This window comes from Comamonas antarctica (assembly GCF_013363755.1).
GTDB classification, from domain to species: Bacteria; Pseudomonadota; Gammaproteobacteria; order Burkholderiales; family Burkholderiaceae_C; genus Comamonas; species Comamonas antarctica.
Genome location: NZ_CP054840.1, coordinates 2,150,538 through 2,206,119, shown reverse-complemented (window position 1 = coordinate 2,206,119; position 55,582 = coordinate 2,150,538). Strand labels below are relative to the sequence as shown.

The window sequence follows — 55,582 nt, the reverse complement described above, 5'->3', positions numbered from 1 at the left end:
GCGGCATATTGCAGCTCGCTTTCATGACCGAAGGCGACCAGGCCAGGGATCAGATGGCGATGAGCGAGTTGTCTCATCGCTTCGGCGTTGCCGAGCCCGACCATGCTACGCCGCTCCACGGTGTGACATGGGATGAAGGAGACCTGCACTGCGAAAAGCACACCGAGTTCTCGACGTATCTCTGGTGCGCTTCCCTAGATTCCGAGACGGGAGAGCCGTGCGGCGAAAATCCGTTCAAGCATGGATTTGTTCCTCCCGGCCCGGTCGTATCCGGCATCCGTTTGAGACTTCTTCCGTGGACGCCGGAAACGGAGAAGGAGGTCGATCGCTTCGATCCTGCCAGCCTGTGCTACTCGCTGGTGGAGAACGGCTCTGCCGCCATCCTGACCGATTTCCGACAGGATGCGGATGGCCTGACGCAGATCCTCGTCCTGGCCCGCGATTTGACCCCGGCGCGGGCGGGTGCGCTGGCTCAACGTCTGCTGGAGATCGAGACTTACCGCACCTTGGCGTTGCTGTCCCTGCCGTTGACACGATCGATGACGTCGGAACTGCGACGCATGGAGTCGCGCCTTGCGGCGATCACCGACGAGATGTGTACGAGCTTGGTGGAACGGCGCGACAGCGACGTGCTGCTGTCCGAATTGACCGGCCTGGCTGCCGAGCTGGAAGCTGGCGTTGCGGCGAATCTCTATCGCTTCGGCGCCAGCCGTGCCTACTACGAGATCGTCGAGGAAAGGCTGGCAGCGCTTGCGGAAGAGGCCGTATCCGGGTACTGCACCTGGGCGGATTTCCTGCAGCGTCGCATCGCTCCCGCCATGCGGACATGCCAATCCGTAAAGGAGCGCCAGACCAAGCTCTCCGACAAGCTGACCCGGGCCATCGCGTTGCTGCGTTCCTGGATCGACGTCGAGCTTGAACGCCAGAACCGCGATCTGCTGGCTTCGATGAACAACCGGGCCAAGATGCAATTGCGCCTTCAGCAAACCGTCGAAGGCCTCTCGGTCGCGGCAATTTCTTATTACGTCGTGAGTCTTCTCGGCTACTTGCTCAAGGGCATTCCGATGGTTCACGACAGCGTGGCGCCGGTGATGGCGGTTCTGGTGCCTGCGGTGATGCTGACGATCTGGTGGATCGTGCGCAGGATCAGACACGCCCACGGCGACACGGCAGCGGAAGAGAAATCTTCCTGACGAGCTGCCGTCCTGGCGCGCGAGAGCTGCGCCGTTCCTTTGAACATAGGAGAACACCATGGAACGCATCGAACATCACGCCAGCTTTGATGGTTGGCAGGACGTTTATCAGCATGAATCCACGACGCTCGGTTGCACGATGAAAGTCGGCGTCTATCTGCCTCCGCAGGCACAGCACGGCAAGGTGCCGGTGCTGTACTGGCTTTCAGGCCTCACCTGCACCGAGCAGAACTTCATCACCAAGTCCGCCGTCCAGCGCTACGCAGCCGAACATGGCATTGCCGTCGTCGCGCCCGATAGCAGCGCTCGCGGCGAAAGCGTTGCCGACGATCCCGCCTATGACCTCGGACAGGGGGCGGGTTTCTACGTCAACGCCACACAGGAACCCTGGGCTGCGAATCATCGGATGTATGACTACGTCGTGCAGGAACTACCGGCGCTGATCGAGGCCCACTTTCCCGTGACAGCGGAGCGGAGCATCAGCGGCCACTCCATGGGGGGACACGGTGCTTTGGTCATCGCCCTGCGAAACCCGGGCCGTTATCGCAGCGTCTCGGCCTTCTCGCCCATCGTCGCTCCCACCCAGGTTCCCTGGGGACACAAGGCCTTCGAGGCGTATCTGGGTAGCGACCGGGAGGCGTGGAAGCAGTACGACACCGTGGAGCTGATTCGCACCGTGCAGGAGCGTCTGCCGCTGCTGGTGGATCAGGGCTTGGGCGACGAGTTCCTGGAGAGTCAGCTTCAGCCCGATCTGCTGCGCAAAGCCTGCGACGAGACGGGACACCCGCTCACGTTGAATCTGCGCCCGGGCTACGACCACAGCTACTACTTCATTGCCAGTTTCATTGGCGAGCATATGGCACACCACGCATCGGCGCTGAAACGCTGAGAGAGAGGAGATCAGGTCATGACAAAGACCTCCAAAAATCGACATCACGTCGTCATTATCGGAGCGGGCTTCGGCGGGATCGAGGTTGCCAACCAGCTTGCTGGTGCCGAGGTCGATGTGACGATCATCGATCGGCGCAATCATCACCTGTTCCAACCCTTGCTTTACCAGGTTGCAGGGGCGTCACTTTCGACATCCGAGATCGCCTGGCCTATTCGCTATCTCTTCCGCAATCGCCCGGAAGTGAACACCTTGATGGCGGAAGTGGAAGGTATCGACCAGGACGCGCGTCAGGTCATTCTCAACAATGGCTCGCGCCAAACCTACGACACGCTCGTACTCGCGACAGGTGCTACCCATGCCTATTTCGGACACGACGAATGGGGGGCTTTCGCGCCGGGGTTGAAGACGCTGGAAGATGCCACGACCATTCGAGGCCGAATTCTCGCGGCCTTCGAGGAGGCCGAGCGCACGAGCGATCCTCAGCAGCGTGCCGCGCTGCAGACGTTCGTCATCATCGGTGGTGGTCCCACCGGGGTTGAATTGGCCGGAACCATCGCCGAGCTGGCGCGAGACACGCTGGCGCGTGACTTCCGCTCGATTGACCCGAGCACGTCGCGGGTTGTACTGATCGAGGCGGGCCCGCGTCTGTTGTCCGTCTTTCCAGAGGATCTGTCGGCCTATACGCGCCAAGCACTCGAAAAGCTCGGGGTCGAGGTCGTGCTGGGTACGCCGGTCACCGAATGCTCGGCCGACGGCGTGGTGTATGGCGGCAAGCCCCTTTCGGCCAAGACCATCGTCTGGGCCGCCGGGGTCCAGGCGTCTCCCGCGGCCCGCTGGCTGGGTGCTGCGTCTGATCGTGCGGGTCGAGTGGTCGTTGGTCCCGACCTGACGGTGGCCGGCCGCCCGGAGGTCTTCGCCATCGGCGATACCGCCTCGTGCACCATGGCCGATGGGAAGTCCGTACCGGGCATCGCCCCCGCCGCCAAACAGCAAGGCAAGTACGTCGCCAACCTCATTGGACGGCGTTTGAAAGGCAAGCTCGCTGACGGGCCTTTCAAATACCGGCATCAGGGGAACCTGGCCACCATCGGCCGCAGCCTGGCCGTAATTGACATGGGGCGGGTTAAGCTGCGTGGAGCCTTTGCGTGGTGGATCTGGAAGCTCGCGCATATCTACTTTCTGATCGGTACGCGAAATCGTCTCAGCGTCGCGTTGAGCTGGGTATGGAACCATAGCATCGGCTACCGCGGCTCTCGCATCATCATGCATGCGATTAGCGACAAAGAGCCCACGGCGTTGGATAAATCCGGCTCTCTGGATTGAGGTGCCCACCTTATCGGAACGTCAACTATTAGAAATGCCAGGGAGAGGAACTTGACCGATCTATTCACGACAAAGCCCAAGCCTCCCTTGGCCGAACTCCTGCGGCCCAAGACGCTGGATGAATTCGTCGGGCAACGGCACTTGCTCGGCCCCGGCAAGCCGCTTCGTCTCGCGTTCGAGGCGGGCAAGTTGCACTCGTTCATCCTCTGGGGGCCGCCAGGCGTGGGCAAGACCACCTTGGGGCGCCTGGCCGCCAGTGCGACCGACAGCCGATTCATCGCCATCTCGGCCGTGCTTGCCGGGGTGAAGGACATCCGGCAAGCCATCGACGAGGCCCAGGCAGAACTGGACAACCATGGTCGATCGACGGTGCTTTTCGTCGATGAGATCCACCGCTTCAACAAGGCGCAGCAGGATGCCCTACTGCCCCATGTCGAGTCGGGGCTCCTGACCCTGGTGGGGGGGACGACCGAGCATCCGGGGCTGGCGGTCAATTCCGCTCTGCTCTCGCGCGCGCAGGTCTATACCCTCGAACCGCTGTCCGGCGACGAACTGAACCAGCTCTACGAACGCGCACTGCCGCATCTCCAGGGCGTCACGTTGGACGCGGACGCGCTGGATCTGCTCAAGGGCTTTGCCGATGGCGATGGCAGGCGCTTCCTCAATCTGCTTGAGCAGGTGACGAATGCTGCGTCGGGCGCTGGCAAGACCGTGGTCGATGGCGAGTTCGCCAGGCTGTCCACCAGTCCATCGCTGCGCAGGTTCGACAAGGGCGGCGACGAGTTCTACTGGCAGCTCTCAGCCTTCCACAAGTCGCTACGGGGCTCCGACCCTGATGCGGCCCTGTATTGGCTGGCCCGCATCCTCGACGGTAGCGGCGACGTCAGCCAGGTGACCCGCCGCATGGTGGTAGTGGCCAGCGAAGACATCGGCAATGCCGACCCGCAGGCGCTGCAACTGGCGCTCAATGCCGCGCTGGCTTATGAGAGGCTGGGTTCCCCCGAAGGCGAAATACCGATTGCCCACGCAGCGACCTACCTTGCTGCCGCCCCCAAGTCGAACGCTGCCTATGCCGCCTGGAACAAGGCGAAGGCCTTCGTCAAGAACAGCGGCTCCCTGCCTGTGCCTCTCCATCTTCGCAATGCGCCGACGAAGCTGATGCAGCAGATGGGGTATCACGAAGGCTACCGCTACGCCCATGACGAGCCCAACGGCTATGCCGCTGGGCAAAGCTACTTTCCCGAGGGCGTGGCGCGGCCGGGCTGGTATCAGCCAACGGACAGAGGTGTTGAGCGCAGGCTGGGAGAAAGGCTTACTTGGCTGCGCTCGCTGGATGATGGGACGCTGCCAGAGGCGGACGCCTGACCGGTCGCCTCCGAAACCGGCTCATCGCGACTTCACGAACTACAGGAACAGGATAAGAACATGTCAGCCACTTCTTTCGGTGCATCCTCGGCGAATATCAGCCGGGGACGCGTTGCCCGCTATCTGCGCACGGAGTCTGGTGCTGCGGTGCTGCTGGTGATCGTCACGGTCGTGGCGCTGGCGTGGGCGAACTCGCCGCTATCCGATGCCTATTTCGCGTTGTGGCACCTGGACGTCGGGTTTGACTTCGGGCCGCTGGGCCTGCACATGGATCTGCATCACTGGGTCAACGACGGCCTGATGGTGGTCTTCTTCTTCCTGATCGGCCTGGAGGTGCGTCAGGAGTTTGCCCACGGATCGCTCAGGGACCGCAGCCGTGCCCGTCTCGCTCTGATCGCGGGTGTCGCAGGTGTCGTGCTTCCCGCGCTGGTGTATGTCCTGATCGTGGGGCTGGCCGGAAGTGAGGGCCTGCACGGGTGGGGGGCGGTGGTCGGCACCGATACGGCATTCATGCTGGGCACCCTGGCGATCGTCGGCCCGCGGCTATCCGGTCAGTTGCGCGTGTTCCTGCTCACCCTGACCGTGGTCGATGACTTCCTCGCCGTGTCCATCATCGGCATCGTCTATAGCGAGGAGATTCGGATCGTCCCGTTGTTGATCGCCCTCGCCAGTCTCGTTGCGTTGTGGTGGCTAGGGCGCACCCGCCAGTGGCGGGCAATGCCGTATGTGCTGATCGTGATCGTGCTGTGGCTCGCAACCGTGTACTCCGGCATCCATGCCTCTCTCGCCGGGATGGCCGCGGGGCTGCTGATCCCCGCCTACGCGACGCAACGTCACAAGGTCGTCGCGGCAAAACAACTGTTCCGCGACTTCTGGCAGTCTCCGAGTGCCGCATCGGCCCGCGCGGTGGACTGCGGGCTGTCCCGGGGTATCTCGGTGAACGAGCGATTGCACGAGTTCCTGCGGCTGCCGACGGCGCTGCTGATCGTGCCGGTGTTCGCCTTGGCGAACGCCGGAGTGGACGTGCGTGGCGGGCTGCTCGCCGAGGCCTTCGGCTCGCCAGTCACGTGGGGCGTCATCGCAGGGCTCGTGCTCGGCAAGCTCCTGGGCATCGGGCTCATCACTCTCGTCGCCGTCCGTCTCGGCCTGGGCCGGCTGCCCGAGGGCGTCGGGGTGGGGAGCGTGTTCGGTGGTGCGGCACTGTCCGGGATCGGGTTCACCGTGTCGCTGCTGATCATCGGGCTCGCGTTCGGCACGACCTCCGACCTGGGCCGCCAGGCGACGGTCGGCGTGCTCGTGTCGATGGTGTTCGCCACGTTGCTCGGGTGGCTGATCTTCAAGGTCGCCGCCCAGCGGTGGGGTGAGAAGACCGCTGACCTGCCGATGGTGCTTGAGCCACCGGTCGATCCGGAGATCGATCACATCCGCGGGCCGGAGGACGCCCAGCTCACACTCGTCGAGTACGTGGACTTCGAGTGCGCGTACTGTGCGCACGCCACCGGTTCGTGGGACGATCTGCGCGCCCACTTCGGGGACGACCTGCGGTATGTGGTGCGCCATCTGCCGCACCACCCGCACGGGCCGATTGCCGCGCGGGCGTCCGAGGCAGCGGCGAACCAGGGGATGTTCTGGCCGTGGCTGGACTTCGTGTTCACCCGTCAGCATGCGCTGGAGCGCGAGCATCTGATCGGCTACGCCGCCGAGCTTGGGCTCGACGTCGAACGGTTCATCGCGGATCTCGACAGCACCGCGGTGATCGAGCGTGTCGAGCGCGACCTCGCCAGTGCGGTCGCCAGCGGTGCGCACGCCACGCCGACGTTCTTCGTCGAGGGTCGTCGTCTGCGCGGCAGCTACGACGCCCGCACTGTCACCGCGGCGCTCGAAGCCAGTCGCCGCGGCCCCCGAACTCAGGAAGTCCCGTCCTGAGCGGGACGAACTACAGGATAAAAACATGCCAAACAATTCTTTCGGTGAATCCTCTTGTACGGCTGCGGCCAGCGGCATGGTGGAAGTGCGCGGCGCGCGCGAGAACAACCTCAAAGAGGTGGACGTTTCCATCCCGCGTAACGCGCTGGTGGTGTTCTCCGGCGTTTCCGGCTCCGGCAAGTCCTCGCTGGCCTTCGGCACCATCTACGCCGAGGCGCAGCGGCGCTACTTCGAGTCGGTGGCCCCCTATGCGCGGCGCCTGATCGACCAGGCCGGCGTGCCGGACGTCGATGCGATCGACGGCCTGCCGCCGGCGGTGGCGTTGCAACAGCAGCGGGGCTCCAGCAACGCGCGTTCCTCCGTGGGCAGTGTGACCACCCTGTCCAGCCTGGTGCGGATGATGTATTCGCGCGCCGGCGCCTACCCAGCCAACCAGCCGATGCTGTACGCCGAGGATTTTTCGCCCAACACGCCGCAGGGAGCGTGCCCGACCTGCCACGGCCTGGGCCATGTGTACGAGGTGACCGAGGCCATCATGGTGCCCGATCCCTCCCTGAGCATCCGCGAGCGGGCGATCGCCTCCTGGCCCCCCGCCTGGCAAGGCCAGAACCTGCGCGACATCCTGGTCAGCATGGGCTACGACGTTGACCGACCGTGGAAGGACCTGCCGAAGAAGGATCGCGACTGGATTCTGTTCACCGAGGAAACACCGACAGTGCCGGTGTACGCCGGCTTCACGCCCGCCGAAACTCGCGTCGCGCTCAAGCGCAAGATGGAGCCGAGCTACATGGGCACCTTCACCGGCGCCCGGCGGTATGTGCTGCACACCTTTGCCAATACCCAAAGCGCACTGATGAGAAAGCGCGTGTCCCGGTTCATGGAGGGCAAGCCGTGCCCCACCTGCCACGGCAAGCGGCTCAAGCCCGAGGCGCTGTCGGTCACTTTCGCCGGCGTGGACATCGGCGCGTTCATGCAGATGCCGCTGGACCAGTTGGCTGCCTTGCTCGAACCCATTGCCCAGGGCGATTTCCGCGCCCATGCAGCGGGGGAGGCTACGGACAAGGAAGCGACCCGACGCGACCGTGCCGAACGCGCGGCCTCCGGCCGTGCCGTCCATGCGGTATCGCCCGACGTGCGCCGCACCTCCGCGCTGTCGGAAGAAAAGCGCCTCGCCGCGCAGCGCCTGGCCGGCGGTGTGATGGCGCGCCTGCGTCAACTGCGTGGGCTGGGCCTGGGTTACCTGACGCTGGACCGGGCCACGCCGACGCTTTCGGCCGGCGAGTTGCAGCGCCTGCGGCTGGCCACGCAATTGAGTTCCCTGCTGTTCGGTGTTGTGTACGTGCTCGACGAGCCCTCGGCGGGGTTGCACCCCTCCGACAGCCAGGCGCTGTACGACGCGCTCGACCGGCTGCGTGACGCCGGCAACTCGGTGTTCGTGGTCGAGCACGACCTGGACCTGATGCGCCGCGCGCAATGGCTGGTGGATGTGGGGCCGGATGCCGGGGAGCGTGGCGGCCGCGTGCTCTACAGCGGCGAGCCGGACGGCCTGCGCAAGATTGCCGAATCGCGCACCGCCCGCTATCTGTTCGACGAAATCGCCGCGCCGGGAAGCCGGGCACGCGAAGCGACCGGCTGGCTGGAGCTTCAGGGCATTCATCGTCACAACCTGCATGGCGTGGACGCACGCATTCCGCTGGGCGTGCTGACGGCCGTCACCGGCATCTCCGGCTCGGGCAAGTCCAGCCTCGTCGCGCAGGCGCTGCCGGAGCTGGTGCTACTGCACTTGGGCCACGAGCCCGAGGACGACGCGGCCGAAAGCGCCACCAGCGAAGGGCCGGCAGTGATCGAAGCGACTGGCGGTCATCTGGCGGGCGACGTGGACGCCATACAGCGCCTGGTGCAGGTGGACCAGAAGCCGATCGGGCGCACGCCCCGGTCCAACCTGGCCACCTACACCGGCCTGTTCGACCACGTGCGCAAGCTGTTCGCCGCCACGCCCGATGCGCGACGCCGCCGCTATGACGCCGGGCGCTTCTCGTTCAACGTGGCTAAGGGGCGTTGCGAGACCTGCGAGGGCGAGGGCTTCGTCAGTGTGGAGTTGCTGTTCATGCCCAGCGTGTACGCCCCGTGTCCGACGTGCCATGGCGCACGCTACAACGAGGCCACGCTGAAGGTGCGATGGAACGGGCGCAACATCGCCGAGGTGCTGCAGATGACCGTGGACGAAGCCAGCGAATTCTTTGCGGGTGAAGACGCCGTGGCCCGGCCCCTGCAATTGCTGCGCGATATCGGATTGGGCTATCTGCGCCTGGGGCAACCGGCCACGGAACTTTCCGGTGGCGAGGCGCAGCGCATCAAGCTGGCGACCGAGCTTCAGCGCAGCCAGCGCGGCCGAAGCCTGTACGTGCTCGACGAGCCAACCACCGGGCTGCATGCATCGGATGCCGACCGGCTGCTGGTGCAGTTGCAGCGCCTGGTCGATGCCGGCAACACCGTGGTGATGATCGAGCACGATATGCGCGCGGTGGCTCAGGCCGATTGGGTGATCGACGTGGGGCCTGGTGCAGGCGCTGCCGGCGGCAGCATCGTGGTGGCGGGCTCCCCTCAGCAGGTGGCCCGAACGTCTGGCAGCCGAACCGCTCCGTTCCTTGCGCAGGAGTTGGCGCGGGCCGAGTAGCTCAGTTCGCCAAATGTTGCCAGCTTTCGCGGGGTATTGATCGTCGCCAAACGACGGTGGCGATCAATGCCCGAATCGCGTCATCCTTCCTGAGTCAGAGCAAGATAGGGATTGTTGGGCGGTATTTCGGGGAATGCCAAGGACCCATCTTCAAGGAGGTAGCCATGCAGTCGGCGGGACTTCCTCGGGCCCGTGACCTCACAGGTCCAAATGTTCAGGCCATTGGGGTGCTTGCGATGTAGCTGCAGCTTCTCGAAGCGCTTCTGCACCCACTGCCAATCCTGTTGATTCTCCTGCTTGGCGAGCGCGGCCACTTCGGGATGCTCCTGCGCATAGCGTTGGAACACACCCGGGCTGACCAGGTAGGCCGTGTCATTCACCGTATGCACGAGCGCCTTCGCGTCATTGATGATGAGCCGTCGTGAGGTGATTCCCTGCTTCAGCCAAACCATGAACTGTTCCGCGGATGGCTTCGTTGCCGATGACCCAGGCGTAGGCGCGGGTACAGGTGATGGAATGGACGTCGCGGCTGTTGCTGGCGCGGGAGGGTGGAGGAACTCTTCGGCATCCTGACCAACGCCGGCCGACTCACCCAAGCCCACCATCGCGAGCAAGTCCTCCATGACGTCGGGCACGGGCTGGGCCGCGGGCGGTGAAACGATGGTGGTGCTGTCGTCCTCCCAAATTGGAGGCTCTTGACCTCCCTGCGCTGGGTTCACCGAGACGGTTGGCGCGGGAGCCGACATGCTGGCGTCGTTTTCCGCGGGCGTCGCGTCGATCTCTACCGTGCCTGCGAAAGGTGCTGGTCGCTCGCCAGACTCCCAGATCAGCGCGGGAGCGAGACGCAACAGGGTGAACGAATGGGACCAGCCGGTCGTGCTGGTCACGGTCGCGCGCCAGACCGCTTTGCCGTCCGAGGTGGGCTGGAGCATGCCGTGGTCTTGCAGCACGTTGAACACGGCGGTGTTGTTCGCAGGAATGCCATCGATCCCCTGAGACAGGAGGTGTGCGCGCAGTTTGTCCGAAACCGTCTTGCTCACCAGCCACAAACCATCCTCGGTGAGCCAGCCATCGGAGGCTTCCGGCTGGTTCAGCTTCAACTCTTCCTTGAGCAGATAACGCAGCCCGTCGAGCAGCTTGCGTTGCAGTGCGTGCTTGGGTGCTGCCATGACGCGGGCCGGATCACCACCCAGCTCCTGAGCCACAGAAGCGCGATCAGCCTGCACGACAAGCTCGCCCAGGACCCCGGCATGCTCGTACTGTCCGGCCAAGACGTAGAGCAGCGGGGCCCATAGCGCCGGGTAGCCACTGAGCCAGTCCAAGACGTGCCGATCGAGCAGTTGGCGGTAGAGCAGACCTGTTGCAGCACTATGCAAGCGGTATTCACGATCCTCACGATAGCGGAAGCGGTACGGCTGGAGCAGCGGCCCGTGCCAGGGATGCCAGGTGTTGCCGTCGGCGAGTTCGACGTGCAGATCGACAGCGATCTTGCCGATGTCGTGCAGTAGTGCCGCGTAGGCGACGGCGGCGGTCCAGGCCTCGGACTGCGCCGCCTGGTCCTCGGGGCTGGCACCGATGGGCAGCAGATGGGACTGGCGCAGCTTCAGGCTGTAGGCGACGATTTCCAGGCCGTGGTCGAGCATGCCGCCCGGGTAAGCGTGATGGTGGCTTTCGGAAGCGGGAAATTGCTGGACCAGCTCGGCATATCGTTCCAGCGGCGTGCGGTACAGGGTGACGAACTGCTTGCGCGAGAGGGAGGTGCGCTGCCAGATGTATTCCAGCAGCTTCTGCCGGCGCGGCGTGGCCAGCAGCGATGCGGCCGACTCGGGCCGCAGCAGCCCTTTCGGGAGATCGAGGGCGGGCGCTGGCGACGGAGCGGCAGCGACCGGAGGTCGTTTCCGCTGGAACAGAAAGAGCATGCGGGTGTCCTGGTGGTGGGCCGAGCGGGGGGCCTTTTCGCCTTTTCGAGGTAGGGCCTTTCCCCTTGCACCCCATTCCCTTGCCCTTTCGGCCCTTTAGCCTTTAACCATTTGGGTATAGGGCGTGGGGCATTGACCGTCCACGGCCAATGCGAGGTTCGGCGGGCCGGATTGATGCGTGAAGGCTTGGTGTTCCCGCCCTACGATGGGCCGATTCTTGGACTCGGGAGGACGCCATGAGACCCCATATTGACATGGTAAGGAATATTCCTTACCATCAGGGCATCGCTATTAGGAGAACGGCCATGCCTGCCATTCATGAAGTTGCCACGCTGACCTCCAAAGGCCAGATCACGCTGCCCAAGCCCATCCGGCAGGCGCTCGGTGTCGATGCCGGCGGCAAGGTTGCGTTCGACCTGCGTGACGGAGAAGTCGTCGTGACCCGTGCCGACGCCGAGCACGAGGACCCCGCCATCGGTGCGTTCCTGAGTCTGCTGGCCCGCGACATCGAGGCGGGCCGGAACGTCCATGGTCTGCCCGAGGATCTAACTCGCGCCATGCTGGAGCAAGCGGGTCACGGCGTGAAGCTGGACGAGGAAATCGACGGCGAAGTGGAACTCTGATGCAACGGCATGGCTGGGCATTGCTGTTCCACGACTGTGTGATCGAGCAGTTGCAGAAGCTGCACGCAGCCGCACGGCGCGCGCAGGAGAACGACCCGGAGGGCTTCGAGTCCAACGCCAACGTCAAGCTCTTCCGGGCCTTGAACCAGTTGATATTAGATGTGGTGCCCGGTGATCCGGCACGCGACGAGTACCGCCAGGGCAACACCCTGGGGCTGGCCCACCGGCACTGGCGAAGGGCCAAGATCGGAAGGCGGTTCCGGTTGTTCTTCCGGTACGACTCGAAGGCCAAGGTCATCGTGTACGCCTGGGTCAATGATGAGCAGACCTTGCGGTCTTCGGGGAGCAAGTCAGATCCCTATGCCGTGTTCGAGAAAATGCTCGGACGTGGAAATCCACCAGACGATTGGAACGTATTGGTGCAGGCAAGCAAGCAGGATTGGAGCAAACTGGAATAGGCATTCCTCATGTAGCAGGAGACGACCATGAACACGACAACCCGCATCAGCACCGCAGAACGCCTCGGCCGCAGCGTTGGCCGTGGATGGCGCGCCTATGCGCGCGGCGAGCGAAGGTTGTCGTGTTGGCTCGCCTCCAAGGGGATGCCGCTTGCCGGGGCCACCGTGCTCGTATGGGTAGTGAAGCTGGTCGCGCTGGGATTGCTGTTCTACGCCGCGTTCTGGCTGGCGTTGGTGCTTCTGGTTGGGGTTGCCGCAGCATGGACGGCCAGCAATTCGACGGTCAATGATGATCGCTGGACGCAACCGGACGAACTGCGAAACGGCGAGGCAGGCTTTGGCCTGTATTCGTCCAGCGGTCAGCGGATCGACCCGCACGACCCGAACGATCCGTTCAACGACTGAAATGGGCGACCGATCAAAGCACCTTGCCGGTAACCTTGTTTACGCCTGATCCCGCGCTGTCGCGTGCTTCCTTGGAACCGACAGCCAGGTTCTGAGCGATTACCCCGGCTTTTACTCCGACCCACCCAAGCGCTGCCACCCAGAAAGTCGGCAGGACCAAGAACATCGTGCCGGTGACGAACATCAAAAGCATGTCGCCGAAGGCATTGTTCAGCCCCACCAGCGGGTCGAAGTTGGTATGCGGCCGGTTCCAGCCAAAGCCCCACCCGTAGAGCGCATCGAGGATGGTGCTGTCGATCCAGCGTGCGAGCTGAAACCAGAAGTCCGTGAAGAACAGCGCGAACTGGACGGTGCTGACGGTGACGACCATCTTCAGGTCATAGGTGCCCACGACCAGCACTAGCGGAATGCAGATCACGAGCGCCATCTTGAGCAGCGCGAGCACCATGGGCAGTGCTTGGCGCACTACGTCCATTGCCGGGAAGGCGGCGAGAGCCCCAACCGCCAAGCCAACATCGCTGGTGGCACGGTTGACGACATTGGGCAATGTCTTGTCGATCTGACCGCCGTAGTCCGTATAGACGCTGCCTTGGTTCAATTTCTGCTGCCGCGGTGACGCGATGGCGCGGATCACGGAGTCGTCCACCTCGGCCCGGCTCAGGAATCCAGCCCAGCCCGCCAGGCGATTCAGCAGGCTTGGGTCCACTTGCCCCAGCAGCCGCGCGCGCAGTCCGTTACTGCCGTCGGACCACCACTGCCTGCAGGTCGGGTAGCCGCCACCATTGGCAACCTGCGCAAGCCCAGCGTCGCGGGTGTCGTCATAGGGCCATGCCTCGCGCGCCGTGCTAGAGCGGTAGCTGTCGTAGTAACCGCCCGTGTCCGTGAAAAACCTCGAACCGATCCAGGTCACATCGTTCATCTGCGTTTCGTCCAGCTCCGGCCGCGCCATGAACAATTTGGCGCGAGCCGGTCCATAGCAATCGTGCGTGAAATCCGCCACTTCTTGGGCCAGCACCGGGTCGTCGATGCGTGTGGCATCGATCTCCATCCGCATCTGCCGCAGATCCGTGCCGCACGGGATCGCAGCCACCGAGGCGCTCGTGACGGCGCGCGAAAGCGCGTGCATGAAAGCCCACCAGACCGGAACCTTCGCCGACTGGTTGTTGATGGTGCTGAAGGACTGCGACCAGCCAGTTTGCGCGGGCTGCGGCACGCTGACCTGGCACTGCGCCGAGCGCGAGCTGTCGTACTGGATAGTGCTGAGGTCGACGTCGATGAACGGAATGCCGGCGAACATCACGACCACGATGGCCACAAATACTCGGTTCTCGATGCGCGCCGCCGAGAGCACGCCCTTGTTGCCTTCGTCGGCGCCCTCCGCTCTGGCCTTGAGCCATTCCTGGATGACGATCGCCACAAAGGGCAGCGCAAACACCCCGCTGGACACCAGCACGGCCCAGATGCCGTTGTTGACGATCCAGGACACGAGGGTGAGGTAGTACTCCAGGTAGTCGGTCGTGAAAAGCGTCATTGCCTCGATCTCCCCTCAAGCGGCCTGCATCAACAGGCTGGCTTCGAGCGCCACAATGGCAAGGACGCCGGCGACCTCTGCGCGGATCAGCCGACGTCGCGCCTGCGTGCTGTCTTCGCGGGCCAGCAGCCGACGGCGCATCCAGACCCATCCATAGGCCGTACCGCCGTACAGGCACAGTCGCCAGATGAAGAAATACCCTGCGGACGCCGCCAGCCACCGCTCCCAGGCCGCGACACTGCCGACCAGGTAGATGCCCGCGACGTTGGCCCCTACGGCGGCGGCCACGACCAGCACAAGCCATAGCAGGGTTTTCGCCGCGTGCCGGCTGAACAGCCAGCGTAGTGGACGCCAAGTCATGCGAGCCTCGCTCATGGCCGACCTCCCGGATTGCCCTTCTGGAGTTGGTCGAGACGGTCGGGCACCGGATCGCCCTCGTAGATGCCGCGCGAACCCGAAGCGCGCGTGCTATGGCGCTGAATGATGGCCATCGGCGAGTTGTTGGCCAGCTCGCGGCGCAGTTCCAGTTCCGTTTTGAGGTTCTGGATCTCGCGGTCGAGCGTATCGCTCTCCTTGTTCACGGCCTCCACCGCAAGCTCGTTGGCCGCGACGTTGGGCTCTTTCTTGCCCGTGAGCAGCGTGCGCTGTAGCAACAGCGCCTTCTCCAGCACGGAGGACAGCGCGACCTCGGACGCCAGGCGCTGCGACAGCAGGTGCTGGTCCGGCTCGTCACGCAGCGCCTCGATCACGCCGCGGGTGATGGGCAGCGATGCACTGCCAGCCTCGCGCAGGTTCTCGGGCGTCGTGTTCTTCGCCTTGGACACCAGATCCTGGAGCGCCTGCAGCTTGGCGTCGTATTCTTCTTGGATCAACGGCGTCAGCCCTACGCCGGGCGTCGTCTCGGTCTTGGTGCAGGCATCGCAAGTGCGCTGTTCCTTCTCGCCGAGTACGCGCGTGGCCCACTCGACGGCGGCCTGCGGCGAGGTCCAGGTCTGGCACGAGAGACTGCTGCAACTGGTCGGTGCGATGGACGATGTATCGGTCACGCCGCGGCCGTTGACCAGGTTGTAGCCGGCGCGGGTGACATCGCCGACGACCTTGATCGCGGGCTGGCCGGAGCCTCCCGCGTTGCTGCCCCCGACCCACGGCACACCGTCATTGCCGCGGCGCGTCTCGGCCTGCTCGACGGCCGAGACCGCATCCGTGCTCGACACCGCATCGCGCAGCGCCAAGCCTTCTGCCATCTGGCTCCAGCCGAGCTGCCCGCCCGCCGTCTCGGCCATCCTCTCCGCCATGGCACGGCACGTCAGCTTGGAGCGGTCGAAATCGAGCCGTGCCTGCAACACGCCATTGGTGAGCAGGTTGTAGAGGCCGGGATCGGCCCGCTGAATGATCAGTGCCGGCAACGACGCCACCGCGCTGGTGGCGCTTTGGATCACCGATGACATGATTTGCTGGAAGCCGTTGGTGACGCCGTTGAGCTGATTCTTCAACGTGGTCTGGATGCTCATGTCACCGCAGATCAAGTTGCTGTTCCAGCCCACGCCGACCCCGAGAGAGCGCATGCCAGCCGCACGTCCCATCGACACGGCGTTTCCGCCGCCGATCGAGTACATGACGTCATCGCCGATGACACTGCCGCCGGTCTGGTAGCCCAGTTGGCTCCAGGCCACACCGCTCGTCAGCGCGAGCGCACCGGCCACCGCCATGACGATCCTCGTGCGACGTACCCGGCGGGAGAACGGATTGAATGCAGGACGGAACTTCATGGCACCACCTCAGAGGAAATCGACGCTGCCGAGAAACACCTGGCCCCGGCGTTCGCAGCACGCATAGGGCCGCCACAGCGCCCAGGCGTAATCGCCTTGCCGGGCCTGTGTCAGGGCGCCGCTGCGCGGGAAGACCGAGCAGGACGAGGACAGGACTGGCGTGAGTTCCTGCCACTTGCCCGTCGAGGCATCGCTCTCCATGAGCGCGCCAGCCGGCCAGTAGCCATCGCGGGAGTTGGCGAGCAGCGGCTGATAAACGTGGATCTGTCCCCGGCGCGTGACGACATCGCCTGCGCGCTGGGCCACCACTGCACTGGCCTTGTGGTCGTCGGTCTGGTGCAGGAAACCCCCGCGGGGATACACGTTGCCCCAGAGGTTCATCGTGGTGCGTGCACCGACCTCACGCATGCCGGGAATTAGCGCCTCCGGGTAGGCCATCTCGGGCACGTTGTAGCGCCAGGCCAGCGTGTCCAGGGTGCCGAGCAAGTACGGCATGAACGCCGTGCCCGCACCCTCGCAGAAGTAGCCCGAGGACGACACGAACTGGTTGAACACCTCGACGCCCGGGTGCCCGATGACGTCCGCGTTCTTGAACTTGGCGAGGTTGTTTTCGTGGTCCTCGTTCGTCGTTCCGTCCCCGCCGGTTTGGGCGGATGGGTTGGGCGTGCTCATCGGCCGGACTTCGATCCAGGGGTTTTCGCCGGTGTTGCTGTAGCTGGAGACGATCGCATCGGGGATGTAGTGGCGGACCTTGATGGACGTGCGTACCGTACAGCCCGTCCAGGTGCAGTAGAGCCAGTAGCAGATCCCGACGACGCGGTATTCGAGGCAGTCTGGCGATGCCACCGAGCCGACGATGGTTGCGGTGTTGAGCGCGTAGCTGCCCGTGGCGCTGAGCAGCAGAACGGACGCCACGCCAGCACGCAGGCGGCGCATCAGGTCGAATGGGCGGGTCACGGCTGGGCCCTCCAGTGCTGCTCGATGCGAGCGACTGCGCGGGCCACATCCGGTTCGCCATAGACGACGTAGCGTTGATCCACCACGACGGCCGGGATGCTGGTGATGCCCAGGCTCCACGCGTCGGTGACGCCCTGGTAGGCGGAAGCGATGCGGCGTTGGAGATCGGTGCCGCCGCTGTTCAGTCGGCGCTTGACGATGGCGGTCGCCTGCTCGGGTTCGGCGGGCAGTTCCGCAGAAAGCTCCGCTTCGATCCGGTGCGCTTCGTCCAGCTCGATCAGCCGCTCGCCGCCCATGGTCTTGACCGGATGGCGGCTGTCGGTGATGACCAGCACATCGGCAGCGAATGTGGCCGGACTAAAGACACCCAAGGACACCGGCAGTGCAACGGCCAGGCCAAGGGCTCGCCAGCTTGGCGCGAACCTGGGAAAAGATGCTGGCATGACACGTGCCCCGGAAGTTGATCAGGGCCATAGTCAAACGCCGAATCCGGTGCAGCCCCCACAAACAATGCGCATCGCGGACACCCCGCATACCTGCTTGCTTCGGGGCAAGGAAGAAACGGAGGCCGAAGCCCCCGTTGTGATCAATGAACGATGCGCTACAGCAAGCTGTGCTCCGCGAAGGAGTACGGAATCCCCTGGCCAACGATGATGTGATCCAGTACCCGAACATCGATCAGCGCCAGCGCTGCCTGCAGTTGCTGGGTCAGCGCACGATCGGCGCTCGACGGCTCAGTGACACCCGAGGGGTGCTGGTGCGCGAAGACCACTGCGGCGGCTTTCAGCTCCAATACACGCTGCACGACGACACGGGGATAGACCGCAGTCGAATTGATCGTGCCCCTGAACATCGGCTCGTAGGCCAACACTTGGTGCATGCTGTCCAGGAAAACGATTGCGAATACCTCGTTGGGCTCAGCGACCAGTTTTAGACGCAGGTAGTCCCGCACGGCGGCCGGTCGGCTGAGGCACGGTCCGACTTTGAAGATCCGTCTCTCCAGCAGCGCGATAGCCTGCTGGATGATCCAGTCCTCACGCTGGGCTGCGACAGCGGAAAGCGACTCCACGCAGGAGTCATTGACGACGAGAGACATGGCGAACCTCCGGATGATGAGATCAGAGGGCGCACGCCCTGGGAGGGCAAGCCCTCCTGGGGATGAGAACAACGGAACAAGGTGCATCCACCACCACGCAGAGGTGATTGTTCGCGGCCAGGATGCGGAGCGAACGGGGAGCGGTCAGCGCAGAAGACTGCGCCGTAGCCTCAAGGACCGCGGGCTACCTGGGCATGTCGCCGACAACGTCGGCAGGCATTTCGGTGGCGGGTGTGGCGGGTGGTTCATCAGCGGACAGCATGTCCATGGCCGACAGCAAGGCATCGCCTTCGATCGGTCCCTGCAGCAGGATGGACTGACCCGTCTGGCGATCGAGCAGGCGCAGCGACGGCGTGGCCGTCACGCCGCTTTTCGTGGCTTCCGCGGCCTGGGCGCGGATGGCCGCGTCGACCCGCTCGCTTGCCATGCACTGCTCGACGGCCGGCGTCGATTCGGGGTAGCGCAGGCCATCGGGCAGTCCCAGGCCGTCGCTGCGCGTGTGGGCATAGACCCACTCGACGGCTCGCCAGAAGGCAGCATGCCCGCCGGCTTCGGCGACGCACTCGACCAGACGCGCCTCGGCCAACGCGGCCGGCTCGTGCGCAGCCAGCGGCTGGTGATGCCATTGCAGGGTCACGTCGGCGTTGCTGCCGACCCAGCGCTTGAGCTGCGGGAAGTACTCCCGGCAGAACGGACATTCCAGATCGGCATAGAGCGTCAGTGTGAAACGGCCCTCGGGGTTGCCCATTTTCCAGGGCGGCCCGGCCATCTGCGCCGTGCTAGCCGGCGTGGGCGACTGCGATGAGGATTCGCCGGGCGACCGGGACACGAGCCAGATCAGCAGCAGCGCGACCAGCGCAGCAGTCAAGGCCCAAGGCCAGCGGGGCCGCCTGTGGCGACGGCGGAACGCCTGGACTTGTATCGGAATGGAAGGACGCTTCTGCTCCATGGTGTTCTCCGGCTTACGACAGTTCCAAGGCCGGCGACTCGATGCCGCGTGCCTGGTCGATCTTCTCGGCGACCTTGAAAGCTGCTTCCAGCTCGGTGCAGCCGTATTGCTGCATGAGCTGGTAGCGCTCTGCCTTCTCTTCGGGTTCGGTTTGCGCGAGCGCGAGGTACAGGCTCGGCGGCACGGCGCGGAACAGCACTTCCATGCTCTTGGAGAGGATGACGCCCTCGGTGAATTTCCCCGCCTCTTTGCGCGCCGAAAGCATCAGCGCTTTCTGCGCGGGCGAGAGTTCGCGGAACCGGGCGATCTTCTCTACCTCGTCCGGCGGCATCGACAGGCAGATCCACCACTCGATCATGTTGAGCATGGGTTCCGCGGCGCGCGGCAGATCGTCGATATTCTGCGTCGCGAGCCAAAACCAGGCACCCAACTTGCGCCACATCTTCGTGATCTTCACGACGTAGGGCGCGAGCAGCGGGTTCTTGGTGATGATGTGCCCTTCATCGGTCACGTTGATGATCGGGCGGCCCAGGTACTGGTCGCGCTCGGCGATGTTGTTCACCGTGCTGATCAGGCTGATGTAGGCGATGGAAAGCTGCGCGTTGTAGCCTTCGCGGGCATAGGTCGCCAGATCGACCAGGGTGATGTCGGCCTCGGGCCACGGCGTGCCGTCGCGGTCGAACATTTCGCCATCGGTGCCTTGACAGAACATGTCCATGGCATCTGCCATCTCCAGCAGCCGCACGCGCCGCATCTCTGGCAGCGTTGGGTCCTGGCCGCGCTCGCGCAGCGCGTTGCGCACGTCGCGCGTGAGCACCGTGCGCTTCTCGGCCACGCAATGCTCGGCGGCGTCGAGGATGCACTGGCGGATGAGCGAGCGATCGGCCCGCGTCATCCGGGCCTCTTCTTTATCCTCGCCGCCGGTGATCATCAGCCGTGCGGTGATTTCCAACTCGCCGAGTACGTCGCGCTGCTCGTCCGCTTCCATGGCCGATGCATCGGGTGGCATGTCCTCGTCCAGCACATCGGCATCCAGCGTCTGCACGTCGCTCGGCGTTTCGATCAGCCGACGCGCGTCGGCGAACGGCGCCAGGCTGATGCCCGAGCCAGGGGCCAGCTTGACCCGGTTCACAGTCAGGCCCAGGCGCTTGGCGAAATCGCTGAACAAGCCGAAGCTGTTGCCGGCTTCCACGATGAAGAGGCGCGGCCGGTAGATGGCCGTGACCTGGTTCAAGAGGTTGTTGAGCGTTGCGCTTTTGCCGGAGCCGGTGGGGCCGAACAGGAACAGGTGCGCGTTCATCTGCCGATCCAGGCGGTTGAGCGGGTCAAAGGTGATCGGCCCGCCGCCTCGATTGAAGAACGTATTACCCGGATGGCCCGTGCCCTGGCTGCGGCCCCAGGCCGGTGAGAGGTTCGCCACGTGCTGGGCGAACATCAGTTGGGTGAACCAGTTCCGTCGATCCTGGCTCGGGTTGTAGCAGCACGGCAGCCAGCGCAGATAACTGTTCAAAGGCGCGACTTCATCGTCCTCGCGCACGGGCTGCAAACCGGCGTTAAGCATCACGTTCGCCAGATCAAGGCCGCGCCGGTCCAGTTCGGCTTCATCCCGGCCGCGCAAATAGAACGCCAGTGTTCCCCGGTACAGCTTGTGCGCGCTGCCGATCAGCGAGCGGGCCTCCTGCACATCCTTGAGCGTCTGTTCCGATGCCAGTGTTTCGCCGACTGCCTTCTTCGCCAGGTGGTTCAGGTGCGATTCGAGGATGTCCTGGGGGGTCGCCACCATGGTCAGACACATCGTCGTGTCCTCGGGCATCTGATCGAACAGCGTATTGATCGCATCGCCTTTGCGAGTTTCGCCAGTCAAATGCCCCGTGCCGGGCGGCATGCGCAGCCGGTCAGTGACCAGCACACGATGCGGCATGCCGTCGAAGTGCCAGGTGCCGTGCTCCGCGTCCGAACGTGGCTGGCTGAAGAAAAGCCGCTGGCTGAAATCCCGTCCGCTCGCCAGCTCGATCTCACCGTCTTCTGTCTCGTCGGGGTAGCGTGCCAGCGCATAGAAGCGTTCGCGGTCCTCGACCCCAGGGCCGAGCAGCGTGGGACGCGTGTTAAACCACCGCAGTAGCCAGTCATGGACGTCGGCCGCGACCATGCGCCGGGCCTGGATGCCGGCGTTCGCCAGCCCGCCACACAGGCGATCACAGACGATGTTCAGCATCTGCTCGGGCGTCTGGCCGCGGCGGCTCGCCTGCCCGGTGGCCCGGCGATAGACGACCATGCGCACGCGCCGCGTCTGGCCGCGCCAACGCAGCCGCGTGACCACCGTGTCCTCGAACAGCCCGCCCGGCTTCGCTACCGCGCGCAGGTGGTGTCCGAAGAAGCGAAGGTAGAACTCGGTGAAAGCCGTATTGCGGGCGCGCGGCTGCACGTAGTCGCGCAGGGTCTGCATGTACTGGTCGAAGCTGGGTTCGTCCTGGGCGTAGAGCTGGAGTACCCAGGGGTTCTCGTCCAGTTCATCGAACGAGTCCTGGAGCGCGTTCTCCAAGGCGTCGCGGGCATGCGCGAGCCAGCCGGGTTCCCGGCCCTCGGTGCCCAGCGGCACCAGCTCGTAGAATGCCGCGACCGATTGCCCGTCTTCCAGCAGCATGGACTTCGAATCGGGCAGGAACTCCACCCAGGGCAGGAATTCCGCGAACGACGGCGCGACGTCGTACAGCGCCTGCTCGTCGGCCACGGTCGCCGGCCTGCGGCCATGGACCGCCGTGCCGGGTTCTGGGATGCCGGCCTGGCGCAAGGCCTCGACGTGGCGTTGCCAGCCCTCCGGCCGCTCGTCATCGCCTGCGCCGGATGCGGCCAGCTTCGGCGCGGCCGACTTGTGCCAGGGGAGTTTCCAGCGCATCAGTAGTCCTCCACGCGCTCGCCCGGCATGGCGTACTGCACGCGCTGGTACAAGGGAAAAACCGTCGTATAGCCCGGCACGGGCACCGGGTCCGTGCCTGCCAGGTGCGGGTACACGTACATCACCAGGTCGGGATTCGGCAGGCGCTGGAACTGGCGATAGACCTCGTTGCGCGCTGTGCGCGTGTAGCGCATCTGCTCGGCGGGCGCGGCCTGTACATCCATCTCGGTCAGCGGCCGGCGCAGGCTCTGGCGCGCGTCGAGCAATTGCCTGCGTGCCACCTGGCCGGCGCCACCGCCGCCGTCACCGGCGTTCTGCTGCCAGATGTCCATCATCGTGCTGTCGCCGTGGGGCAGCAGCTTTTCCTTGCTGGTGGCGCAGCCGCCGAGCACCGCGACGGCAAGGGCCAGCGCCAGGCCCTTATTCAAGTTCGAGAGCATGGCTTTCTCCTGCACGGTGATCGACCTTGCGACCTTCGGGATCGAAATCGATGGCGAGCGGCTTTTCGAGGTGGACGGCGACCTTTGCGCCGGGTTGGACATAGACGGCGGCGAAGGCCTGGCCGTACAACTTGTTCACCCAATCGGCCATGTCGCGCACGCCACCGGCCAGGATGCGACCTACGGCCTCGTTGCTGGAAATGCCGACGCTGCCGATGGAACCGTCTGCGCCCACGTAGGACATCTGACCGCTGTCGCTGTCGATGAGCGAGGCCACGCCAGCACCCGCCGCGGTGATCAGCGCCTGCGAACCGAGGTACTGCTGGGCGTTGCTGCGCCGCTCTCCGCTGACGCAGGGAATGCCATAGGGATCGCTGATCCAGCCCAGGCCCCCACTTTGAGAGTTCTGCTGCTGGTTGTTCTGCTGGTTGCCGTCGCGGTCTTCGGGAATCGTCCGAATGGTCCCGTCATGGAACACAAAGGTGATGCTGCGCACCTGGCCGCGCACGCAAGAGAGCGTCCAGTCGCCCGAGGCCGTGCCGGAAAACACGGCGCCCGCCACGTCGGGAATGTCGATACCGTTTGCCGTGAGATTGTCGGGACCGACCAGGACTTTGAACGGATACGGATCGTTGACCGTACCGTCGATCGGCACGCGGCCGATCAGCGCCGTCATTGCCACCGATCCCATCAGCGTCGAGTTGGTCGGCACCGTATAGACCGGCTTGGCGCTCTTGACGCCTGCGGCGCGGGCGCCCGCGTTCGCCACGGTTTGTGCCGTGGTTTCCAGCGTGCTCTGCGCGGGGCCGAAGCTCGTCGGAAAGCTCATGCCGCCACCCGTGCCGCGACTGCCGTTACGCCCATCAGCGGGCTTCGCGTCGTCCGGCTCGACCCAGCGCACGCCGCCTTCCATGCCTGCCTCGTCGCCGTTACGCAGCCCCAGGCCCACGGGTAGATCGGCGTGGCCGCCGCCGCGCCCGCCGATGCCTTCCAGGCGCCGCTGCAGGTCGGCGAGCAGTCCCTCGGTCTGCTGGCGTTCGCTGGCTGCCTGCTGCTGGTCGCGGCGCAGGTTGGAGCGCTCGGTCTCCAGCGCCGAATTGATGCGCTGGTCGATCGAGTTCTCGCGTTGGCGCAGGCGCTGGTTCTCTTCGCGCTGGGACTTGTTGTCGGACAGCGCCGTCTGCAGTTCGGTGCGCAACTGCTTCACTTGCGCCACGAGCGTCGCCACGGTATCGCGGGGGGTATCGCCCTCGATGCCCAGCGCCTTCATCTCCTCCGGCGTGAGCTTGGCGCCGGCATCCGCAGCGGGCGGCGCCGACGAGCCTCCACCCGAAAACAGCCGGATGGCGACGAACAGCACCAGCAGGGCCACGGGGATCATTAACCACTTCAGGAGTCCGTTACTGCGCATGGCGGGCCTCCTTGTCGTCGGTGGCCTCGGCTTCGGGCTGCGGCAGATGCACGGCTGGGTCGAAGCGGTTGATCGCCGGCAGCAGCGATTGCGCGAGGCCGTGCCCCCGCGTCACCAAGTACAGGACGGTCGTGTCCTCTGGCGTCCCGCGCGGGCCGAGTGCTTCGTGCTGGAAGGTGGCGGTGAGGAAATCGCCCTGCAACACGCGCGGGTCCAGGGTGATCCAGCCGCCGCTGCTATTGGTGAGGCGCACGGCTGTGACCCACTGGTCTTCCAGACGCCACGAGGCGAGCGCAACTGCGCGCACCGGCAGCGTCGGCACCAGCGTGCCGAGGTCGAGATCGCGGCGCAGGTTCACCCGCATGACGCCCGGCAGCGGCTCCACGGTGCGCAGCGGTGCGTAGAGGTTCTGCGCGGCGAAGCGCGTCAGCACGACCGGAACCGGGGTTTCACGCCGCGCTGCCCGCGCGCCTGCCTGGTCCTGGGCGCGCGCCGGGGCGTCGTCTGCTCCGTCGGCTTGATCGCCATAGCGCGTCGGGGCGCTGTCGCCCTCGACGATGCGCACCGGCTCCAACTCGGCTTCGCCGTCCTTGGCCGGCTCGGCCGCGATATCGAGCAGAATCAGCGCGCCCGTGTCGGCATCCTGCAATTGCAGCCGTGTGGGCTCGATCGGCTCGCTCGCGCGCAGGTACACCGCGCCGCCCGCACTCTGCACCCGCAAGCGCTCGCCGACGCCCGCGGGCACGCCCACGCGGACGTTCCGGTTGATAAACACGACGCGCTCCTGCCCGACACGCAGGGGCACGGCCAGGGGCATGCGTTCCCAGCGAAGGATCTCCACGGCCTGGGCAAAAGGAGCCGAGGCGACGGCCAGCAGCCCCAGCAGTGCGAGTACAAGGTGCTTCATGGGGTTTCTCCTTGAGGCGCTTGCGGAGACAGGCCGCCAGGTGCCGGGCGCGACGGCTCCGGTGTGCTGATGCGCTGGGGCGCACCCTCGTAGCAGTCGAGCGCCAGGCCAAACGGATTGCGAGCGGGATCGATGTCCACCCGCGTGACTTTCACGGGGTAGCGCACCAAAGCCCGCTTGACTTGTTCCGCCCCGTAGTACTCGTCTGCGGTGATGTCCAGCGTCACCACCCAGTCGCGGTCGGACACCACGCGCACGCGCGCCGTGGGGTCGTCACCGTAGCCGCGACCGGGGATTTCGTAGATGCCGCGCACGCGCTGACGCAGCTCGCCCGTGGAGCGGCGATAGTCGTAGTCCGCCCGCAGGAAGGCCTGGCAGGATGGGGTGAGGTACGGCGAGAGCGTGTGGAGATTACGCGCATAGTCCTCTTCGCCATTCGTCGGCCAGCGGTTGAGGGTCTGAAACACGTAGAACGTGAACGCATAGACCGATTCGGGCGGCACTTCCCACCACTTGCGGGTACTGCCGGAGCGCAGATCAGGCGGGACGTGGATGGTCAGGTCGCGCGGAGCGCTCCACCAGCCGCCGCCCATGACCAGGGCGACGATGACCAGCGCGCCAGCACCCAGGCGAAGCGTCTTGATGTGCGCCTGCAGATGGGTGATCTCGTTCTTGAAGCGGCTCATCGTGCCCCCCTTGCAGCAGACCTTCGGGTGGTCCAGAAGCCGGAGCGTGAGATCAGCACATGGCCGCCCACCCAGCCCGCCACCAGCGGATAGCGCGTGGCGATGCGCCACTGGAGTTGCCGATACAGCCAGGTGTCGGGACGCCCACGCTTGAGGCGACGCAGGATGCCGCCCCCGATGAACACGCCGAAGGCCACGCCCAGCACGACGAACGTGGGCGCGAGCGCGATCGTGCGGAACACCCAGGACAGCGGCGCACCGACCAGCAGGCCGGCGGCGCCGGACAGGCCGCAGCAGATCCACAGCTCGTCGGCGGTGAGGCCGCGCACGACAACGGGATGGCGGTTGAGCCGGTGCGGAAGGAACGTGACCGTCCCGTCAGCACGGACGTGCTGCTGCTCGGACATACCGGCCTCGCCTTACAGGATGCCGGTGGCTTCGGTGAGCAGCCAGATGCCGATCACGAGCAGCACCGCGCCGATGGCGACCGTGAGGCCGAATTGGCCCCAGGTTTTGCGACCAGTGTGGATTTCCGCGTAGGTGCCGTAGGCGTGGTAGCACACGCCAATGAACATCGACGCCACAACCAGCAGGGCCACGAGCATGATGATGTCGTAGCCGTAGTTCCTGATCGTTTCCATGATGCCGTTGCCCGTGCCGCGGGTCGGGTTCTCCAGTTGCGGCAACCCCTGCGCGAACGACAGCGCGGGCAGCGCGGCGGCGCCCAGAGCCACGGTGGCGCGCTGGACAAAACGGGAAGTGAGGATGCGGTTTTGCATGGTCAGGCCTTTCAGGTCAGGAGAGGAGGAAGAAACTCAGGACGAGGTACATCGCGACGAAGCGGATGCAGACGCCGAGGAACTGGCGCTGGTTGAGGTGGCTCTCGGACCACCCCACGTAGGCCGTTCGGATGGCCCAGACGCCCCAGACGAGCAGGACCGCGAACACGACGCCGACCAAGACGGTCGCCATCGCGGAAGGCGCGATGCCGCTGTTGGCTTGAAATGCCGAGACCTGGGCGCCGTTCATGGCTTGACCTCCGCGGTCGTCGGCGATGGCTCGACGGCCCGCTCAGTGCGGTAGTCGCCGGCCAGTTCGGAGGGGTCGCGCGGCTGGGCACGCGAAGGTGAGAGGTGGGCCTGGATACCGGCGCGCACGCGCGCTAGGTCAGCCAGCAGCCGCGGGTAATCGAAGTGGTAGCGCTCTCCCGGCTGGATGGGGGCATGCGCGGCGCTGTCGGCGACGGTGCGCTCCAGCGCGTCGAGCTGGCGCAGCGCCGCGACCAGTTCCTGGCGCTGCGTGGGGGGCTCGGCCAACGCCATCGGGGACTGGCCCAGCAGGAGGGCCGTCACGAGAAAAGTGGGCACGCCGCGATGCGCGGCGCGCAGCCAGATCGGAGCCAACATCGCGCCATTCCTGTGAAATCAGCAATGGCTTGATCGTGGAGATCAGGGCTGCTTTAGGCCACAAACAATAGGAACTGGGGCCGACCGGATTAGGTGCGCAGCGATCCGCAAATACAGGAGCGAACGACGCTTTGTTCTACAGTGCGTCCCAAGAAGATGGCTGTCCAGCACCCGGCCACAAACCCAGGGCGACGAGCCGTTGTTCCTTATCAGGCCACTCTTGTTTGCTGCGGCATGCGACTGTCCATCGCGCCGCGGCAACGCTGGGCTGCTGAAGGAGCGCCTGGAAGTAGATCGCATCCACGGGGGACAGAGAGTGGCCAAGCACGACGACCTTCTGGATGGCTCCCAACGCCTGAAAAAACGTCCTATGCTGGGCGATCAGTTCCTCGGAACGCTTGAAGGTGGCTGAGAAGTAGTCGTCGATGATGTCGTTGGCTTCAGCCACCCGGGTATCGATCTCCTCGATATCCGGACGGTCGTTGAGCGAGGGGCGGGATTGGGGATTCCAGGCGTGGCCCAAGACCAACTCATCGTCTGCCGCATCGGATCGGCCGTGGATGTGCAGAACACGTGCCAGATCGATGCCATAGAGAGTGTCCAACGTGCTCGTGTAGTTGAAGGTCAGGAACAGCGCCTGTGGATCCAGCGTCGCAAGCCGTCGCGGGGCGGTGTCGTGTGTCGGGATGGGCAAGTCTCGGATCCATTCGGCAAAGCGCGTCCGAAGCCCCTTGGACAGTCGCTCGACGACGTTCCCCACCTCGTACTGAAAGTCGTGGTGCCCTGAATCACTCCAGTCCTCGGCACCATAGGCCCCCATGAAGTGCCCCAAGTTGTCGACCAGCATATCGGCATCCAGTTCAGCCAGGGCTAATTCCAAGTCGCACCAGTCGTCTCCGGCTGGAAGGTAGTCCTCGACCTCGCGATGAATGTCCCGGTCTGTGGCCAGGACATACTCCTTGAACTGTCCGAGGCCCGATGGAATGCCGTGCCACAGGTCGAATCCATTGCCGACTACATAAAGCGTGGTGGGGTGCACGGTGTGCTCCTTAGGTCCCAAGAATCCGAAGTGTCTGGGCATTGAAGGTTATGGTCGATATAGTAATATCAAATAGCGTAAATAACCCATTTGAGGAGTCAGTCATGAGCGTCGTTGCAGACCGTCTCGGCGTGTCGACCCTTGTGGGTACGCCCAAAGAGATTCAGGCTCAACTCGCTCGGTCGCAGGCTGACCACGTGCTGGTGGTGGCGTTCGACCACATCAAGCCCAGTGTTTTCGCGGCATTGGCGGAAAACTTCACCAACGTCGCTTCATCCATGTTCGAGGTGCTGCTTGAACGTCAGGACCGCGAATCGCTCGAACGGCTGGCAGAAATGCTCGTGCCGCGCAATCCGCTGTCGCCCCGGCTGCTCAAGGAAGCGAGCCTGCTGGTGCAGGCGCGTAAGGCGGTGTTGGAAAGTGGAGACTGGTTGACCGCCGCGAACATCGCACAACTCGCGGAACTGAGCACCCGGAACCCGAGCGCTCAGCCCAATAAGTGGAAGAAGCAACGCCAAATCTTCGCTATCAACCACGGTGGCATCGATTACTTTCCGGACTACGGGCTGGATCGTGACGCTGGTTTCCGTCCACTGAAATCGCTGGCCAAAGTGATTGAAACCTTCGAAGGACACAAAGACGGCTGGGGCATGGCTTATTGGTTCCGCTCCGAAAACAGCTTCCTGGGTGGAAATCGTCCCCAGGATCTACTCGCTTCGGCACCGGACCGTGTCATTGCGGCCGCTGTGGATGAAATTCTTGAAATGACCCATGACTAAGCGATGCGCCAATCTGCCCGCCGATGGCGAGCCACCTAGTGAACCATCCTCGGCCGCGTCTGAGCCTTCGCACAACGACGTCGGTGCCTACGATGCCGTGCTCGAATTGGCCGACAGGATCGGAGTGTCCATTGTCCAGGGGAAGAGTTGAATGGAATGCTTCCGGATCGATGAAAGTGGTTATACCGGCTTTGACCTGATGAACCCTGAGCAGCGGTTCCAAGGAGCGACGGCCATCGCCATTGAGGATGACGAGGCCGGGCGCCTGATCCGGGAGCACTTTCCCAAGCTTCAGGCGGACGAACTCAAGTACCGGGCGTTGGCTCGGCGCCCAGCCAATCACCCCCGTCTGATGGCGCTGCAGCGCGACTTGCTAACCGACCACAAGTGCGTGACCTACGTCTGCGACAAGCGCTACCTGTTGCTGCTGATGTTCCTGGACTACGCGGTCGAGCCGTTCTACTACGAGCGCGGCATGGACTTCTACGAAGACGGGCAGAACTACTCGCTTGCGTCGCTGCTGTATACGGTTGGACCGACGCTCCTCGGCAAAGGCGCGCTCGACCGGCTGTTGGTCAGCTTCCAGCGCGCGGTGAAGGAAAAGAGCTCGGAGGCGCTTGGGAACCTGATCGATGCGGCGTGCGCATCGCGCTGGTGGGAACTGCCGGAAGCGCTTGGCCCGCTTGCGCAGTTCGCTGCCCCTGAATGCCTGAAGGCGATCGTCACGCCGGGCGTCAACACCGATGCTGCTTTCGTGGTGCTGCAGTCCCTGGTCAGTCGGATGGAAATCATGGCTGACGGCCCGTATCGGGTCGAGCACGATCAGTCCAAGAACCTGCTCACTTATCACGACCTGCTGCAGCGGTACATCCGCCATGAGAAACCGATCACGTTTCGTCAATCGGAGATCGCCAGCATCACCTTTCCGCTCAAGCTTCAGTCCGTGACTCAGATCGATTCAAAGCACAGTCCTGCAGTGCAAGTGGCGGACGTGATGATCGGCGCGGCCATCGAAGCGGCGAATACGCTTACCGGACAACGCGCCGGGGTACTGGATGCCGAGAAGGTCATGGCGCTGTACGCCGATCATCAACTGATCCATATGCTGCCCTCGATCGACTTCGAGGAGCAAAAGCGTTTCCGTCAGGGATCCCAAGCGGGGCAGGTCATCGACTATTTTGCTGAGAACTTCCACAAACCGTAATAGCGAATGGAAGCATGACCCGCCTGTGCCTACTGCGCTGGCGACCGATCAACATCATCAAGGACGCCATCGAAGCGTCTTCCTGTGTAGAGGGGGCTGCATGGCAAGCATTCATTCGGAGTACCACCGCTTCTTGGCGCACTTGGCGCAACGCCAGGTGCATGACGACGTGTGCCGGCTCGCGCATCTGGTGCTTGATCACCTGCAACCTCTGGCTGAAGTTGGTGCAGCGCGCCGTGGACGCTCCACCCGCATGGCGCCACTGGCCGTCGCCCATTTGGCGCAGATGCCGGTCGCGTACCAGGGAGATGGCCACGGACCCGAAGTCGGGCCGGCGCTGGGGCGCCTGCGCCAGCTTGAGGTGGGACCGTTTCGCGGATTCATGCGGCAAGAGACATTCGACCTCAGCCACGACATCACTTTGGTCTATGGCGCCAACGGTACCGGCAAGAGCAGCTTCTGCGAGGCGCTGGAAGTGGCGATGCTCGGCTCCATCAGCGAGGCCCAAGTCAAGCGGGTCGACCAACGGACATACTGCAACAATGCCCGGTTGCGTCGCCATGTCGCGCCCGTCCTGTCTTCCGGAGCACCAGACCAGGCCCAGGCTGTGCAGCCCAACGAAGCGGAGTACCGCTTCTGCTTCATCGAAAAGAACCGCCTCGATGACTTCGCCCGCATCGCGGCGCGTACTCCGGGCGATCAGCGGCAGCTCATCGCTACCTTGTTTGGCGTGGATCAGTTCAGCGACTTCGTGCGCGGCTTCAATCCCGCGCTCGACCAAGACCTGATGCTCGTCGGCGCCCAGGCTACTCAACTCGCGCAGCGGCGCTTGCAGTTGGCGAACTCTGAACAGACGATCGCTGCTTATCCGCAAAAGATCGCGGCGGTGGAGAACTCCGAGCAAGCGCTGGCGCAACGAATGTCGCCCGGCGCGACGTACCAGGCTTGCGTTGACTGGCTGCTCGGCACACCGGAGCAGCAAGGGCGGCTGCCGTACGTCCAGGCGCAACTGGTTGCCGTCCCACCTGCCGTTCATGAGGTGAGCCAAGCGCGGCTGCAGACGCTGCTGGATGAGGCTTATCACCTTCAAGGCCTGTGGCAGGCGGCCACCGGACAGCTTTCGGCGCGTGCTGGGGAAGTGTCGTACGCTAAGCTCTACGAGGCTGTGCTGGCCTTGACTGACGGGGCGACCACCTGTCCCGCATGCGGAACCGGATTGGCTGCTGTCGCACAGGATCCTTTCGCCAAGGCCCGCACGGGCCTGGAGCAGCTCGCGCAGTTGGCCACCCTCCAGCAGCAGGAAGCCGGCCTACGGACGCAGTTGAGCGAGGCGGTGCGGGCGCTGTGGGACGAGATGCGTCGGGTAGTCGCGGTTGGCGCAAACGCTTGTCCTGCACAGTTGCAGGCAGCAGGCCTGCCTCCATTGCCGCCTACCTCGACAGGCGCCTGGCTTGGCGCATGGGTCGATGGCGACCGGCGTGCCTGGAACGCTCTGCTGCAGGTCACGGAAATCATCGAGCGCGCCGACGCGCAAGCCCGCGAAGCGCATGCCCTGCGCGGGGCGCTGGCCCGGGAGCGGGACGCACTGGACCAGCACCGGCTGGAGATCGAACGGCTGCGGACCATACGCATGACAGCCGACCAAGAAATGGCCGCTGCCCGCCAGACCGTGGCCCAATTTGACGAGGCGAACCGTGAGTTGATCGAGTCGGTCGCAACCGAAGTGCCGGTAGTCGCGCACCACCTGCGGGTCAAGGCCGCCTACGACGGCTTCTTGCCCGAAATCCAAGCCTACTTGGCCGCATTGCCGGGCGTGCTGCTCCAGGGCCTCGGAGAACAGGCACGCAATCTGTACAACGCATTCAATCGTGCTGATCCGCCTGGCGACCTCTTGCACGCGTTGTGGCTGCCTGTCGCCGAAAACGGCAAGATCGAAGTAGAGTTCACCGGTGAGCCTGGCGTGCGCTATGACGCGCTGGTGGTCTTCAGCGAAGGGCATATCAAGTGCCTGGGTCTGGCGATTCTGCTGGCGAAGAACATCGCGCAGGGGTGCCCCGTGGTCATTTTCGATGACGTCGTCAACGCGATCGACGATGACCATCGTGACGGAATCTGGCGTACCTTCTTCGAGGATGGCTTGCTCGTCGGCAAGCAGGTCATCCTCACCTCACACGCCGAGGAGTTTCTGCACCGGATCCAGCAGGAATTGGGCGCCCGGCGGGCCGGGTCCATCAAGCGCTACAAGTTCCTCCCGCACCAGGGCGAGCATGAGCTGCGCGTTGACAGCGATCCACCGACGAAGAACTACGTCCTGTTGGCCCAGCAGGCGTTGGCAGCCGATGAGAAGCGTGAGGCGCTGCGCCAGGCGCGGCCCGCGCTGGAGAGTCTGACTGACCGTCTCTGGACTTGGCTGGGCCGGCGAGCAGATGGGCGCATCGAACTCAAGCTAGGCGGGCCACGCTCCCCCTGGGAATTGAACAACAAATGCGCAAAGTTGAGATCAGCCGTCGATCGCATCTCCGCGCAGCATGCTGGCGCGCCAGACGTCGTTGTCGCTTTGACCCGGCTGCTTGGTGTTGGTGCAGGAAGCATTGAATGGGGGTGTCTCAACAGCGGTGTCCACGATTCCCAGCGAGACCACGAGTTCGACCGCTCCTTAGTGAGAGTCATTGTCGAATCGATTACGGCGTTGGACGCTGCGTTAGATGTTCTGCAGAACCGATGAGCACTACAGCCACGCGGGACAGCATTCGCCTAAAGGTATTTCTTGAAGCTGCCCGCGGTCAGGCTCACGGCCAGCCCCAGCAAGGCGGCGCTCGGCAGCAGAATCAGCAGTGGATGCACCGAGATCGGCAAGGCCAGGTACGTGACCCAGGGCAGAACGGCCAGCGGCATCAGGCTTGCTTTCGCGCGGTGGTAGATGAAGCCCGATTCGCGGCCCGCGCCGAACCGGCGCACGTCCCTCCGCACTAGGCCGTCGATCAGGCCGACGAATGCCGCGGTGAGGATCAGCGGCAACGTGAGCACCAGGACCAGCAGGCGCACAAGGAAGGTCAGCGTCGTGAAGGCTGCGGCGATCAGGTAGCTCTCGGTCCAGACATAGGCCTGGCTGATGTAGTAGCGAAAGTTGCGTGTCTGCCCGTGGCTGGGTGCACGGGCGCGCTCGGCGGTCTGGCTCATGCGCTCCAGCAAGCCCGAGCGCACGAACACCCATTCGTATCCGGTATCCACCAGCTCGTGCGCCGTGCGCCCCGGTTCCTGCACGACCACGCTGCGCGTGAAGTGGTTGGACAGGTGCCCCAACTCGTACTGCAACATCTGCTGGGAGTGTCGCCAGCCCTCGTCCTTCCAGAACAGGTGCATTCCGACGCACTCCACGACAATGGAGAACAGCAGCGAGCCGATCAGCACCCCCAGCAGCCGGAACGGCAAGGTGATGGTGCCGACGATCAGGCCTTGGCGCTGGTTCTGCTCCCGCTGCGCGGTCGAGGCGGCATCCTTCATGGCGAGGCCTCATTGCCGGCGCTGTCGTCGGTGGCCACCGGGCCAGGTTCGGCCGCAGCGGCATCATCCAACAGGTCGTCGGGCAAGGCCCCGTCCTGCAACGCCGGGGAACTGGTGAACTCCCACCACTGCGTGGCCTCGCTGTAGCTCTGGCGCATGTAGCCCGCCAGTTGTTGCAGATCCTGCGGCATGACCTCATCGGGGTCCGGTGCCGGCAGCGGCATGCGAACCTTCCAAAGCTGGCCGCCCTGCAACAATGCGAAACATTGGCCCTTGGGTAAGGCGACGACGTGCGACGGCTCGATCATCGGCACGCTGGACATGCTGATGCGGTCCTGCGTGTTGCTGGTGAAGTCCGTCGCGCCGCGGATGTCCGAGCTGTCGGTCGCGCCGGAGACGATGGTGGTCGTATAGACCTCGACCTTCGGCAATTGCCGGGTCAGCAGTTCGGCGGTGGCCGTCTCCCTGACCCTCAGCATGAACAGATTGTTGAAATTGCCAATCACTTGACCCGCTTTGGCGCGGTTCCCGATACGGGCCTCGATGTCCGAAAGCGTCTGCGTGTACGCGGTGACCTGCAGACCGGCGCCGCCGCCTTTGTTGATCAGCGGCACGAACTCGTCACCCATCAGTTCATTGAATTCATCCGCGTGGACGTTGATCGGCACGCGCGTGCCAGCCGATGCGCCCGGCAGGCCGTCATCGATCCCGTGCTTGTAGATATGGCCTGCCACCGAAACGAGATCGCTGAACATCGAGTTGCCGACCGCTGCGGCGACCTCGGCATCGGATAGCGCGTCCAGGCCCACATAGACGACTGCGCGCTTTCGGATGACCTGCATCCAATCGAAGATCGGGCGGGGGTCGGCCAGGTCGGAATAGTTCGGCGCCAGAAGCTGGGAAATCTTCCCGCTGGTGAGCTTCTCCAGCAGCGGCAGCAAAGACGCGACGATCTTGTCGAAATACGTCTTGTCGTAGCGAACCGCCGAGCGCAGGCCGTCGAGCACCGGGTCGTAGTTACGGGCCTGGGATAGGTACTGCTCCAGCGCCACCACGCGCTTCTCGCGCCCAATCATGTTGCGCGGGATGTTCTTCTCGTTGAGCTTGGCCTCGATCTGGACGATCACCTCCCAGGCTTTGGGCTCGGTCTTGGCGAAGTAGTGCTGGGCGTACTCGATGAACAGCGCGTCGATGTTGATGACGTGCCGCTGGATCAGCATGTAGTCCGGGCGCTGCCCCAGTTCCACCAAGGCGCGGGCAATGATGTTGACGAAGCGCCACGCGAATTCCCTGAAGGCTGCGCTGTTGCCTTCGCCGGAGAGCTGCCCCGCGATGCGGGTGGCGACTTCCGAGATGCGACCGAATCGGCCTACGGCGTTGTAGCGTGCCGAAATGTCCGGCCACCCCAAATGGAAGACATAGAACTCGCCTTCGCGGCCCGCGCGCTTGGCCTCGACATACATCCGCTTCAGGAGATCGGCATCTCCTTTGGGGTCGATGACGATCACGACCTCGTGTTCGCCCGCGGCGTTCCTCCGGCGGATGTCTTGAGTGACGAAGAGTTCGGCCAAACGTGTTTTGCCCACCCTTGTCGTTCCCAAAACCAAGGAGTGGCCCACGCGCTCACCCAGCGGCAGGCTGACGTCCACCTCGTCGGGTTCGATGCCGTGCAGGCGCGGCAGGCCGCCCACTGGCGGCAGCGGCCGCACCGGATTGAAAGGCACGTCCCAGCCGGTGAGTTTCGATAGCCGGGACAGCGGGAACGGCGCGAACTCCAGCCGTTCCTCCAGGCGCCGGGCCAGCCGATAGGCCGGCGTCGGCTCGACGTAGCGCCGAAACTCTGGCCGGTACGTCTGCATGAGCCTATGGGTGTGTTTCTGCTCCCACAGAAAGCCGCGTCCCACAAACAGACGTTGCTGGCTGACCGGCACGTCCTTGCTGGTCATCACGTAGCGCGGCAGGCGACGGATGTTGCGCCGGTAGCACAGGATGACGCGGGCATCGCGGTAGCGGATCGCGCCATAGGCTCCGAACGCCAGCGCGCTGCCGACACCCATGGCGGGGCTCAGCGCGAGCGACCACGGGGCCACCAGGGACAGAAACGCGGCGCCTGCACACGCCGCGACGGTATATAGCTCCACCGCTGGGCGAAGCAGAACCTCGACCGGCTGTTTCCCCGACATGGCTTCATTGCTCGATGCCGGTGGCCGTGACTAGCGCCGGGTAGTGCCGCAGGCCCAAGCGCTCGGCCAAGTCGTCGCCGGACACGGGCGCAAGCGGCACGCCGGACGCCAGTGCGCGCAGCCGCGCCAGGCCTTGCACGGTCTCGACGTTGACCACCAGACCGACCGCGCCGCGCTCGCGCAATGAGGCTGCATGGCGGCGCAACCAGGCCTGGGAAGCCTCGTCGTCGCCCACGACCACGAAGGGACGCAGGCCCGGGGCCTCGATCACCCGCCGCGCGACGGTGCCGGGCGTGAGCTTGGCGCTGCGCACCGGCAACATCGCGGCCTCATCCGCCGGCGTGGCCGGGATCTGAGTCGCAGGGATGGGCGATCGGGCCGGAGTGTTGGCGCGCGGCTGGAGGCTCAGGGCTTCGTAGTACGGCAGCGCCGACGTGCCGCCACGGTCTTCGACCAAGATCAGCGGCTCGCCGGCACGCGAGGCCAGCGGCAGACCCGCCAGCAGCACGAGCAGGCCTTTCGCCGCGAGATGGGCCAGATGGGATTTCGTCATGGGGTGGTCTCCTGGCGCGCGGCGAGGACCGCGGCGGTTGGGCGCGTGCCCTGCACGCGGGCGAGGTGGCGGGAAACGCTCCGCCGGTAGCGGGCTGCGGGCTCGCCCCCCGCGGGGCGGTGGTAGCGGCCGATCGCCAGCAGCCAGTTCTCCCCCGGGATGTGCTGCTCCTTCAGGATCTCGGAGGCGATGGCGAGGTTGCGGTACGGATCGAGCAAGTCGCACGGGCTGGTGAAGCGGTGCTTGTGGTAGCCGAGGTTGATCTGACCCAGGCCCGCGTCGATGCGCGTGTGCGGCGTGGAGCGCATCGCCTGCTGCAAACCGGCGCAGGCGTCGGCGCGGGTCGCATAGCGGCGCGATTGGCCGGCGACGTTGAGGGACCACGGCCACGGGACGATGCGTCCGTTCCGCCGGATGCCGCTCTCCTGCAAGGCCACGGCGTAGAGCACCGTGGAGGGAATGCCCGCACGTTGGGCGGCAAGCTGATAGGCCGGAGGCGGAACCTCCTGGGCATGGACGGCGCAGGCGTACAGGCCAGCAGCGATCACCAGTACGCGAAACCGCGCCGTCAGGGCTGGCGCTGCCATTGGCCGTTCACCTCGCGCACGACCGCGGGCAGATCGCCGGGCAGACCCAGCGACAGCCAGCGGCCGCCGTCGTGGTTGAGCGTGATGGTGCCGCTGCGCACCCGTGTCGGGTCGATCTGTGCGCGCTTGGCCCAGTCGCGGATGCGCGCGTCGTCCTGGCGGCTGCCGACCATGTACAGGTCGAACTCGGTACCTGAGGATTGCAGGCGTTGCACGAGCTGTCCGCAGGCCGCGCAGCCGTCCTTGACGAACACCGCCGTGCGGCCGCCGCCGCGCACTGCGCCGCCGCTGGGTTTGTCGTCAGGCAGGTTCACCCGTTGCATGCCGGGGTTCAGGCGCTGCCAGGCTTCGTCGTAGGCACGTTGATAGGCAAGCAGCTTCTCGACGCGGCGCGCTTCGATTTGCACCTGCAGTTCTGCGTAGCGCCGCCGTTCCTCGTCGGTGCGGGCCTCGATGCCCAGGGCGGACAGAGGGTCCAGGTTAGGCGAATAGATGCCCAGCGGCCCGTCCATCAGCTCGCGGTATAGCGCCCATTCCTGCGGTTGGAGGCCCCAGTCGCCTGCTACCTGGTCGTCCGGGGTTCGGGCGACCAGCGGACGCTCCTGGTTCTGCGCATTGCGGGCCGGGGCGGTGACCGGCTGCTGCGCCCAGGCGGGCAATTGGGCGGATGCCAGCAGGAGCGCGGAAAGGATGATCGACGGATTCATGTGGTGTGCTCCGGTCAGGGAATCGCCACGCGACGGGTCTGGTTGCCGGCCTGGAACACGGCGGTGTTGCCCTCAATCGCCTGTAAGTGCCACGGGCCGAGCGCATCACCTGGCAGCAGCACCTGAAGCTGGTCAGGCGTGAAGTCCGCACTGCTCGGCGCAACGGACACGCTGCGCTGGCCAGCGCGCAATTCGGCGCCGACGACGCGGAACGGCAGCGGCGGCGGTTCGGGCTTGGCGGCGGCCTTGCCCGATGCGCGCGGCTGGGCGGGTGCTGCGGCGCGCGGAACGGGCGCAGCGGTCTGGCGCGCCTTGATCTGCTCGACCTCCGCGCGCAGCGCCTGAAGGTCGTCGGCAGCGGCATAGCCGCTCAGCGTTTTCTCAACCTGGGCAGCGCGTGCTTCCAAGACTTGGCGGGTGTCTTTGAGGTCTGCCGCCGTTGCGACGGCCGAACGCTGCTGGATGGCCTCGATCGACTCGACCAGGCCCGCCGCCCGGGCTTCCAGGCGTTGCAGGCGGGAATCCAGCCGTTCCTGGTCGGCCTGGTCGTTCATGGTCTGGTAGCCCAAGGCTACGAAGACGCTGAGGCCGATCAGCCAGAGCCACAGAAGGCTCTGCACCATCACGACGGCGGCCGGGCGCCGGGCAGACTGTGGGGCGCTCATGGCTGGCCTCCCGAAACCGAAGGCTCCAGCGGGAACGTCTGCACCGCCTCGGCGGCGGGTGGCTCGGATGCGGGTTCGATGACCGCGCTGTCGGCGGGCCGTTCGAAGCAAATCTGCCGTGCGCGATCATCCGCGTGCAGTTCCCAGGCCGGGCCAGCCAGTGTGAGCAGCGCATCGCGCAAGGTCATGGGGCCGAGGTGCAGGTGCGCCGCCGGCAGCGGCAGCGCGTACAGCTCGATTACCGCGTGCGCCGTCTGGCACAGGCTGTAACCGCTGCGCTTGAGCACATGCCGCAGCCCATCGCCGACGGTGGCGCGGGCATCTTCGGGCATGGACACGTCGATGGTCTGCAACAGCAGGTCGCGTTGCGCCGCTCTGGGTGCCAGCTCGACCAGCGTGTAGCGACCGTAGCGCACGACGGGGATGTACTCGGGCGCCTCGGGTTCGGGCGTGGCCAACACTTCCTCGATGGCATCAGGTGCGGGCGGCGCAGTCGTCGTAGCGCAGCCGCCAGCCAGCACCGACCAGAGCAGGCCGAGGACTCCTGCCAGCAGGCGGCGTTCGGGATGGTGAAACCAAGGTGGAGAGGGGCACATAAGCTCGGCGTCCTGAAACAACGAGCCCTCACCATCGCCGCTAAGGCCCGGGGCAGCAGCAAACAATGCGAACCACGCTGCGTCCGATTTGCCGGCAGCGGTCTAGTCGAACAAAAGCGGCCTTGAGGGCGCCGAAACGGAAAAGCTCAGTCGCGGTCGGCGGATGGAGGCCGGCCGCTTGACTGCTACTATTTGTTAAAACACCAGTGGACGGGGGCGTAAATGAGGGTTTCTCGGGTCAGGTTGATCAATTTCGCCAATTTCTCGGATGTTGATGTCGAGACGGGGGAAAGTATCGTCATCGTGGGAGAGAACAAGGTTGGCAAGAGCAATTTCATTCGCGGCCTGCAGTTGATCCTTGATCCGGGCTTGTCTGAACGCGATCGACAACTGGGGCTTGAACATTTCTGGGACGGACTTGGCGAAGACAAGGTTGGTGCGACCATTGAGGTCTCTGTGGATCTAACGGACTTCACAAACGATCCCCGGCTGATGGCTCACCTCAACGATTGCGTGATTGATCCTGGCCCACCCATGGTGGCCCGACTCACCTACCGCTTCCAGCCTAAGGCGGGCCTGGGGCGCGCCCCGGAATCGTTGAAGGACTATGAGTATGTGATCTTCGGTGGCAACGATTGTTAATTTCCACGCAAATCTGACCCGCCATTTCCATCTCAAACTGACCCACCCTTTGACTTGAGCCGTAAGGCTCAAGATGTGGATAAGGTTTTGTTTCTCTCCTTCTTTGTGGATGGTTGCTGAACTGCACTGCTGTGCTTGAAGCGGTAGCTGTCGTTACCTGTCTCCAGAATATGGCAGTGATGGGTCAGACGGTCCAGTAATGCGGTGGTCATCTTGGCATCCCCAAACACGCTGGCCCATTCGCTGAAGCTCAGGTTTGTGGTGATCACCACGCTGGTGCGTTCGTAAAGCGTTGAGAGCAGATGAAACAGTAACGCACCACCAGATGAGCTGAAGGGCAGATAGCCCAGTTCATCGAGTATCACCAAATCCGTATGCACCAGCCTGTGGGCGAGCTGCCCGGCTTTGCCTTGGGACTTCTCTTGTTCCAATGCATTGACTAACTCCACGGTGGAGAAAAAGCGCACCCTTTGGCGGTGGTGCTCGATGGCTTGAATACCTAGTGCTGTAGCGATGTGTGTCTTGCCAGTACCGGGTCCACCGACAAGCACTACATTGTTGGCCTTCTCAATGAATTCACAGCGATGAAGGTTGCGAACCAAGGCTTCATTGACCTCGCTGTGGGCGAAGTCAAAGCCCGCCAAATCTCGATAGACGGGGAACTTGGCAGCCTTGAGTTGATAGGCAATGGAGCGCACTTCTCGCTCTGCGCTCTCGGCCTTGAGCAGTTGCGACAGTATGGGGTGTGCAGCTTCAAAGGCTGGTGAGCCTTGCTCGGCAAGTTCTGTTACGGCCTGAGCCATGCCAAACATCTTGAGCTGCCTGAGCATGATGATGATTGCTGCAATGGCGGGGTCATGACGCATGGCGCACCTGTCGGAGTTGGTCATAGCGCACGACGTTGGCTTGTGGCTCAACGATCAAGGCCAAGGCTTGTGGTGAATGGATGGGCTCAGGTTGCTGCACTCCATCAATCAGGCGGTGCAAGATATTGATGATGTGGGTCTTGCGAGGCACACCATCCTCCAATGCCAACTCCACAGATGCCAAGACAGCCTGTTCATCGTGCTGTAACACCAAAGCAAGGATCTCCACCATCTCGCGGTCACCGCCAGGCTGCTTGAGCAGCAGAGTTTGCAGCAGTTTGAAAGCGTCTGGCAGCTCGGCAAATGGAGCTCCGTTGCGTAATGCTCCGGGTTTGCGTTGCAATACCGCTAGGTAGTGATGCCAGTCATACACCGTACGACCGATGCCCTGATGATTGCGCTCAATGATGCGCTGGTGCTCGCAGATTGCCCTGCCTTCGGCCACGACGACCAGGCGGTCGGCATAAACCTGCAAGCTAACGGGCCGGTTGGCATAAGAGGCTGGCACGCTGTAGCGATTGCGCTCAAAGTGCACCAGGCAGGTGGGCGAGACCCGTTTAGCATGCTCGACAAACCCATCAAACGGCCGAGGCATCGGCATCAAGTCTGAGCGCTCTTGTTTCCACACATCGGCGACAGAGCCTGGTAACTGCCCATGCGCAATCTCTTGCCACAGTTGCTGGCACCGCTGCTCTAGCCAATCGTTGAGTGTCCGCAGTGTAGGAAACGCTGGTACAGATTGCCAGATGCGATGGCGAGCGTCCCGAACATTCTTCTCGACTTGCCCCTTCTCCCATCCCGAGGCCGGGTTGCAAAACTGTGCCTCGAACAGGAAGTGGCTGGCCATGGCACTGAAACGGGCATTGACCTCTCTGAGCTTGCCACGACCGACACATCGACGGCTGTGCGCATGTTGTCGTATATCCCTCGTCTGGGGATGCCTCCAAAAACCGCAAAGGCATGGTTGTGGGCATCAAACAGCATCTCATGGGTTTGCAGCGGATATGCCCTCAGATAGAAGGCTCGGCTGTGGCTGAGCTTAAAGTGAGCCACTTGTAGCTTGGTGCGCACACCTGCAATCACAGCCCAGTCTTCACTCCAATCGAACTGGAAGGCTTCGCCAGCACCGAAGACCAGGGGCACAAAAACGCCTCGCCCTGATGTCTGCTCAGCCGCATGACACTGAGCCTTCCAAACTCTGGCAAAGGCAGCGACCCGGTTGTAGGAGCCGGCATAGCCCAGCGCCTGCAAGTCCAGAAACATCTGCTTGATCGTGCGCCGCTGCTTACGAGAGCGGTTGGCTTCTGTGCGCAGCCAGCCAGACAGCTTGCTGGCGAATGGGTCGAGCTTGGCAACGATCATTCGCTGTGCAAGACGAGGTTGCACAACATCGGAGCGCAAATACTTGCGGATGGTATTGCGAGAAAGTCCGGTTCTGCGGGCGATCTCTCGGATGGACAGGTGCTCACGTAGAGCCCAGCGTCTGATGACACTCAAAGTAGCCACGTCAATCACTCCTGGTCTCCTACTGCACAAGAAAGCAGCAGGCTAGGGTTAATGCGTGGATCAGATTGAGATGGAAAAACCGGGGGTTAGTGGGTCACTTCTGGGTGGAAATCAACACCCCATGAGGGGCCATGCCGGATCAAAACGAAGCGACCAAGGCCGGCTCCTGCTCCTCGACTTCACCCTCGGGCTCGCGCTCGGCGGACTCGACGGGTAGGTCGGAAACGGCGTCGGCGGCAGTGTCGATGGCGTTGTCGGCTTCGGGCGCGGGTGCGTCCTCCACCGTTGGCGCCTCGGCTTGCGCCTGGCTCATCGGATAGACCTGGGTGCCATCGATCTTGATCAGACCGATGTGGATCAGCGTCGACTCCAGGCTTGCGGCCGGTGCCCCAGCGTGCTCGCCCTTGGTACGGATGTACGGATCGATCTTCATGTCGTTGAGACGGAAGGCGATCAGCACCTTGCGATCCCCTTCGATGGCCTGCACGCATCGGCGAACCAGATGCTCGGCCCCGAGGGTGGCGACGATCGTGTCGAAGTACCGATATTCCGGTTCATCGACAGGTCCGGCCAATGCGGCGATGGAGCATGACAGGAACGGATCGCCATCCTTGGGGGTGACGTCCTTCGGACGGTTGAGGTAGCCGATGCCACGGGTAATCAGCTCGTGCTGCTCGATTGAAGCCAGTTCGGCCCGCTCGATCGGCTCGGCCTTGAGCAGTCGCGCCTTGAGGGACGCGGCGGCCTTGCCCTGGTTTTCGCCCTTGTCGCGGATGTACGCATCGCCCCAAAGGTCGCCGAGGCGGAAGCGCACCAGCGGGCGCTGCTTGGAATCGTCAACGCCGATGTAGCGCTGAACGAGCTTCTTGGCCTCGGCACCCGAGACCTTGACATCGAAGTAGCGGTAGCTGGGGTCCCTGGCGGGGCCGACCAATGCGGCGATGGTGCATGCCAGGAAGGGCTGCGCACGGCGGCCGCCCCTGACGGGCACTTCACGGACACGCTGGATGTAGCCGATGCCCGATGTGTGGAGGTCGAAATACGATTTCTCGTTGGACGTGGTGTTCATGGTGAATCTCCATTGGGAAAAGCGGAGACACACCGAGCCCACGCATGCGGGGAAAGGTGCGTAACCCCGCGGTGGGTTGATAAGGCGAAAGCATCCACCACCAGAGACTGGTGGCCGCTCGCGTATGGATGCGGTGCGAGCTGGCTCGGTCACGCAGTGGAAACTGCGCCGCAACCTCGAAGACCGATGATTGCCTGGCATGTCGCTGACAACGTCAGCAGGCATGGGGTCAGCATGGGCGGCCCTTGCGCGCGCGGCAGCAATCAATTGGCATCCGGGTGTTTCCCTTTGTCCACGCAGCCCGGTTCAGCGCAAGAAAAAGCCCCTCGAAAGGGGCTGGAGATGTCAGGCTTCGTACACGAAATAGTGTTCGCGCTGACGTGGGAAGAACACGTGTTTCCACGTGTCGCCGGTTGTATTGCCACCGTCAAACACGACCATTTCGTAGTCGTCAATGTCGGTGTCCATCAGATCGGCGCTGTCGATATGGCGCATGTGCAGCGTGCCGCTCATGCGCTCGAACACCAGAATCTGGCCGATGGCGTCGTTCTGGCTCATGGCGTTAACGCAGGCTCCAAGCTGATTCTCGAAGTCAGGCGTAGGCGAGATGAGATCGGGGAACATGAGATTGCTCCTATGGAATTGAACCGGCCCAGCTCCTGGTGGGAGGCGGGCTGGCATGTGGGGGATAAAGGGGAAGGCTTGCGCGTCGCGCGTCTGCTAGATCTCGGCCAGTGGCAGGCCCAGTAGCGCGGGTGCGTCAGCGTCTAGGATGAGGATGCGCACATCGGCCTGGCCGGCCAATTCAAGAATGTTCGCCAGGTCGTCAGGCATGCCCTTGTCCCGGTGTTCCTGCCGAAGCTGCTCCGCACTGATGCCCTCGGCATACTCCAGGTTCTTGTCTGTCCAGGGCGTGGAAATCAGCTTGACGCCGATCGCTGGGCTGTATGGAACCCGGAAGGCGATGAACAGAAAGGCCTCCGGTGTCGCAAGGTCCGCTAGGCTGGCCAGGTACTGGCCGGTTTCCTGGCTGATGTGCGCGCTGCTGATTTCCCAGCATCGGCTGTAATAGCCGGTCTCGAAACCCAACCGCTGCACCACGTCTCGCGCGGCCTCGGCCGAATAGGTATCACCGACGTGGACCGGGCGACCGTCCAGGTCGTCGCCATGGATGGCATAAACCACCGCACCCACCACGCCTTCGCCGCTGACGCCTTCAATGGCATCGCATTCGGCCATCAGTTCGGCACTGACAGGCACAGTGCCATTCCTGACCACCGCGAAGTCGCTGGTGACGATGCAGGGGGAAGAAACCAGCTCCTCGTCGGAGAGGTGCTGTTGGCTCGCGTGGATGTTTCGCCACACATGCGGGCTTCCGTCTTCGTAGCTGATGCACAGCGTTCGGACGATTTTCAGATTCCAGTAGCCGCGTACAAAGGGGTTGGGATTCTGGGTCATAGGATTTCTCCAGATTGAATAATGGAGCCAATCCCCGCCACCGGGAACTGGACCCCGGTGGGTTGAAAGTCGAAAAAGCGTCAGGCGGCACTGATCGATGGCTTTGGGCCAATCCGCGCTGGCTGACGGAGGGAAAATTGAGGGACATGGCCTGGTGGGCGCATGTCCCTCATGGGGTGGCGAACGACAAGGTGGTGATATTCCGGAAGCCGGCTCACCAACCGCTGTAGTTCACCAGCAGGTCGGCGATGACCTTGCGGCGTTGCAGATCGAGACCGTCGAAGTCCGACAGTCCTTGGAAGTGGCAGCGTTTGAGCATGGCACCGCCCTCGCGCGCGTTGTAGAAGCTGAACATGGCGGACAGGAACATGCGTTCTCCGCTGCTCAGGACGCCGAGAGCGTCGTTGGCACGCAGCATGTCGGGACGCAGATCCCACTTGCTCTTGGCCTGGTTCAGGCCTTCGCGTGTGCCGTCGCCAAACCATTGCGGGCCAGCGATCTCGACACCGCGCTTCCAGGCCTCGAAGAAGGCTTGGGGCGCGGCGGCGAAATGCTGCTCTTCCCGCATGATCTGATCGACGACTTCCTGTGGCAAAAGCTGGTTCATGACGTGATTCCTCCAGTTGGATCAGGGCGTGGCGAGCTGGGACCAGCCGCCTCTTTCTAGGGCACGTTGAGCCGCGACATAGCTGCGGAAGTACTCGCTGGATTCCCGCGAAACGGGACCTTCGGTATCGCGCGTGCCGATGTAGTGGCCGGCGGCGCTATGCAGGACTTCGAGCGGCAGGAACTTGCCGCAATGGATCAAGGCCAACTGGCCGAAAGAGGCTTGCTGGGACATGGATGGGCTCCTTGGAGAAGCGAGGGCCTTGTCCCTCACGGGATGGCAGCTCCCGCATGCGGTTGAGAAAAAGCATCGGCGTCACGAGGACGCGCGTCCGCAGACTCGATGCGATGGCGGACTGGCGGGTGGCGCGGAGAGAATCCGCGGCAGCCTGGAAACCCTGGCTGCTGGCATGGTGCTGACGGATCAGCGACACATGCAGGCAGCTTCGTGCGCGAGTCGAGCCACGTCAGCCGGAAATCGGCACCTGCTACAGCCCCGATTGGCGAACGTGGAAAAAGAAAGCCCCGCAGCAAGTGCGGGGCTGTCAGGACGGGTAGGAGAAGCTGGATCGATGCCGCTGCACACACTGCCGTACAGCAGTTGCGCGCAATATTGAGGGTGCATGTCATCTCTCCTGTTCGTGTGGCCCAGGCCAATGGCCGGACCGGGACGTTGATGGGCAGGAAAAAGGCGCCGAAGGCCCTGCGGCCTTCGGCTCGGGAGGAAAGAGGAGCCACCCGTGGGCTGATTGGCAGGCCCGGTCGTCGCTAGAACCGTCTGCTCTCAGCAATCACACCCGGCCCATGTCGTGGCTGGGGCCGGCATCGTCTGGCGCACATCCGCGCACAAAGGGAGCCCGTTTTTGCACCGGCGGGCACCGGCACCGATTACCGCTGACCACGAAGGGTCTCCCGGTGGCTCGTGCACGCTGGCAAGCCACCGGGAGACCCTTCGCAGAGGGCGGAAGAAACGCAGATCAACAGAACGCGCGTGGTGCGGCTCGCAGAGAAGCTACCTTCAGGTCCCGCGGCCGGGGACGGCTGGGCGGGACGCGCACACAAATCAAGAAGGCGTTGCGCGCTGGGCGTCCCGCAGGGCATGCGGGACACGGGCCACGCCGCCGAAGGCGGGCACGGCTCACGGGGAACGGGATCGGTCAGGAGCCTTTGCGGCCGCTACGGCGCGGGCGCGAGGCGGCGCGCTTGGAGCTGCCGGATTCGACCGGCAGCGTGCCTTTGCAGTCCGGGTAGCGACTGCACGACCAAAACGGGCCGCTCTTGCTGCTGCGCTGGCGCGTGGGTGCGCCGCACTGCGGGCATGTCGGCCCTTGGGGAGCCTTGATAGACAGGGACGCGTTGCCGTACTGCGCGATCAACTGCGAAATCCATGCGGCCTGCTTGCCGATGAACACATCCAGCGTGAGCTGGCCGGCTTCGATCATGTCGAGCGCTTGTTCCCAGACGGCGGTGGTGCCGGGGTCGGCAATCGCCGCAGGCACGGCATCGATCAAGGTGAAAGCCGCATCCGAGGCGCGGATGGCGCGCCCTTTCTTTACGAGGTAGCCGCGGGCGATCAGGCCGCCGATGATGTTGGCCCGGGTCGCTTCGGTGCCGATGCCGACCGTATCCTTGAGCTTCTGCTTCAGGCGGGGATCGGACACCAGCTTGGCGACGCCTTTCATAGACTTGACCAACTCGCCTTGCGTGTACGGTTTGGGCGGCAGCGTCTTGAGTGCCTTCAGATCGATATCGGCCACCTGACATGCCAGACCTTCGTGCAGCGCCGGTAGCACCTGGGCGCGGGCCGCGGTGTCGCCGTCGCCATCGCCGTCCTCGGACTGCGGCTCGGCCAGCACCTGGCGCCAGCCCGGCGTGACAACCTGCTTGCCCGTGGCCGCAAGGTTCTGCCCACCGCACGAAAGCTTGGCCACAGTATGGTCGAACTCGTGGTGAGGGAGGAACTGCGCTAGGTAATGCGCCCGGATGAGCCTGTACACGGCCAGTTCCTTCTCGCTCATGGCGGAGAGGTTCGCCGGTTCGAGCGTCGGGATGATGCCGTGGTGGGCCGTGACCTTGCCATCGTTCCAGGCGCGCGAGCGCTGCAAACGGTCGAGCTGGCCTATGATCGAGCGCAGCGAGGGATCGGTCTTAAGCAGGCTGTCGAGAACGGTGGTCACTTCGGCAAACATGCTCTCGGGCAGGTAGCCGGAATCCGAGCGGGGGTATGTCGTGGCCTTGTGCGTCTCGTACAGGGCCTGGGCGATCTCCAAGGTTTCCTGCACGTCCAGCCCGAGCTGCTTTGAACACACCTCCTGCAAGGTGCCCAGGTCGAACGGCAGCGGCGGGCCTTCGCGCACGCGCTCGGTCTCAACCGACACTACGTGGGCGCTGCCCGCAGCGCGGATCTGCTGCATGGCCTGCTGTGCGACCGGCTGCTGCAGGCAGCGGCCTGCGTCGTCGGTGCAGGCATTGGGTGGAACCCAGTGCGCGGTGAAAGCCTGGACACCTGCGGACAGGGACACGACGATGGCCCAGTACGGCACGGACACGAAGGCTGCGATCTCGCGGTCGCGGTCCACGACGAGCTTGAGCGTCGGGGTCTGGACGCGGCCGACCGACAGCACGCCGTCGTAGCCGGCCTGCCGCCCCAGCACCGTGAACAACCTACTGAGGTTCATGCCCACCAGCCAATCCGCACGGGATCGCGCCAGCGCCGAGTGGTACATCGGCAGCGTCTCGGCTGAGGGCCGTAGCTTGCCGAGGGCGGCGCGGATGGACGCATCGTTGAGTGCCGACAACCACAGCCGCTCGATGGGGCCGCGGTAGCCGCACAGTTCGATGATCTCGCGGGCGATCAACTCGCCTTCGCGGTCGGCATCGGTGGCGATGACAAGCTGGGTCGCCTTCGCCAGAAGCGCCTTGACGACCTTGAATTGCGTGGCGGTCTTCGGTTTGACCTCGACCCGCCAATGCTGGGGAATGATGGGCAACTGCTCGATGGACCAGCGCTTCAACTGCTCGTCGTAGGCTTCGGGCGTAGCGGCTTCTACGAGATGGCCGATGCACCAGGTGACGGTGACGCCGGAACCGTTGAGACAGCCTTCACCGCGCTGTGTGGCGCCGAGAATCCGGCCAATGTCTTTGCCCTGGGAGGGCTTCTCGCACAAGAACAGCCGCATATCCGTTCATCCGATTCCCATGGTTCATGGAGTTGCTGGGATCGAGGATGCCGAGCACCACCGGGGGCAGCAGCAAACAAGCGGCACGCGGCGGCGACCGCTTTCACGGGATGGAAGGGCTTGTGCGGTAATGGCGAGTGGCCGGAGGTATGCGGTTCGGGAGCGGCGATTCGCGGGAACGCGTGGAAGTCGGTGGACGTTGATGGAGCTATCCCCTGGGGATAGCTCGCGGCGCATGGAGGGCGGCGAAGCGCTGCGGCAGCCGCCCTCCATGCCGGGTCACTTCCGGCGCTTCGTCTCTTTCGGCGCGGTCGATTCCTGGTCGGCCTGCGGCTTCGGTTCTGCCTCCTGTGGCTTCGGGCTGAGGACCACAGACTCGATGCGGTACGGCAAGATGCCTACGCTGCGCGCATTGACTTGCCAGGTCTCGCGTGGCTGATCTTCGTTGTCCGTCCAGGGCTCGCGCTCCATGCGGCCGATGACCAGCACCCGCATACCCTTCTGGTAGAGGCGCTGCCAGTGCTCGGCGTCGCGGTGCCAGATTTCCACCGGCGCCCAGAAGCCGCCACGGTCCTCAAAGGTGCCATCCTTCTTGGGAACGGGGTTGTCGAAATAGACGTTCAGGCGCAGCAGGCGGTTGGGCTCGTCGTTGCCATTGGGGAATTCGCGGTACTCCGGTGGCGAGCCGATATTGCCTTCGCCAGAAAAATGCGTGCTCATGATGTGATCTCCGTGGTGGTTGAAATACCCGTGCCTCATCGGCGCCGGGTGCGTGCTGGGATGTCTGGCGCAATCACCGATCGCGCATTGCGGTTGGGGTGGACTTGAGCCGGCGCAGGTATGCGTTGTCCGCTTCGGCCGCTTTGCTGGCGCATTCCTGCGCCTGCCTGCCCAAGGTGTGCAGCAGGCTGATCTGCATGTTCAACGTGATGCGCTGTAACTCGATCGCGTGCAGGTCGGCCAGCAGGTTGACCGGCGTGCTGGTGCTCGCCACCAGTTCCTGCCACAGCGCCACGCCCATGGCCGAGCGGTCGTGCTTGCGCCAGCGAAGGAACGTCGTTCCCGCGCCAGTTATCTGCTGGGCCAGCTCGACGGGAAGCAGGTGGAAGGGATGCCCGCACGCCTGTGGCAGCACCTGTCGCTGCGCCAGGGCAATCAACTCGTCGCGCATGGCGAAGCACTGGCTGGCCCAGGCCTCGAAGTCCCCTTTACCTTTAAAAGGCTTTAAAAGGCCTTTTAGAGAGGCCGCGTGTTCCAGCCGCATGAAGGCTGGCTGTTCCAGACCACGGAAGTAGCGAGGTTCGCGGTTCGGGTCGCTCATGCCTGTTCGTCCTCGCCGGTGCTGGCCTCGGCCGGATCGGCGGCAGTGCCTTCGTCGCTGGGAGGTGCGGCTGCGGCAGCGCTATCACTGCGCTGTTGCAGGCCGCGGCGCACGACGGGCGGCGCAAACTTCGAGCGGCGAGCGCCTTCGAGCACGTCCTGCGGCAAGTCGCCGAACTTCTCCAGCGCCGCCCGCGCTGCGGCGTTCTTGGCCGCGAAGTCGTCGCGGGTGCATCCCGAGTAGCGGTACTGCTGGGCCAGGCTGAACAGGCTGCGCAGCGTGTGAGCGCCTTCGTTGAGCCACCGCTCCAATGTCGAGCGATCGATCAGCGCGGTGTGATGGGCGAGGATCAGCTTGCGGGCGATGTCGTCATAGTCGGCCAGGAGATAGACCGCGGCAAAGCCGAGCTGCGCGTTCACGAACAAGGGGAGCTTCACCGGTTGCACGTTGAGGTTCTCGCCCAGGCTCAACGCCGCTGGCACGCCGGCCAATGCCTGGTCCACCTGCTCGCGCAGCGATTGCAACGTGGTCTTGGCCTGGTCGAGCTTTTCCTCGATGCGCAACATCCACCAGTCGCTGTACGGGTCATCCTGTTCCGAGCCGCGCTTCATCTTGTTCATCACGGCGATGTAGCCGTTCAGGCCGACGATGCCGGGTCGCCCCTCGGCGGCGGCGCGGCCATGCCAGATGCGCGATGCGTGGTGGGTGTGAAGCGTCAGCGACATCGCGCTGCGCAAAGAGCCGAGATTGAGTTGCAGAGGTTCGTTGGTTGCCATGGTGTCCGCTCGCTTGGGAAAAGGAGCGGTCAGGATCGGCATGCAGCGGAAGGCAGTCAGTCAACAAACCGAAATGAACTGGTCCCCGGTTGTCGTGGTGGTGGCGGCCCGCAATGCGAGCTATCCCCAGGGGATAGCTCCATCAAACGCCACAGAGCGCTGCTCGCGCAGATGGTGGGTGCGCTCAGGAACCGGACGCCACTGCAGCACCGTGGACAGAAGCACCCAGCCTGTGTCTTTCGGTGTTACGCCTTGCATCACATCTATCCCCAGGGGATAGCTCTACTGACGGCCACGGGCGTCTGCTTCACGCCCTTGTCGCTCGTCGCGCTCAGCTACTGCGCAGAAGGTCGCGCAGCCGGTCGATGTGCTGCCGGGCTACCTCGGGCGGAACTACATTGCGCGGTGGCTCAGGCGGTGCATCTCGTGCAGGGGCAGGTGGCGGTGCTGACCCAGCTTGCCTGGCCCATGCGTTGAACTCGCCACGGATGGCACGTTGGATGATGCCGAACAGGTAGCCTGCCGGGTTGCGGATGGTGCTGCCACGACAGCGATCCGCCCATTCGTCCAGCACGGCCTGGCGTAGCGGGGCATCGACCTGCTGCAATGCCACCATGGCGCCGGCCTGCTGTTCATCTTTCAAGCCGAGAAAGCGATCAGGCAGACGAACTCCCGGCATCGCGCGCGCCTGCCCACGCTCACGCGCGGTAGTACGTACTTCATTAATACGACTACTACGTACAGTACGGTCCTGTTTCGGATTCCGAAGAGCGCCGTCTGCTGCGTGTTTTGGCCCTGCTTCGGAATCCGAAGAGGGCCGATCAGAATTCCGAAGAAGGCTCGGCGCCCCTTCTTCGGAATCGTGAACCGTGTCCTCCTGTGGATAACTCTCCTGCGACCCAATGCCTTGGCTTGCGAGGCGTTCGGCAAGGACCTGCAGCCGCGAGGGCAGCATGCGGCCAGACAGCAGCGGGTCTTCGGCGATCTCATTGAGCGTGTGCAAGCCCACGACCTGAACGGCCCTGGCCGAATGGCCCAGGGCTTGGCTGACGAGCTGCAGGTAGTCCGGGTCGAGCTGCATCGCCTCGAACGGGGTCAGGGGCTCATCGTGCAGGACGTAGAGGTTGCCGAGGATGCGCCCGGTCTTGGGGTCGCGCCTGCGGCGCACGAGACTCAACCAGCGCGTCAGGCGCAACAGCGTCAGCGCCCGTGCCACGGTCTCGTGGGAGGCCTGTCCGGCGCAGGGCATTGACGCGAGCCACGGGCGAAGTTGCTCATACGTCGGAAACGCCGTGACGCCATCCTCGTTGAGCATCATCCGGAAGACTTGCCAGGCATTGCGTTCCAGCGGCGTCAGGCGTCGGTCGAGGAACAGCCGTCGCGGCACGCTCTCGTGCCGATTTCCACTGAACAGGAAACCGTCGCCGGTTGCAGACACAGGAGACGTCGCGGATGCGAAGGCGGGAGCCGGTGCTAGTGGGCGAGGTTTCGGTGCAAGGTCTTTCAGCGCGCTGTCGAACAGATCAGCGAGGGCGACCGGACCTTGGCGTGGTGCTCGTGGTGCAGCGTCGTCCACGGCCATGATTCAACCCAGTCCCTGATCGATCCAGTTCTTGATCGCAGCCCAGACCACCGACAGCGGCAGCTCCATGCCTTCGGCGAGGTCCATTGCCGCATCAAGAACCGAGGTCTCATCCTCCAGCTCGACGTTCCTGCTGCTGGTCACGACCTTCCAGCGCCGCCACAGCTCGGTGTCCTGCTCCTCGTCCAGAACCGGATGGCGCCCCTTGCGTTTGGGCAGGCCGAGAACTTCGCGCCGAAGTGCGACTTCCTGATGTGTCAGCCCGTAGAAGCGGCTCACCATTTCGGTACTGGCACCCAGGCGCAGCATGCGATCGACGGTGGCGATCTCCTTCTCCACGTCCTGCGCCTGTTTGAGCAATCGCCGGAGCACTTCCCGGTTCACCGAGACAGAGCACCAGGAGACGTTGGCATTGGCCAGCACGCTGATCAGCGCCGGATGCTTGAGCGCATCCAGCTCTTCCTCGCCGAACCCCATCGCCTTGCAGCGACGCAGTTGCCCGTTGCGTAGGTCGTAGAGTGCCTGCGCGATGACGGCCTGGTTGAGTGGGTTCGGTGCGGACATGCAGGCCTCCCTCGCTCAGATCCCAGAACCGACAGCGCCGGCTTCCAGATCCAGCAGGCGCCGGGCCAGCCGCAGCAGACGAAACAGCTTGACCAGCGCGGTGTCGCTCAATCGCCGGGCCCCGCCGTCACGACGTTGACCCTGGCCGTGCAACAGCGCTGGCAGGTCTGTGATGAGTTGCCCGCTGTCCAAGCCGACGCCGGCTGGCTGCTGACCGGCCAGGGAAACCAGTAGTGCGAGCACGGCGCGTGCGAGCGGCGACGAAGCCTGGGCTGGGGCACGACACGTGAACCCGATGCCATCAGAACGATCCTCGACACACGCGTCCAGGTCGGCCTCGCCCGCGATCTCGCGCGCGAACTGCGCGATGTGGATGCGCAGGCGGTCGGGTGTGTCGAGGCCAGGGTCGATATACCAGATGTCCGAGATGGGATAGAGGCCACCGGCCTGCACGGGAATCGACTGCAAGACGTTGGCCGAGAAGTCGGGCGGCAGCGCATCGCCCAACTGGTCGGCGACCATGCGCTGGATGGACTGGAGCCGCTCCGTCGTGGGTGCCGGAGAGATGATGTGCTCGTCAAGCAGACCGCCATTCGCTGCCGCAGGGCTGGCTGCGGATGCCTCGCTCGGGGCCCCATCGTCCCGGGGCCTTGTCGGCGCGTCGGCAGAGTGGCCCGCAGAAGGTGCAGTTGTAGTGGGGGGCGGTGCCGGTTCGATCGGCGGCCGTGCGATGGCCCCAGGCTCGGGCAATGCCGGCGGCGCCGATGGCGGGGTTGGGTCGCTGACCAGGGCGCGGTGGCGGCTCTCGGATTCGGTCAGGTCCAAGGCGAGCACGTCGTAGTCGATGCCCAGCAGCTCGGACATCTGACCGATCAACTCGTCCTGCACACGCGGCGGCGAGAACTCGTCGGGCTGGACATCAAATTGCGACAGCGCCTCCAGAAAGAAGCTGTCGAAGTCCAGCGGCAGGGAGCGGCCTTTGGCATAGTGCTCCCACGTGCGTTCGCTGGCTTTGCGCATGACCGACAGCCGCTCGACCTGGTGGCGGCCGAGGCCCCCGTATAGGACGGTCGGGATCGCGGGCAGCAGGTAGCGCACCGCGTCAGCCATGCGGCTGATGTGCGACTGCTGGACTGGGAAGCCGTCGGCGGCCAGGCGGCGGGCCAGCTCGGACTGGCTCAGGGTGGTGCCGCTTTCAGCCTCATAGAACTCGCGGGCTTTCTCGACGCCCAGGGCGCGCTCGATGAACGTGAGGCCGCCGCGTAGTTCGTTCTCGGCGAGGTGCCCGGTCAGGGCGACGATCTCTCCGCGCGCAGGCCACGGCCGGAACAGGCACGATATGCGGAAGAAGCGTTCGTCCTTGGTCTCCGCCCAGAGTTCACGCAGGATCGCCAGCCTGGTGTTGCCGCCGTTGCGGATGATGTAGTGCGCCTCGCCAGGACGGCGTGTGATCGCTGGCGCCGCGTCCAGGCCGCGCTCTCGGATGGAGGCCTTGATTTCATCGTAGGCCGAGTTGCGCTTTTTGCGGGGGTCGTGGTCGTAGGGCCGCAACTGGTCCAGCGTCACGACCATCGGCGTGTCGGCGATCGGGTCGCTCAAGGCCGTGGCCGATGGCCCACTGCGCTCGAACCCGGCGGCAAGCAGCTTGCCGGCCATGTCCTGGGAGGTCATCTCAGCCATGACCACATCCCTCGGCGTTGACGGCCCGGGCCATGCGGGCCTCGCGCTCGGCGCGGCGGATCTGTGCACGGGCGTTGAGATCCGCCCGGTAGTCGCTCGCTGTTGAGCTGGTGTAGATGGCGGCGCAGCCGGCCTTGGTGAACTTGAGGTGTCCGCCCCGTGTGCGCTTGACGTGCCAGCCTTCGCTCACCGCAAACTCAATCAGGGCGCGCAGCCGTTTGTGGCCGCGGGCCAGTTCATGTGCGTTCGCCATGTGACCTCCCGGTTTCAATGGAACGAGGAGGACGGCCGGACACGAGGGCAAATCTGTCTTGCCACTGTGGGAACAGTTCGCCGGCGAGCGCGCGCATGGTGTCGAGCGCGGCGGGCGCAACTCTGCCCGGCGGCTGGCGATGCTCGACGCGATGCACCGGCAGGCCGCGGGTTGCGGCGCGCGGATAGGCCTCGATGGCCGGCACGTCGGTGCCCAGCACGCATATGCCGGCATGGTCCTGGAACAGGTCGCGCAGCGCCTGCTGGATCATCCGTGCATTCGCGGACACGGGGTGGACGCGATTGATGAGCAGGTGCAGGGATGGCGGTTCGATGCCGAGGTGCCGGTATGGCGCGATGTCCTCCAGCAACTGCATGGTGCCGCGTCGCAGTTCGCGGGCAGCGAGAATTTCCGGGGTCACGGGCGACAGCGCCAGGTCAGAGGCGAGCACCGCCATCTCCAACAGCACCGAGCGTGCACCCTGGGTGTCGATCAGCACCAGGTCATAAAGCGGCGCCAGCGCCGGCAGCAGGTGCCGCAGTCTCAGGCGTCCGTCTGGCGCGTGCAGTAGCAACGTGTTCAGTTCACCCCGGTGATCGTTCGAGAGCACCAGGTCCAGGCCCGCGATGATGGTGCGGGACACCAACTGATCGAGGGCGCGTTCGTTGAACGCCAGCAACTCATAGATACCGCCGGCAGCGCGGTGTGCCAGCTCGTAATAGGACGACAAGGTCGGCTGCACGTCGAGATCGAGCAGCAGCACACGCAGCCCCGCGTCCGCGGCGAGGCCGCCGAGGTTGGCGGCCGTAGTCGTCTTGCCTACGCCGCCTTTCGTTGAAATTATGGATACGACCTGCATGGCGCTCTCCGTTTGGCGATGGGAAAATCGAGGGGGAGCGGGTCAGGTCCGGTTGTTGAGGCGTTCGGCGATCCACTGGTCGATCTCGACCGAATCCCAGCCCACGGCGCGCACGCCCAGGCGCAACGCCTGCGGAAACTGGCGCTTCTTCATCAGGTTGTAGATGTGGGCGCGTTTGAAGCCGGACTTCGCTTCAACTTCATCGAGCCGCAGGATGCGGCGCTCGTGCGGTGGCAGTACAGGTATTTGCGACATGGCGGTCACTCCTGAACGCTCAGTAGCGTTTGTTGGCGTGACCTCTATTCAATAGACATGGCTGCGGAAAAACATTGCAAATGCAATCTCCGCGACTGCACATACAAGATGGAAGAATTCACGCGGCTGCGCTACGGACATTCTTCCTGGCATTGGCGAACTTGCCGTTCAAGGTTCGCTCCGTGATGCCCATGGTGCCGCCATAGTGGGCGAGCAATGCGGTGACGATGGCCTCCTGCGTCTTGAAGCTGGAGTACGGCACGCCGGATGGGGATTGGCTCAGCATCAGCGTCAGCATGCCGCCGATGATGTTCAGGTAT

General features: G+C 64.2%; 55 protein-coding genes and 1 pseudogene (2 of these 56 only partly in view). 13 read left to right on the top strand and 43 right to left on the bottom strand.

Annotated features, from left to right (window positions below; genetic code table 11):
• The 6 genes in view from HUK68_RS10390 to HUK68_RS10365 are tightly spaced (at most 60 nt apart) and all read left to right on the top strand, a layout consistent with a single transcriptional unit that may run on beyond the window.
• Positions 1–1,193: the 3' portion of a DUF3422 family protein gene (locus tag HUK68_RS10390; RefSeq protein ID WP_023093415.1), read on the top strand. 142 nt of this gene lie to the left of the window's left edge; the window shows 1,193 of its 1,335 coding nt (coding positions 143–1,335); its start codon lies beyond the left edge, outside the window; the stop codon is at positions 1,191–1,193.
• A gap of 58 nt (positions 1,194–1,251) precedes the next feature.
• A complete protein-coding gene (fghA, locus tag HUK68_RS10385) occupies positions 1,252–2,082 on the top strand; it encodes an S-formylglutathione hydrolase (RefSeq protein ID WP_023093416.1) in 831 nt (276 codons plus the stop codon).
• An 18-nt stretch (positions 2,083–2,100) separates the two neighbouring features.
• Positions 2,101–3,408, top strand: coding sequence for an NAD(P)/FAD-dependent oxidoreductase (locus tag HUK68_RS10380; protein WP_023093417.1), 1,308 nt, complete (start codon positions 2,101–2,103; stop codon positions 3,406–3,408).
• 51 nt (positions 3,409–3,459) lie between these two features.
• Positions 3,460–4,773, top strand: a complete 1,314-nt coding sequence (locus tag HUK68_RS10375; RefSeq protein WP_023093418.1) for a replication-associated recombination protein A — start codon at positions 3,460–3,462, stop codon at positions 4,771–4,773.
• A gap of 60 nt (positions 4,774–4,833) precedes the next feature.
• Complete coding sequence (gene nhaA / locus HUK68_RS10370) at positions 4,834–6,699, top strand: Na+/H+ antiporter NhaA (RefSeq protein ID WP_023093419.1); 1,866 nt, start codon at positions 4,834–4,836, stop codon at positions 6,697–6,699.
• A 25-nt stretch (positions 6,700–6,724) separates the two neighbouring features.
• Positions 6,725–9,376, top strand: coding sequence for an excinuclease ABC subunit UvrA (locus tag HUK68_RS10365; RefSeq protein ID WP_023093420.1), 2,652 nt, complete (start codon positions 6,725–6,727; stop codon positions 9,374–9,376).
• A gap of 80 nt (positions 9,377–9,456) precedes the next feature.
• On the opposite strand, the gene mobH is transcribed toward HUK68_RS10365, so the two are convergent.
• Positions 9,457–11,295 (bottom strand): MobH family relaxase, encoded by a 1,839-nt coding sequence (gene mobH / locus HUK68_RS10360; RefSeq protein WP_023630545.1) that lies wholly within the window; start codon positions 11,293–11,295, stop codon positions 9,457–9,459.
• Positions 11,296–11,600: 305 nt separating this feature from the next.
• Here mobH and HUK68_RS10355 point away from each other — a divergent pair, with 305 nt between their 5' ends.
• The 3 genes from HUK68_RS10355 to HUK68_RS10345 are packed head-to-tail and all read left to right on the top strand — an operon-like array spanning position 11,601 to position 12,781.
• A complete protein-coding gene (locus HUK68_RS10355; RefSeq protein WP_009876619.1) occupies positions 11,601–11,918 on the top strand; it encodes a type II toxin-antitoxin system PrlF family antitoxin in 318 nt (105 codons plus the stop codon).
• The gene (locus tag HUK68_RS10350; protein ID WP_009876618.1) at positions 11,918–12,376 is read left to right on the top strand and encodes a type II toxin-antitoxin system YhaV family toxin; all 459 of its coding nucleotides are present in this window, start codon (positions 11,918–11,920) and stop codon (positions 12,374–12,376) included. Before HUK68_RS10355 ends, HUK68_RS10350 begins: the two co-directional genes overlap by 1 nt.
• A 27-nt stretch (positions 12,377–12,403) precedes the next feature.
• Complete coding sequence (locus HUK68_RS10345; protein WP_011871459.1) at positions 12,404–12,781, top strand: DUF3742 family protein; 378 nt, start codon at positions 12,404–12,406, stop codon at positions 12,779–12,781.
• A 13-nt stretch (positions 12,782–12,794) separates the two neighbouring features.
• Here the strand turns inward: HUK68_RS10345 and HUK68_RS10340 are convergent, their stop codons facing one another.
• The 17 genes from HUK68_RS10340 to HUK68_RS10260 all read right to left on the bottom strand — a co-directional run bounded on the left by HUK68_RS10340 (position 12,795) and on the right by HUK68_RS10260 (position 27,868).
• The gene (locus HUK68_RS10340; protein WP_009876616.1) at positions 12,795–14,312 is read right to left on the bottom strand and encodes a conjugal transfer protein TraG N-terminal domain-containing protein; all 1,518 of its coding nucleotides are present in this window, start codon (positions 14,310–14,312) and stop codon (positions 12,795–12,797) included.
• A gap of 15 nt (positions 14,313–14,327) precedes the next feature.
• On the bottom strand, positions 14,328–14,687 hold the full coding sequence (locus HUK68_RS10335) for a hypothetical protein (protein ID WP_009876615.1): 360 nt from the start codon (positions 14,685–14,687) through the stop codon (positions 14,328–14,330).
• A complete protein-coding gene (locus tag HUK68_RS10330) occupies positions 14,684–16,021 on the bottom strand; it encodes an integrating conjugative element protein (protein WP_009876614.1) in 1,338 nt (445 codons plus the stop codon). The genes HUK68_RS10335 and HUK68_RS10330 overlap by 4 nt, the downstream gene beginning before the upstream one ends.
• Positions 16,022–16,090: 69 nt before the next feature.
• Positions 16,091–17,038, bottom strand: a complete 948-nt coding sequence (locus HUK68_RS10325; protein ID WP_009876613.1) for a TIGR03756 family integrating conjugative element protein — start codon at positions 17,036–17,038, stop codon at positions 16,091–16,093.
• A complete protein-coding gene (locus HUK68_RS10320; RefSeq protein ID WP_011871456.1) occupies positions 17,035–17,481 on the bottom strand; it encodes a TIGR03757 family integrating conjugative element protein in 447 nt (148 codons plus the stop codon). Before HUK68_RS10320 ends, HUK68_RS10325 begins: the two co-directional genes overlap by 4 nt.
• Positions 17,482–17,639: 158 nt before the next feature.
• A complete protein-coding gene (locus tag HUK68_RS10315; protein WP_009876611.1) occupies positions 17,640–18,134 on the bottom strand; it encodes a JAB domain-containing protein in 495 nt (164 codons plus the stop codon).
• A gap of 184 nt (positions 18,135–18,318) precedes the next feature.
• Complete coding sequence (locus HUK68_RS10310) at positions 18,319–19,083, bottom strand: DsbA family protein (protein ID WP_011871455.1); 765 nt, start codon at positions 19,081–19,083, stop codon at positions 18,319–18,321.
• Positions 19,084–19,096: 13 nt separating this feature from the next.
• The gene (locus HUK68_RS10305) at positions 19,097–21,979 is read right to left on the bottom strand and encodes a conjugative transfer ATPase (protein WP_175504083.1); all 2,883 of its coding nucleotides are present in this window, start codon (positions 21,977–21,979) and stop codon (positions 19,097–19,099) included.
• Positions 21,979–22,419, bottom strand: coding sequence for a TIGR03751 family conjugal transfer lipoprotein (locus HUK68_RS10300; RefSeq protein ID WP_003158644.1), 441 nt, complete (start codon positions 22,417–22,419; stop codon positions 21,979–21,981). The genes HUK68_RS10305 and HUK68_RS10300 overlap by 1 nt, the downstream gene beginning before the upstream one ends.
• Positions 22,400–23,830 carry a TIGR03752 family integrating conjugative element protein gene (locus HUK68_RS10295; protein WP_011871453.1) on the bottom strand — a complete coding sequence of 477 codons (1,431 nt, stop codon included), beginning with the start codon at positions 23,828–23,830 and terminating at the stop codon, positions 22,400–22,402. The genes HUK68_RS10300 and HUK68_RS10295 overlap by 20 nt, the downstream gene beginning before the upstream one ends.
• Positions 23,820–24,737, bottom strand: coding sequence for a TIGR03749 family integrating conjugative element protein (locus HUK68_RS10290; RefSeq protein ID WP_009876606.1), 918 nt, complete (start codon positions 24,735–24,737; stop codon positions 23,820–23,822). Before HUK68_RS10290 ends, HUK68_RS10295 begins: the two co-directional genes overlap by 11 nt.
• Positions 24,734–25,423 (bottom strand): PFL_4703 family integrating conjugative element protein, encoded by a 690-nt coding sequence (locus HUK68_RS10285; protein ID WP_009876605.1) that lies wholly within the window; start codon positions 25,421–25,423, stop codon positions 24,734–24,736. The genes HUK68_RS10290 and HUK68_RS10285 overlap by 4 nt, the downstream gene beginning before the upstream one ends.
• Positions 25,420–25,830, bottom strand: coding sequence for a TIGR03750 family conjugal transfer protein (locus tag HUK68_RS10280; protein WP_003158639.1), 411 nt, complete (start codon positions 25,828–25,830; stop codon positions 25,420–25,422). The genes HUK68_RS10285 and HUK68_RS10280 overlap by 4 nt, the downstream gene beginning before the upstream one ends.
• Before the next feature lie 12 nt (positions 25,831–25,842).
• Positions 25,843–26,202, bottom strand: a complete 360-nt coding sequence (locus HUK68_RS10275; RefSeq protein ID WP_009876604.1) for a TIGR03745 family integrating conjugative element membrane protein — start codon at positions 26,200–26,202, stop codon at positions 25,843–25,845.
• 16 nt (positions 26,203–26,218) lie between these two features.
• Positions 26,219–26,452 (bottom strand): TIGR03758 family integrating conjugative element protein, encoded by a 234-nt coding sequence (locus HUK68_RS10270; RefSeq protein ID WP_009876603.1) that lies wholly within the window; start codon positions 26,450–26,452, stop codon positions 26,219–26,221.
• Positions 26,449–26,829: an integrative conjugative element protein, RAQPRD family gene (locus HUK68_RS10265; protein WP_009876602.1), complete on the bottom strand. Its 381-nt coding sequence runs from the start codon at positions 26,827–26,829 to the stop codon at positions 26,449–26,451. Before HUK68_RS10265 ends, HUK68_RS10270 begins: the two co-directional genes overlap by 4 nt.
• Before the next feature lie 136 nt (positions 26,830–26,965).
• Positions 26,966–27,868 (bottom strand): bacteriophage abortive infection AbiH family protein, encoded by a 903-nt coding sequence (locus HUK68_RS10260; protein WP_017514686.1) that lies wholly within the window; start codon positions 27,866–27,868, stop codon positions 26,966–26,968.
• Positions 27,869–27,972: 104 nt separating this feature from the next.
• On the opposite strand from HUK68_RS10260, the gene HUK68_RS10255 reads away from it, so the two are divergent.
• The 3 genes from HUK68_RS10255 (at position 27,973) to HUK68_RS10245 (ending at position 32,576) form a co-directional block, all read left to right on the top strand.
• Complete coding sequence (locus HUK68_RS10255) at positions 27,973–28,647, top strand: hypothetical protein (RefSeq protein ID WP_011871451.1); 675 nt, start codon at positions 27,973–27,975, stop codon at positions 28,645–28,647.
• 151 nt (positions 28,648–28,798) lie between these two features.
• Positions 28,799–29,851, top strand: a complete 1,053-nt coding sequence (locus HUK68_RS10250) for a DUF3800 domain-containing protein (RefSeq protein WP_011871450.1) — start codon at positions 28,799–28,801, stop codon at positions 29,849–29,851.
• Between the two features lie 100 nt (positions 29,852–29,951).
• The gene (locus tag HUK68_RS10245) at positions 29,952–32,576 is read left to right on the top strand and encodes an ATP-binding protein (protein WP_011871449.1); all 2,625 of its coding nucleotides are present in this window, start codon (positions 29,952–29,954) and stop codon (positions 32,574–32,576) included.
• A gap of 29 nt (positions 32,577–32,605) precedes the next feature.
• On the opposite strand, the gene HUK68_RS10240 is transcribed toward HUK68_RS10245, so the two are convergent.
• From HUK68_RS10240 to pilL2, 7 genes are read right to left on the bottom strand one after another with little or no spacing between them, the layout of a single operon-like run.
• The gene (locus HUK68_RS10240) at positions 32,606–33,355 is read right to left on the bottom strand and encodes a TIGR03747 family integrating conjugative element membrane protein (RefSeq protein WP_009876598.1); all 750 of its coding nucleotides are present in this window, start codon (positions 33,353–33,355) and stop codon (positions 32,606–32,608) included.
• A complete protein-coding gene (traD, locus tag HUK68_RS10235) occupies positions 33,352–35,538 on the bottom strand; it encodes a type IV conjugative transfer system coupling protein TraD (RefSeq protein ID WP_011871448.1) in 2,187 nt (728 codons plus the stop codon). Before traD ends, HUK68_RS10240 begins: the two co-directional genes overlap by 4 nt.
• Before the next feature lie 4 nt (positions 35,539–35,542).
• A complete protein-coding gene (locus HUK68_RS10230) occupies positions 35,543–36,091 on the bottom strand; it encodes an integrating conjugative element protein (RefSeq protein WP_009876596.1) in 549 nt (182 codons plus the stop codon).
• Positions 36,088–36,678 (bottom strand): transglycosylase SLT domain-containing protein, encoded by a 591-nt coding sequence (locus tag HUK68_RS10225; protein WP_009876595.1) that lies wholly within the window; start codon positions 36,676–36,678, stop codon positions 36,088–36,090. Before HUK68_RS10225 ends, HUK68_RS10230 begins: the two co-directional genes overlap by 4 nt.
• Positions 36,660–37,385 (bottom strand): TIGR03759 family integrating conjugative element protein, encoded by a 726-nt coding sequence (locus HUK68_RS10220; RefSeq protein ID WP_009876594.1) that lies wholly within the window; start codon positions 37,383–37,385, stop codon positions 36,660–36,662. Before HUK68_RS10220 ends, HUK68_RS10225 begins: the two co-directional genes overlap by 19 nt.
• Before the next feature lie 14 nt (positions 37,386–37,399).
• A complete protein-coding gene (locus tag HUK68_RS10215) occupies positions 37,400–38,050 on the bottom strand; it encodes a hypothetical protein (protein WP_009876593.1) in 651 nt (216 codons plus the stop codon).
• Positions 38,047–38,646 carry a PFGI-1 class ICE element type IV pilus protein PilL2 gene (gene pilL2 / locus HUK68_RS10210; protein ID WP_020924956.1) on the bottom strand — a complete coding sequence of 200 codons (600 nt, stop codon included), beginning with the start codon at positions 38,644–38,646 and terminating at the stop codon, positions 38,047–38,049. The genes HUK68_RS10215 and pilL2 overlap by 4 nt, the downstream gene beginning before the upstream one ends.
• 243 nt (positions 38,647–38,889) lie before the next feature.
• On the opposite strand from pilL2, the gene HUK68_RS10205 reads away from it, so the two are divergent.
• On the top strand, positions 38,890–39,288 hold the full coding sequence (locus HUK68_RS10205) for a hypothetical protein (protein WP_244146138.1): 399 nt from the start codon (positions 38,890–38,892) through the stop codon (positions 39,286–39,288).
• Between the two features lie 68 nt (positions 39,289–39,356).
• On the opposite strand, the gene istB is transcribed toward HUK68_RS10205, so the two are convergent.
• The 18 genes and pseudogenes from istB to HUK68_RS10115 all read right to left on the bottom strand — a co-directional run.
• Positions 39,357–40,154, bottom strand: a complete 798-nt coding sequence (gene istB / locus HUK68_RS10200; RefSeq protein ID WP_175502831.1) for an IS21-like element helper ATPase IstB — start codon at positions 40,152–40,154, stop codon at positions 39,357–39,359.
• Positions 40,144–41,660: pseudogene (gene istA, locus HUK68_RS10195) on the bottom strand (IS21 family transposase). Before istA ends, istB begins: the two are co-directional and overlap by 11 nt.
• A 139-nt stretch (positions 41,661–41,799) precedes the next feature.
• Positions 41,800–42,729: a DUF3577 domain-containing protein gene (locus HUK68_RS10190; RefSeq protein WP_009876582.1), complete on the bottom strand. Its 930-nt coding sequence runs from the start codon at positions 42,727–42,729 to the stop codon at positions 41,800–41,802.
• Positions 42,730–43,074: 345 nt separating this feature from the next.
• The gene (locus tag HUK68_RS10185; protein ID WP_011871439.1) at positions 43,075–43,353 is read right to left on the bottom strand and encodes a hypothetical protein; all 279 of its coding nucleotides are present in this window, start codon (positions 43,351–43,353) and stop codon (positions 43,075–43,077) included.
• Positions 43,354–43,449: 96 nt separating this feature from the next.
• Entirely contained in the window at positions 43,450–44,187 is a 738-nt protein-coding gene (locus HUK68_RS10180; RefSeq protein ID WP_009876580.1) for a DUF5983 family protein, read from the bottom strand.
• A 214-nt stretch (positions 44,188–44,401) separates the two neighbouring features.
• Positions 44,402–44,794, bottom strand: coding sequence for a hypothetical protein (locus HUK68_RS10175; protein ID WP_009876579.1), 393 nt, complete (start codon positions 44,792–44,794; stop codon positions 44,402–44,404).
• A gap of 21 nt (positions 44,795–44,815) precedes the next feature.
• A complete protein-coding gene (locus HUK68_RS10170; RefSeq protein WP_009876578.1) occupies positions 44,816–45,028 on the bottom strand; it encodes a hypothetical protein in 213 nt (70 codons plus the stop codon).
• A 922-nt stretch (positions 45,029–45,950) separates the two neighbouring features.
• The gene (locus tag HUK68_RS10165; RefSeq protein WP_009876577.1) at positions 45,951–47,972 is read right to left on the bottom strand and encodes a DNA topoisomerase III; all 2,022 of its coding nucleotides are present in this window, start codon (positions 47,970–47,972) and stop codon (positions 45,951–45,953) included.
• Between the two features lie 279 nt (positions 47,973–48,251).
• Positions 48,252–48,692: a single-stranded DNA-binding protein gene (locus tag HUK68_RS10160; RefSeq protein WP_009876576.1), complete on the bottom strand. Its 441-nt coding sequence runs from the start codon at positions 48,690–48,692 to the stop codon at positions 48,252–48,254.
• Between the two features lie 73 nt (positions 48,693–48,765).
• Positions 48,766–49,293, bottom strand: coding sequence for a DUF3158 family protein (locus HUK68_RS10155; RefSeq protein WP_011871437.1), 528 nt, complete (start codon positions 49,291–49,293; stop codon positions 48,766–48,768).
• Complete coding sequence (locus tag HUK68_RS10150) at positions 49,290–50,069, bottom strand: PFL_4669 family integrating conjugative element protein (protein WP_011871436.1); 780 nt, start codon at positions 50,067–50,069, stop codon at positions 49,290–49,292. Before HUK68_RS10150 ends, HUK68_RS10155 begins: the two co-directional genes overlap by 4 nt.
• 331 nt (positions 50,070–50,400) lie before the next feature.
• Entirely contained in the window at positions 50,401–51,651 is a 1,251-nt protein-coding gene (locus tag HUK68_RS10145; RefSeq protein ID WP_011871435.1) for an STY4528 family pathogenicity island replication protein, read from the bottom strand.
• A 3-nt stretch (positions 51,652–51,654) separates the two neighbouring features.
• A complete protein-coding gene (locus HUK68_RS10140) occupies positions 51,655–52,215 on the bottom strand; it encodes a DUF2857 domain-containing protein (protein WP_009876573.1) in 561 nt (186 codons plus the stop codon).
• Between the two features lie 15 nt (positions 52,216–52,230).
• Positions 52,231–53,895: a ParB family protein gene (locus HUK68_RS10135; RefSeq protein ID WP_009876572.1), complete on the bottom strand. Its 1,665-nt coding sequence runs from the start codon at positions 53,893–53,895 to the stop codon at positions 52,231–52,233.
• Positions 53,888–54,148, bottom strand: a complete 261-nt coding sequence (locus tag HUK68_RS10130; RefSeq protein WP_009876571.1) for a hypothetical protein — start codon at positions 54,146–54,148, stop codon at positions 53,888–53,890. Before HUK68_RS10130 ends, HUK68_RS10135 begins: the two co-directional genes overlap by 8 nt.
• Positions 54,132–55,007, bottom strand: coding sequence for a ParA family protein (locus HUK68_RS10125; RefSeq protein WP_011871433.1), 876 nt, complete (start codon positions 55,005–55,007; stop codon positions 54,132–54,134). The genes HUK68_RS10130 and HUK68_RS10125 overlap by 17 nt, the downstream gene beginning before the upstream one ends.
• Before the next feature lie 42 nt (positions 55,008–55,049).
• Positions 55,050–55,262, bottom strand: a complete 213-nt coding sequence (locus HUK68_RS10120) for an AlpA family transcriptional regulator (RefSeq protein WP_009876569.1) — start codon at positions 55,260–55,262, stop codon at positions 55,050–55,052.
• Between the two features lie 118 nt (positions 55,263–55,380).
• Positions 55,381–55,582: the final stretch of a hypothetical protein gene (locus HUK68_RS10115; protein WP_011871432.1), read on the bottom strand. Its footprint extends 545 nt past the window's final position; the window shows 202 of its 747 coding nt (coding positions 546–747); the start codon falls outside the window, past its right edge; its stop codon occupies positions 55,381–55,383.

Excerpts from the sequence above, each read along its gene's own strand:
- HUK68_RS10380 (WP_023093417.1), top strand. The coding sequence starts at position 2,101 with ATGACAAAGACCTCCAAAAATCGACATCACGTCGTCATTATCGGAGCG.
- HUK68_RS10315 (WP_009876611.1), bottom strand. The coding sequence starts at position 18,134 with ATGTCTCTCGTCGTCAATGACTCCTGCGTGGAGTCGCTTTCCGCTGTC.
- HUK68_RS10230 (WP_009876596.1), bottom strand. The coding sequence starts at position 36,091 with ATGACGAAATCCCATCTGGCCCATCTCGCGGCGAAAGGCCTGCTCGTG.
- HUK68_RS10255 (WP_011871451.1), top strand. The coding sequence starts at position 27,973 with ATGAGCGTCGTTGCAGACCGTCTCGGCGTGTCGACCCTTGTGGGTACG.
- HUK68_RS10125 (WP_011871433.1), bottom strand. The coding sequence starts at position 55,007 with ATGCAGGTCGTATCCATAATTTCAACGAAAGGCGGCGTAGGCAAGACG.
- HUK68_RS10140 (WP_009876573.1), bottom strand. The coding sequence starts at position 52,215 with ATGTCCGCACCGAACCCACTCAACCAGGCCGTCATCGCGCAGGCACTC.
- istB (WP_175502831.1), bottom strand. The coding sequence starts at position 40,154 with ATGCGTCATGACCCCGCCATTGCAGCAATCATCATCATGCTCAGGCAG.
- HUK68_RS10365 (WP_023093420.1), top strand. The coding sequence starts at position 6,725 with ATGCCAAACAATTCTTTCGGTGAATCCTCTTGTACGGCTGCGGCCAGC.
- HUK68_RS10305 (WP_175504083.1), bottom strand. The coding sequence starts at position 21,979 with ATGCGCTGGAAACTCCCCTGGCACAAGTCGGCCGCGCCGAAGCTGGCC.
- HUK68_RS10285 (WP_009876605.1), bottom strand. The coding sequence starts at position 25,423 with ATGAGCCGCTTCAAGAACGAGATCACCCATCTGCAGGCGCACATCAAG.
- HUK68_RS10190 (WP_009876582.1), bottom strand. The coding sequence starts at position 42,729 with ATGAACACCACGTCCAACGAGAAATCGTATTTCGACCTCCACACATCG.
- pilL2 (WP_020924956.1), bottom strand. The coding sequence starts at position 38,646 with ATGTGCCCCTCTCCACCTTGGTTTCACCATCCCGAACGCCGCCTGCTG.
- HUK68_RS10275 (WP_009876604.1), bottom strand. The coding sequence starts at position 26,202 with ATGCAAAACCGCATCCTCACTTCCCGTTTTGTCCAGCGCGCCACCGTG.
- HUK68_RS10280 (WP_003158639.1), bottom strand. The coding sequence starts at position 25,830 with ATGTCCGAGCAGCAGCACGTCCGTGCTGACGGGACGGTCACGTTCCTT.
- HUK68_RS10220 (WP_009876594.1), bottom strand. The coding sequence starts at position 37,385 with ATGAATCCGTCGATCATCCTTTCCGCGCTCCTGCTGGCATCCGCCCAA.
- HUK68_RS10250 (WP_011871450.1), top strand. The coding sequence starts at position 28,799 with ATGGAATGCTTCCGGATCGATGAAAGTGGTTATACCGGCTTTGACCTG.
- HUK68_RS10175 (WP_009876579.1), bottom strand. The coding sequence starts at position 44,794 with ATGAACCAGCTTTTGCCACAGGAAGTCGTCGATCAGATCATGCGGGAA.
- HUK68_RS10335 (WP_009876615.1), bottom strand. The coding sequence starts at position 14,687 with ATGAGCGAGGCTCGCATGACTTGGCGTCCACTACGCTGGCTGTTCAGC.
- HUK68_RS10270 (WP_009876603.1), bottom strand. The coding sequence starts at position 26,452 with ATGAACGGCGCCCAGGTCTCGGCATTTCAAGCCAACAGCGGCATCGCG.
- HUK68_RS10120 (WP_009876569.1), bottom strand. The coding sequence starts at position 55,262 with ATGTCGCAAATACCTGTACTGCCACCGCACGAGCGCCGCATCCTGCGG.
- nhaA (WP_023093419.1), top strand. The coding sequence starts at position 4,834 with ATGTCAGCCACTTCTTTCGGTGCATCCTCGGCGAATATCAGCCGGGGA.
- HUK68_RS10185 (WP_011871439.1), bottom strand. The coding sequence starts at position 43,353 with ATGTTCCCCGATCTCATCTCGCCTACGCCTGACTTCGAGAATCAGCTT.
- HUK68_RS10340 (WP_009876616.1), bottom strand. The coding sequence starts at position 14,312 with ATGACGCTTTTCACGACCGACTACCTGGAGTACTACCTCACCCTCGTG.
- HUK68_RS10170 (WP_009876578.1), bottom strand. The coding sequence starts at position 45,028 with ATGTCCCAGCAAGCCTCTTTCGGCCAGTTGGCCTTGATCCATTGCGGC.
- HUK68_RS10135 (WP_009876572.1), bottom strand. The coding sequence starts at position 53,895 with ATGGCTGAGATGACCTCCCAGGACATGGCCGGCAAGCTGCTTGCCGCC.
- HUK68_RS10180 (WP_009876580.1), bottom strand. The coding sequence starts at position 44,187 with ATGACCCAGAATCCCAACCCCTTTGTACGCGGCTACTGGAATCTGAAA.
- HUK68_RS10245 (WP_011871449.1), top strand. The coding sequence starts at position 29,952 with ATGGCAAGCATTCATTCGGAGTACCACCGCTTCTTGGCGCACTTGGCG.
- HUK68_RS10320 (WP_011871456.1), bottom strand. The coding sequence starts at position 17,481 with ATGCCAGCATCTTTTCCCAGGTTCGCGCCAAGCTGGCGAGCCCTTGGC.
- HUK68_RS10290 (WP_009876606.1), bottom strand. The coding sequence starts at position 24,737 with ATGAAGCACCTTGTACTCGCACTGCTGGGGCTGCTGGCCGTCGCCTCG.
- HUK68_RS10145 (WP_011871435.1), bottom strand. The coding sequence starts at position 51,651 with ATGGCCGTGGACGACGCTGCACCACGAGCACCACGCCAAGGTCCGGTC.
- HUK68_RS10295 (WP_011871453.1), bottom strand. The coding sequence starts at position 23,830 with ATGCGCAGTAACGGACTCCTGAAGTGGTTAATGATCCCCGTGGCCCTG.
- HUK68_RS10165 (WP_009876577.1), bottom strand. The coding sequence starts at position 47,972 with ATGCGGCTGTTCTTGTGCGAGAAGCCCTCCCAGGGCAAAGACATTGGC.
- HUK68_RS10350 (WP_009876618.1), top strand. The coding sequence starts at position 11,918 with ATGCAACGGCATGGCTGGGCATTGCTGTTCCACGACTGTGTGATCGAG.
- fghA (WP_023093416.1), top strand. The coding sequence starts at position 1,252 with ATGGAACGCATCGAACATCACGCCAGCTTTGATGGTTGGCAGGACGTT.
- HUK68_RS10300 (WP_003158644.1), bottom strand. The coding sequence starts at position 22,419 with ATGCTCTCGAACTTGAATAAGGGCCTGGCGCTGGCCCTTGCCGTCGCG.
- HUK68_RS10355 (WP_009876619.1), top strand. The coding sequence starts at position 11,601 with ATGCCTGCCATTCATGAAGTTGCCACGCTGACCTCCAAAGGCCAGATC.
- HUK68_RS10215 (WP_009876593.1), bottom strand. The coding sequence starts at position 38,050 with ATGAGCGCCCCACAGTCTGCCCGGCGCCCGGCCGCCGTCGTGATGGTG.
- HUK68_RS10310 (WP_011871455.1), bottom strand. The coding sequence starts at position 19,083 with ATGGAGCAGAAGCGTCCTTCCATTCCGATACAAGTCCAGGCGTTCCGC.
- HUK68_RS10330 (WP_009876614.1), bottom strand. The coding sequence starts at position 16,021 with ATGGCGGTGGCCGGTGCGCTCGCGCTGACGAGCGGTGTGGCCTGGAGC.
- traD (WP_011871448.1), bottom strand. The coding sequence starts at position 35,538 with ATGTCGGGGAAACAGCCGGTCGAGGTTCTGCTTCGCCCAGCGGTGGAG.
- HUK68_RS10160 (WP_009876576.1), bottom strand. The coding sequence starts at position 48,692 with ATGAGCACGCATTTTTCTGGCGAAGGCAATATCGGCTCGCCACCGGAG.
- HUK68_RS10265 (WP_009876602.1), bottom strand. The coding sequence starts at position 26,829 with ATGTTGGCTCCGATCTGGCTGCGCGCCGCGCATCGCGGCGTGCCCACT.
- HUK68_RS10345 (WP_011871459.1), top strand. The coding sequence starts at position 12,404 with ATGAACACGACAACCCGCATCAGCACCGCAGAACGCCTCGGCCGCAGC.
- HUK68_RS10150 (WP_011871436.1), bottom strand. The coding sequence starts at position 50,069 with ATGGCAACCAACGAACCTCTGCAACTCAATCTCGGCTCTTTGCGCAGC.
- HUK68_RS10130 (WP_009876571.1), bottom strand. The coding sequence starts at position 54,148 with ATGGCGAACGCACATGAACTGGCCCGCGGCCACAAACGGCTGCGCGCC.
- HUK68_RS10240 (WP_009876598.1), bottom strand. The coding sequence starts at position 33,355 with ATGAAGGATGCCGCCTCGACCGCGCAGCGGGAGCAGAACCAGCGCCAA.
- HUK68_RS10225 (WP_009876595.1), bottom strand. The coding sequence starts at position 36,678 with ATGGCAGCGCCAGCCCTGACGGCGCGGTTTCGCGTACTGGTGATCGCT.
- HUK68_RS10155 (WP_011871437.1), bottom strand. The coding sequence starts at position 49,293 with ATGAGCGACCCGAACCGCGAACCTCGCTACTTCCGTGGTCTGGAACAG.
- mobH (WP_023630545.1), bottom strand. The coding sequence starts at position 11,295 with ATGCTCTTTCTGTTCCAGCGGAAACGACCTCCGGTCGCTGCCGCTCCG.